The following is a 40,589-nucleotide window of genomic DNA, read 5'->3' as shown; positions in this document are numbered from 1 at the left end:
AAGGTGTTGTCTTTGTTGCAAAACACTTTAGTGAGTATGGTATTGTGTACAAAGTAGTCTCAACACCAGAAACGAAGATTCCTAATACTGCTCCGATAGCAGAAGATAAACCAGTCTTTGAAGGAACCTTAGAGACACAAGTGCCTAAGACTGCACCAAGTTACGAGTTACCAGAAGGTAAGATTGAAACAGCCGTACCAAAAACAGCGCCAACTCATGAGTTGCTAGCCTTTGATGGCAAGTTAGCACTAATGAGTAGTGAATCTGGTCATAAGGCTAAAGGTATGTCTGAGAAGAAAGCTAATCAAGCCTCTTCAACAACACAAGCTAAAACCTTACCAAATACTGGTGATGCGACAAGCACAACAGTGCTAGGTACAATCGTAGCTTTATCGTCACTATCTCTTTATGGTTATGGTAGAAGAAAACGTTTTGATAAATAATCTTCTTAGTATTAGCTAAAACGATTTATTGAAAAGAGACAGAATAAGAAAACTCTTTCTTTGTTCTGTCCTTTTTCTTTGTTTTGATTTATTATAACCATTGAAAAGCTTTGCGTTTTTCGTTATAATGATAGAGTTATAGCTAAAAGAAGATAAGTACAATTTACAAATGACAAATCAAAATGTGTTTATCTAAAGGAGACGTATGAGTATTCAAGAAGAAATTAAAAAACGCCGAACATTTGCCATTATCAGTCACCCGGATGCGGGAAAAACGACGATTACGGAACAATTACTTTATTTCGGTGGTGAAATTCGTGAAGCAGGAACAGTTAAAGGGAAAAAAACAGGGACTTTTGCTAAGTCTGACTGGATGGACATCGAAAAACAACGTGGTATTTCAGTAACCTCATCAGTCATGCAATTTGACTATGCTGGAAAACGCGTCAATATTTTAGACACCCCTGGTCATGAGGATTTTTCAGAAGACACCTATAGAACTTTAATGGCTGTTGATGCTGCCGTTATGGTGATTGACTCTGCCAAAGGGATAGAGGCACAGACGAAAAAACTTTTTGAAGTGGTTAAACATCGTCAAATCCCAGTTTTTACCTTTATCAATAAACTTGACCGTGATGGTCGTGAGCCTCTTGACTTATTGCAAGAACTTGAAGAAGTTTTAGGGATTGCTAGTTATCCAATGAACTGGCCGATTGGTATGGGGAAGAGTTTTGAGGGTCTATATGATCTCTATCATCAGCGTATAGAACTCTATAAGGGAGATGAACGCTTTATTAACTTTGAAGAGGCTAAGACGCACTCACTTTCTCAAAATATCTTCTATGAACAAGTTTTAGAAGATGTTGAGCTGTTAGAAGAAGCTGGAAATGACTTTTCAAGACAAGCTATTTTGGCCGGTGAATTGACTCCTGTTTTCTTTGGTTCTGCCTTAACTAACTTTGGCGTGCAGACTTTTCTTGATTCCTTCTTAGAATTTGCACCAGAACCACGCGGTCATAAAACGACAGAAGGCGAGTTAGTTGATCCACTAAATAAAGATTTCTCTGGTTTTGTCTTTAAAATTCAAGCCAATATGGATCCTCGCCATCGTGATAGAATAGCATTTGTGCGAATTGTTTCTGGTGAGTTTGATCGTGGGATGAGTGTCAAGTTAAGTAGAACGGGTAAAAATGTCAAGCTATCAAATGTTACCCAGTTTATGGCAGAAAGTCGTGAAAATGTTGAAAATGCGGTGGCAGGAGATATCATTGGGGTTTATGATACTGGCACTTATCAAGTCGGTGATACTTTAACCGTTGGCAAAAACAATTTTGAATTTGAGCCCCTACCAACCTTTACGCCAGAAATTTTTATGAAAGTCTCTGCTAAAAATGTGATGAAACAAAAATCATTCCATAAAGGCATTGAGCAATTGGTACAAGAAGGTGCTATCCAACTTTACACCAACTACCAGACAGGTGAATACATGCTTGGAGCAGTAGGTCAACTTCAGTTTGAAGTATTTAAACACCGCATGGAAGGTGAATACAACGCTGAAGTTGTCATGACACCAATGGGTAAAAAGACTGTTCGTTGGATTGATCCAAAAGATCTTGACCAACGCATGAGTTCAAGCCGTAACATATTAGCCAAAGATCGTTTTGATCAGCCAGTCTTTCTTTTTGAAAATGATTTTGCACTCAACTGGTTTGCTGATAAGTACCCAGATGTGGCACTTAGTGAAAAAATGTAACGATAACAAACGTCAATCCATGGATTGGCGTTTTTGAAAACGTATTATTCTTATTAATAAGGTGAAATCCTTAGTATTCTCTCATATTTGTGTTATAATGATTGAGTTGTCAAACAAATAAAGGTTTTATAGGACAGCTTCGCACTGTTCTTTTAGAAAAGAGAAATATATTGAAATTTAATGAATTAAACTTGTCAGAAGACATTTTATTGGCTGTTCAAAAAATTGGTTTTACTGAACCATCGCCTATCCAAGAAAAAACTATTCCCTTAGCTTTAGAAGGTAAGGATGTGATAGGACAAGCACAAACCGGAACCGGAAAAACAGCGGCATTTGGTTTGCCAACCTTAAATAAAATTGATACGACAAGTAACTTGGTTCAAGCACTTATTATTGCACCAACTCGTGAACTCGCGGTACAAAGTCAAGAAGAACTATTTCGTTTTGGTAGAGAAAAAGGTGTCAAAGTTCGCTCTGTTTATGGTGGAACAAGTGTTGAAAAACAAATTAAAGCTTTAAAATCAGGTGCTCATGTAGTTGTTGGAACACCTGGACGTCTACTTGATTTAATTAAACGTAAGGCACTTCGCCTCGATAATGTTGAAACATTGATTTTGGATGAAGCAGATGAAATGCTTAATATGGGATTTTTGGAAGACATTGAAGCAATTATCAGTCGTGTTCCAGAAACTCGTCAAACCTTACTATTTTCAGCAACAATGCCAGCTCCTATCAAGGAAATTGGTGTTAAATTCATGAAAAAACCTGAGCACATTAAAATTGCTGCCAAAGAATTAACAACAGATTTAGTTGAACAACATTATATTCTTGTCAAAGAAAATGAAAAATTTGAAACCATGACAAGACTTATGGATGTTGATCAGCCAGAACTTTCTATTGTATTTGGTCGTACCAAGCGTCGTGTTGATGAGTTGACTCGTGGTCTTAAAATCAGAGGTTATCGAGCAGAAGGCATCCACGGTGACTTAGATCAAAGTAAAAGAATGCGTGTTTTAAGAGACTTTAAAGGTGAAGCTGTTGATATTTTAGTAGCAACTGATGTTGCCGCTCGTGGTCTTGATGTGACCGGTGTCACTCATGTTTACAACTATGATATCCCTCAAGATCCAGAAAGCTATGTTCACCGTATCGGTCGTACGGGACGTGCAGGTCAAACAGGTCAATCTATTACTTTTGTCTCACCAAATGAAGTCGGTTACCTTAAAATCATTGAAAAATTGACTAAAAAGCCAATGCTACCAATGAAACCACCGACTGCAAAAGAAGCTTTTCATTCGATGAAAAAAGTAGCTTTGCAAAAAATTGAACGTGATTTTTCAAACAAAGCTATCAGAGCTAACTTTGATCGTTTTGAGGATGATGCCGCTAAATTAGTCGCAGAGTTTTCACCTGAAGAATTGGCAAAATATATCCTAACCTTGACTGTTCAAGATCCAGAGTTACAACCTAAAGTGATTATTCCTAATGAAAAACCATTACCATTCAAATATGTTGGTGGCGGTAAATCAAAATCAGGAAAAGGGAATCGTGGTGGCCGTAAAGGCGGTAATGATCGTCGTGGCGGTTATCGTGGTGATAGAAAACGCGATGATAGAGATAATAAACGTCGCTCAAATAAGAAAAATAAAGATTTCTACAATAAGGATTCAAAAAAATCAAATCGCTCTTCAAACGATAAAAGAAGTGGATTTGTCATTCGAAAAAAGAAAGATAACTAAGAAAACGTCCTGAAATGGACGTTTTTTGTTATAATAATAAAAAATATTTTTAGGAGTCATTATGTCAGAAACCATTAAAAATTGGGTTAATATTTGTGTCAAAAAAGATAACAAAATTCTCCTATTGAATCGTCAACACGATGATTTTAAAGGATGGATTCAACCAGGTGGTAAAGTCGAATTTCCAGAAAGTTTTTTTGAAGCAGCAGTTAGAGAATTAAAAGAAGAAACTGGATTAACGGCTTTAAATCTAGAATTAAAAGGCATCTCTGGTTTCACAAATCCTTTAAAAAAAGAAAGGTATGTCTACTATGATTTTCTCTGTCAATCTTTTGAAGGCGATTTGTTAAAAACCTCAAGAGAAGGTGAACCAAGATGGTTTAGTCTTGAGGAAATTGAGCATCTAGAAATGCAGGATGATATTAGAGAACGCCTTCCCTTATATTATAGAAAAGGCAGTTTTGAGCGAATTCACTACTGGGATGATCAGTTAAAAAAGGTCGTTAAGACAGTCACAAAATGTTATGATTAATCAAAAAAACACTAGACTAGCGTTTTTTGTTATTTTAGACAGATAGTCACAAACACTATAAGATAAAGGTACCTTGTCTCCATCAATCCTCGTTCAATTTGGTGTGTTCAGCAATGTAGGCCAGTTTTTCCTGTCTTGTTTTTTGTTTGAAGTAGCTTTCAGTGCTCATTGCCTCACTTTTTGTCGCGAATTCTTCTTGATAGATGAGCTCAACCGGCAAGCGTTGCTTGGTGTATTTAGCGCCTTTACCGGCATTATGAGTGGCTAAGCGTTTTTTAACATCTGTGGTATATCCAGTATAAAGTGTGCCATCAGAACATTTTAGCACGTAGATAAAAGCTTTTGTTTTATTGACCATAGTATATCTCAAAAATTTCTTTGGTATAGTCACCATTGTCTTCGTGAACAATTAGAGGTGGTAGGATTTTTAGTCCCTCAATTGAACCATCTTTAATGGCTTCAATTAAGAGCATATTGGCTTCTTTTCCCGCCTTGGGGTGAACAAACTGAACACGCTTTGGCGCCAAGTTATGGGCCTTCAAAGTTTCAAGAATTTCTAAAAAACGATCAGGACGATGCACCAAGGCTAAGCGGCCATTACTTTTTAAGGCGTGGCGACTCACCTCACAAATCTCAGTCAGATTGGTTGTGATTTCATGCCTAGCCAGTAGGTAATGTTCACTCAGATTCTTTTTAGACGTATTGGTTGCCTTAAAATAAGGAGGATTGCATAAGATAAGATCCACCTGAGATCTAGACACATAGTTTAAGAGATTTTTCAAATCGTCATTAATCATTGTCACTTGCTTTTCCAAGCCATTTAGCAAAATAGAGCGTTGTGCCATTTCAGCCAAGCGTTCTTGCAGTTCGATTTCAACGATTTTGGCGCGTGTTTTTGTGGAGGCAAATAAGCCCACAGCCCCGTTACCACTACACAAATCAACAATTAAGCCACGACTGGGAAATTTTGGAAAGCGAGCCAACAAAACGCTGTCAATCGAATAGCTAAAAACGTCCTTGTTTTGAATGATTTTGACATCTGTTGAAAATAATTGGTCGATGCGTTCCATGTCTTTTAGATTTACTGATTTCATGTTATAATTATAGCATAAAATTTAAGGAGAGTTTAACGTGTTTTATACTTACCTACGTGGTTTAGTCGTTTTTTTACTATGGATTATCAATGGCAATGCCCATTACCACAACCAAGATAAGATTATTGATCAAAAAGAAAATTATATCTTTGTTGCCCCGCACAGAACTTGGTGGGATCCCGTTTACATGGCTTTTGCTGCTCGTCCAAAACAATTCATCTTTATGGCGAAAAAAGAACTCTTTGAAAATCGCTTGATTAGCTGGTGGATTAGAATGTGTGGTGCCTTTCCAGTTGACCGTGAAAATCCAAGTCAAAAAGCTATTCGTTACCCGATTAAAATGTTGAAAAACAGTCAACGTTCGCTCATGATGTTTCCAAGTGGGAGCCGTCATTCAACGGAGATTAAAGGTGGAGTGGCAGCCATTGCCAAAATGGCCAAGGTGAGAATTATGCCAGTTGTTTATCAAGGACCAATGCACTTAAAAGATTTGATCAAAGGTGATCGTGTTGACGTCAACTTTGGTAATCCTATTGATGTGTCAGACATTAAACGTTTGGATGATGAAGGGCTAAAACAAGTGGCAAGTCGTATTCAAAATGAATTTGACCGTTTAGATGAAGAAACCAAGCCCTTTCATAATAACAAAAGAGTGAATCCTCTAACCTATCTTTTTAGAATTCCTTTTGCTTTGATTGCTCTTGTTGTTGTCATCTTTACCTTTTTATTTAGCCTGATTGGCAGTTTCGTCTGGGACCCAGAAAAACATTTTAAATAAAGCTTTTCCTTAGCAGGAAAGCTTTTTTATTTACGAATAATGAGATAAGAGGTGATGTATGGAAACAATGATTGAAAAACTTAAAGAAAATAAAATAGTGGCAGTTTTAGTAGCTATTATTGTGGTTTTAGCACTCAGTGTGATTATCCCTATGATGATGCCTGAAAAAGAAACGACACAAGTAGATATTTTGGAAACGTCACAAATAGAAGAGACAACTACAACCCAAACAAGTGTGACAGAAAATCCCCCTCAAGAAGTGACCATCGATTTAAAAGGTGCAGTCCTTAAAGAAGGTGTCTATCAAATGCCTAGTGGTAGTCGTATCAATGATTTAATCAACAAGGCAGGTGGTTTTTTAGAAACTGCCGATAAAAAATCAATCAATCTTGCTGAAAAATTAACGGATGAACAAGTGGTTTATGTTGCTAGTCAGGGTGAAGATATCAGTGTCATCACACCAGAAAGTAAGTCAAAAGAAAATGGAAAAGTTAACCTTAATACGGCTAGTTTGGAGGAGTTGCAAAGTCTTTCAGGTATCGGTCAAAAAAGAGCGCAAGATATCCTTGATTACCGTGAAGCAAATGGTTCTTTTAGTTCCCTTGATGACTTGAAAAATGTCAGTGGAATAGGTGAAAAAATGGTTAATCAATTAAAAGAAGAGGTGCGTTTTGATTAAGTGGTTTCCTCTTAAACCGATTTATTTGGCTTTTTTACTCGTTCTCCTTTATTTTAATGTATTTTACTTTTCTTATCTTCTTTTGGCATGGTTTTTACTAAGCCTTTTTCTTCTTGTTAAACAACACAATCGACAAACGATTTATCAAACAGGTCTTTTTTTGAGTCTCTTCTGTTGTTTTTTTCTGTTCATAAAACAACAAAGTGAGTTTCAGTCTAAAGAAGCATTAAGAGAAGTGACAGAGGTTCAGATGCTGACTGATAGTCTTGTCATTAATGGCGATCAACTAAGTTTCACAGGTCGTTTTGATGGACACAGCTATCAAGTCTTCTATCAGTTGAAAAGTCAAAAAGAGAAAGCTTTTTTTGCTGAGAACACACAAAATCTTCTCTTAAAAGTAGAAGGAGTGATGCAAAAAGCCACTCCTCAGCGTAATTTTAAAGGATTTAACTACCAACACTATTTGAAGACAAAAGGCATTTATCAAACGCTTCATATCAAAGAGATAAAAGCGATTGAAACGACACCAGCGAGTGATCCTTTGGCTTATCTCGCCATGCTGAGGCGACGTGCTATTGTTATGATTCAGACCAACTTTCCTGCCCCGATGAAGCATTATATGACGGGGCTTTTGTTTGGCTATCTCGACAAGGAATTTGCTGAAATGACGAATTTATACAGTAGTCTGGGGATTATTCATTTGTTTGCCTTATCAGGTATGCAGGTTGGTTTTTTTCTTCGCTACTTTAGAAAATTTTTCCTAAGAATTGGGATTTGTCAGGAACATGTTATCGTTCTCCAAGTTTTTTTCTCTTTCATCTATGCTGGTCTAACCGGTTTTTCAATCTCGGTCATTCGTAGCCTGATTCAAGCCCTACTATCAAAATGGCAAATTAAAGGACTAGATAATTTCGCCACCACCCTTATGATAAGCATGATTATAATGCCCTTTTTTCTACAAACCACTGGCGGAGTCCTCAGTTTTTCCTTTGCCTTTATTATTGGTGCGATTAATATTGAAGGCAAAAATCCTTTTCAACAAAGGGTGTTTAAGAGTTTAAGTATTTCACTAGGAATTCTTCCACTTTTAATCTGGTTTTTTTCTGGTTTTCAACCTTTTTCGATTATCCTAACAGCCGGTTTTGCTCTTTTATTTGATGTGTTTTTATTGCCTCTCTTATCGATTGCTTTTTTATTGCAACCCGTGCTGTCGCTTTCTTTCTTTAATCCATTCTTTATTTTGTTAGAAAGGATGATTACAAGTCTCAGTCAGATTTTAGGTCAACCCTTGATTTTTGGTAGCCCCAATTTGGTCCAGCTGATGTTACTACTGCTAGGTTTATTGTTTTTATATGATTATCGGCACAAGAAAATAGTGGTTGTCTGGCTGGTTTTAGGACTAGCTCTTGTTTTTATTAGCATCAAGCATCCCTTTGAAAATGAGGTAACCGTGGTAGATATTGGTCAAGGAGATAGTCTGTTTATCAGGGATATGACAGGAAAAACGATGCTGATAGATGTCGGTGGTAGACTTGATTTTGCACCTAAAGAAGCTTGGCAGAAAAAATACAGTGTGTCAAATGCTGAAAGAACTCTGATTCCTTATCTGAAAAATAGAGGGGTGACTAACATTGACCAGCTGGTTCTAACCCATACCGACACAGATCATATTGGTGATATGGAGGTGATTGCCAAGTATTTTACGATTGGTGAAGTGCTAGTTAGTGAGGGGAGTCTGACTAATCCTCAATTTGTTAATCGGTTGAAAGCGATGGGTGTTAGTGTTCGTGTTATAAAAGCAGGAGACACCTTACCAATCATGAACAGTCAGCTCAAAGTTCTATATCCTCATCAGCTGGGTGATGGGAAAAACAATGATTCCATCGTTTTATATGGCAAATTATTGGACAAAAGCTTTCTATTCACTGGTGATTTGGAAAAAGAAGGAGAAGAAGACCTCTTAAAACACTACCCTGAATTAAAAGTTGATGTCTTAAAAGCTGGGCATCATGGCAGTTCAGGCAGTTCAGACCCAGCTTTTTTAAAAGCTATTTCACCATCCTTAGCTCTTGTATCAGCAGGTGCCAACAATCGCTACCATCATCCCAATCAAGAAACACTAGAACGTTTTAAAGAAGAAAAGATTAGTGTGCTTAGAACAGATACTAATGGCGCCATTCGTTTTAAAGGGATTAACCAATGGACAGTTGAAACGGTGAGATGATATCTAAGCTAGTTTCAAATAATGCTTTAATCCACCAAGACTAAGATATTTATCCGAAAAAGTATAGAAACTTAGCTGATAAGTATGAAATATTGATTGTTGAACTTGAATCAGTAGAAAAAATCATTTTTTACTGTCTCAAAAACAAAAAGTTGGGGTTACCCCAACTTTTTTGTTATGACTAGCTACTTACTTTCCGACGATTTCTAATCTTTTTGCCGATAAAGCTAAATTGCCTGATGTCTGTATTTAATGATAAGCCAAAGATAAGGTTTATGAACCAGATAAAGGACATTAAGACGAGTACAGGAATAACACAGGTGGTGACGATGAAAACAGCTACGGCATCAATCATATTACTAAGGCTATTTTCCATGTTATTGATGACTTTGGAAGTTTCACCTGTAACTGTATCTACAATACCTGAAAGCCAGTTACTGTCTTTACCTTTTTCAAGCTCCTTGTCAATTTTTTCGTTTTCTTTCTGTGTTTGTTCAATAGTTTGTTGAATGGATGCTTGAAAGGTTGTTTCAATGTGATTTGAAACAGCTACACTAGCTGGAACAATCGCAAAGAGTAAGAGACCAAATAAAGCTAGTTTATAGGTTAACTCTAGGAAAATCTTTTTATGCGTGAAGAGATAAGCAATTACTCCTAGACAGGCGACTGGTAAAAAGAGCTTAAAAGAGACCATGCCAGCAATAGCGATCAAATACTTTTGTAACCAGATGGCACCAATAACCACAAGCAAGTAGTCACTGACATCTGCCAAATTCTCAGCAAGGGGCATACCAACATCACCTGGAATTAGCGTGATAGCGGTTGATGCTGCAGTTGATGTTGCAGCTAGTAGCATGACCTTTTCTTTCTTGTCATCTAATGACGCAATGGTTTTTTGATTGAGATCTTGTATCTGATGAGACGAGCCTACCCTGGTAAAGAGTAAAATAGCTAAGAGTAACAGGATAGCAGAAATGATAATCGTTTTTTTGTCCTTGATAATTTCCATGAGACATCTCCTTTTTAATGATATTTTTATTATAGAATAAAGTGTTTCTTAAGAAAAGCTTTTCTAAACACTTATTCTATTAAGAACCTTGTAAAAATTGGGAATGTTGTTATGAAAAATTTGATAACAAGTTAATGTTGATGTGAGAGAAGATCATTGTTCTTAGCTATTTAGAACGTTATATTAATTGAAAAGAGTTATCAATTATGTTATATTGATAGTGATAATAACTTTGAAAGGGATTTTTTATGTTTAAAAAGAAGAGTATTCTTTGGAGTCTTTTATTAATCGTTTCTTGCTTTCTGTTAATAGCTTGTTCAAGTCAAAAAGATGTTAAAAGTATCTTAGCGAGCGAATCAAAAAGCACCCATACCACTTTTGGTAATGATGTTCAATTTATGACAGATAAAAAGTGGCAAGTCGATGATGAAGAGGGTCCTTTTGATTTGCAGTTGTGGCATGATTCAAGCTATATGGGGGTCATGGTTTATCATTTAAGTGATTTTAATGATGATTTAAATAGTGCTGAGAAACTCTTAAATTTCCATATTGATGATTTAAAAGGTAAGCGTAATGAATTCATAGAAGTAGAACCATTAACAGTTTTAGATAAACGTGAAGATATCAGCATTTCTCAAGTGGTTTATAGTGGTGTTAAAAAAGACGAATCAACAAAATTTATTTATTTCTTTAATATGATTACATTTGATGATAATCCTGATCTTGTTGCCTTTGTTTTAATGACAACTCTTCCTTCAGATTTTGAAGAGGAAAGACCAGAATTAGATGATATTTTATCAAGTGTCGAATTGTTAGAACCCTAAAAATTGTTTTATTGTAAAAATATTTTTTAAAGTATTAGATTTTTCTGATACTTTTTATTTTTTCTGAATAGATAAAATCATCTTATTTTTTGGTATAATAAAGACATGATAGCTATAGAAAAAATCGCACAATTAACAAAAACTAATCTAGCGCCAATAACTGTGTTAACAGGTGAAGACCAAGGGCAATATGCTCAGATGAAACAGCTTTTGTTTGATCAACTAGATTACCATGCTAATGATTTGGGTATTTCTTATTTTGATATATCAACTGCCAACTATCAAGACGCACAAATGGAGCTTGAAAGTTTGCCTTTTTTTGCTGAAGATAAAATTGTTATTTTCGATTATTTTTTAGATATCACTACCAAAAAAAAATCTTATCTTGACACAAAAGCATATAAACAATTTGAAAACTATCTTGAAAATCCCATTGAAGCCACTAAACTAATTATTCTAGCTCCTGGTAAGCTAGATAGTAAAAAGCGCGTGGTGAAACTTTTAAAAAGAGATGCTACCATTTTTGAAGCAACGTTCTTAAAAGAAAGAGAATTCAAGACCTATTTTCAAAAATATGCTCATCAAATTGGCTTAATTTTTGAGGCAGGCGTTTTTGAAGAGTTAGTCGTAAGGTCAAACTTTCAATTTGATGACATGATGAAAAATCTTTTATTTCTACAATCCTATCAAACCAATGGTCGTATTAGTCACCAAGATATTGTTGAGGCTTTACCTAAAACGTTAAAAGATAATATTTTTGATTTAACACAGTTTATCATTAAAAAACAAATTGATGAAGCTAGATTCCTAGTCCACGATTTAATCTTACAAAGAGAAGATGAAGTAAAACTACTTGCCATTATGATTAGCCAGTTTAGAACCATGCTTCAAGTAAAATTGCTTGCAAATGAAGGTCTTGATGAAAGACATATTAGTGAAGAATTATCAGGATACCTAGGTCGACGTGTTAATCCTTATCAGGTAAAATATGCTCTTAGAGATACAAGAACTTTGTCAGTTGATTATTTAAAACAAGCTCTTTACTATCTGATTGACACAGATTATCAAATAAAATCTGGTCAATACGAAAAAGATTATCTTTTTGATTTAGCACTTTTAAAGATTACCAACCTTGATAAGCAGATTAGTTGATAACGCTCTTTATTTTAGGTATGATTAAGGTAGTTTTTAAGAAAGAAGGAAATCAAAATGACAATTCTATTACCAGAACTTCCTTATGCTTATGATGCTCTTGAGCCTCATATTGATGCTGAAACAATGACGCTTCATCATGATAAGCATCACGCAGCTTATATTGCTAATGCCAATGCAGCTTTAGAAAAACACCCTGAAATTGGTGAAGATTTAGAAAGTCTACTAAGCGATGTCACTACTATTCCAGAAGACATTCGTCAAGCTTTGATAAACAATGGTGGTGGCCATATCAACCATGCCCTCTTTTGGGAATTAATGACACCTGAAAAAACAGAAGTGTCTAAAGCACTTAAAGAAGATATTGAAAAAACGTTTGGCTCATTTGATGCCTTCAAAGAAGAATTTTCAAAAGCAGCAGCAACCCGTTTTGGTTCAGGCTGGGCTTGGTTAGTTGTTAACAAAGAAGGACAATTAGAAATTACTTCAACAGCAAACCAAGATAATCCAATTTCAAATGGTCTTAAACCAATTTTAGGGTTAGACGTTTGGGAACATGCTTACTACCTAAACTACCGTAATGTTCGTCCAAATTATATCAAAGCATTCTTTGAAGTGATTAACTGGGATAAAGTTAATGAACTTTACGAAGCCGCTAAAGCATAAAACATTAAAAAAGATATCCATAGGATATCAAGAAGTATACACCCCAATTGTTAGGTATCATGCTAACTATTGAGGTGCTTTTTTAGTTTATTTGATAAACATAGCATCACCAAAACTAAAGAAACGATAGTTTTCGTCTATGGCATGCTGATAAGCAGAAAGCACAAATTCTCTACCAGCAAAAGCAGAAACTAGCATGACTAATGTTGATTTTGGTAAGTGAAAATTGGTTGAAAAAGCATCAACAATCTTAAATTCATAACCAGGTTTAATAAAAATATTAGTCCAGCCAGAGTCAGCCTTTAGCTGACCATTAAACTTATTGCCAATTGTTTCAAGTGTGCGAATAGAAGTTGTCCCGACCGCAATAACTCGATGACCAGATGCTTTAACCTCATTTAGCGTGTTTGCAGCTTCCTCAGAAAAATGGTAAAACTCTGAGTGCATATCATGTTCTTCAATATTATCAACTGCTACAGGCCTAAAAGTACCAAGACCAACATGAAGCGTTAGATAAACTAATTTAACGCCTTTTTTCTCGATTTTTTCTAAGAGTTCTTTAGTGAAATGTAAACCAGCAGTAGGAGCAGCTGCTGAGCCATTTTCTTTAGCATATACTGTTTGGTAGCGTTCTTTATCTTCAAGTTTTTCATGGATGTATGGGGGAAGAGGCATCTCACCAAGACTCTCTAAAACTTCAAGAAAAATGCCTTCATAAGAGAATACAACAATTCTGCCACCATGTTCTAATTCTTTAGTGACAGTGGCTTTTAGACGACCATCACCAAAGATAATAACAGATCCCACTTTTAATCGTTTGGCTGGTTTTGCTAATACTTCCCAAGCATCACCTTCTTGATTTTTTAAGAGTAATAGTTCAACGTGACCATTTGTTTTTTCTTTTTGACCGTAAAGTCTGGCGGGCAATACGCGAGTATTATTCATAACAAGAGCATCACCGGGGTTTAATTCATCAATGATATGATCAAAATGGGTGTCAACAAACATTTTTGTTGTTTTATCAATAATGAGTAGTTTTGATGCATCTCTTTTTTCTAGTGGTGTTTGGGCAATGAGCTCCTCAGGTAAATCAAAATCAAAATCCTTAGTATTCAACGTGTCTCTCCTTTGGTAAAATATCTCTTTCATTATAACACTTTTTAATGAAAATATTGACAAAAATTGGTATATACCATATAATAAGATTAAGAATTAGTCTATACCAAAAGGAGGATATCATGAAAATTATTAAAGTGGCAGATCAAATAGAAGGTGCTCAAGTCGCTTTTGATATTTTAAAAGAAAAAATAGAAAATGGTGCTAAAACACTTGGTTTAGCAACAGGTAGTACACCAATTGAACTATACAATAAAATGGTTGCTAGCGATTTAGATTTTTCTGATATGAGAAGTGTTAACTTGGATGAGTATGTTGGCTTGTCAAAAGAAAATTCTCAATCCTATTATCAATTTATGAAGGAACATTTGTTTGATAAGAAACCGTTTAAAGAGAGTTTCTTGCCTGATGGTATGGCGACTGATATTGAATCACATACCAAAGAATATGATGCTATTCTTGAAAAATATCCAGTTGATCTTCAAATATTGGGGATTGGCAACAATGGTCATATTGGTTTTAACGAACCAGGCACAGCATTTAACACACAAACCCATCTGGTTGATTTACAAGAAAATACCATAAAAGCCAATGCACGCTTCTTTGAAAATGAATCAGATGTTCCTAGACAAGCAATTTCGATGGGAATTGCTTCTATTCTAAAAGCAAAAACTATTATCTTAATGGCTTATGGTCAGGCAAAAGCTGATGCCATTGCTAAGACAGTTAATGGTCCAGTCACTAAAGATGTTCCAGCTAGTGTTCTTCAGAATCATCCAGAAGTTTATATTATTGTTGACGAGGAAGCTGCTTCAGAACTATAAGAAATGAAAGATGAGTCAAGGAGACTCATCTTTTTTTCGAATAAAAAGGTAACCGCATTTAAAGGAGACCTATGTTAACAGCAAACAATAAAAATGGAAAACGAATTAATCTAATCACTTTATCTCATCTTGATAAAAAAGCATTAGTCAAAGAGTCATTTACTTGTTGTGCTTGTAGGCAACCTGTTAGACTAAGGTTTGGACAGATTTATCAGGCTCATTTTGCTCATATCAGATTAAAGGATTGTTTGTTTACTTCTGAAAATGAAGGAGAGGAGCATCTTGGGTTAAAATCAGAATTGTATCATGCCTTGTCAAAAAAAAATGAGGTGACCATTGAAACTATATTACCTAAATTAAACCAAATAGCAGACTTACTCGTTAATCAATCATTAGCTTTAGAAATTCAGTGTAGTCCCTTATCGCAAAAAAGATTAAAAGAAAGAACAAAAAGTTATCAAAAAAATCACTATACCGTTCTTTGGTTGCTTGGTCATAAACTATGGTTGGGAGATAGAATAACTAGCCTTCAAAAACAGTTAATCTATTTTTCAAAAAATATCGGGTTTTATCTCTATGAAGTTGATTTAAAAAAGAGGTGTCTGAGAATAAAGTATCTCATTTACGAAGATTTAAAAGGAAAAAGTCATTATCTGGAAAAAAGTTGCTCTTTTGATGAAGACCTTCTAATGTTTTTAAGATTTCCCTATCTAAAACAAAAAATGAGTAGTTATCAGATTAAAATGGCTGATGATATTCTTTTCTATATTCAAAAACAACTATGCTACAAATCGCCAAAATGGTTGAAAAAACAAGCATATGCTTATCAAGCTGGTAATAATATTCTTTTAAACAAACAAGATGATTTTTATCCACAAGTTAATCCTCTAAAATCTGACAATGGGTTTGCTCAAATAACTGCCAATCTATCGGCTTATTATCAAAATTTTGAGCACTACTATCAAAAAGTTGATAATAAAAGGCAACAAACGTTATACCCTCCAAAATTTTATGATACAATACAGTAAGAGAAAAGTGAAAAAAGGAGAGCCAAATGTCTGATAATAGAAAACATATTGCTAAAGAGTTTACGTGGGATTTAACCACCATCTTTGCTACGGATGAGTTGTGGGAAAAAGAATTAGCATCCCTATCAAGTGCCTTAGATGATGCAAAACAATGTGAAGGACACTTACTTGATTCAAGTCATCAATTACTCATAGTCACTGAAGCACAATTAGATCTCATGCGTCGCATTGAAAAGGTTTATGTTTATGCTTCGATGAAAAATGACCAAGATACGACAGTTGCCAAATACCAAGAATTTCAAGCGAAGGCAACTGCCATCTTTGCAAAATTTAATGAAACGTTTGCTTTTTATGAACCTGAATTCATGACTTTAGACATGAGTGATTATGAGCGATTTCTGTCTGAAGAAGAAAAACTTAAAGATTATGCTCATTATTTTGATAAATTATTGAAACAAAGAGACCATATTCTATCACAAGTAGAAGAAGAATTACTTGCTGCAAGTAGTGAAATTTTTGAATCTCCAGCAGAAACCTTTGCTATATTAGATAATGCTGATATCGTATTTCCAATGGTTAAAGATGAAGAAGGTAATGACGTTCAGCTGTCTCATGGCAATTATATTAGCTTAGTTGAATCCAAAAATAGAGAGGTTAGAAAATCAGTTTATAAAGCTCTATACAGTGTCTATGAACAGTATCAACATACCTATGCTAAGACTCTTCAAACCAATGTTAAGGTTCATAACCTAAATGCTAAACTCAGAAAATACAAAACAGCGAGAGCTGCTGCTTTAGCACAAAACCATATTCCAGAAACTGTTTTTGATACCTTGGTTAAGGCAGTTCATAAGCATCTGCCACTGCTCCATCGTTACATCAAACTTCGCAAAGAAATCTTAGGTCTAGAAGATTTAAGAATGTATGATCTTTACACACCACTTTCAAAAACGGATATGAGTATTTCTTATGAAGATGCTTTGAAAAAATCAGAAGAGGTCTTGGCTATTTTAGGAAAAGACTATTCAGAACGTGTTAAGAGAGCCTTTAGTGAACGATGGATTGATGTTTATGAAAATAAAGGCAAACGTTCAGGTGCATACTCTGGAGGTTCTTACGATACTAATGCCTTTATGCTTCTTAACTGGCAAGACAATCTCGATAATTTCTATACTTTAGTGCATGAAACAGGCCACAGTCTTCACTCAGTATTTACGCGTGAAAATCAGCCTTATGTTTATGGTGATTATAGTATTTTCCTTGCTGAAATCGCCTCAACCACCAATGAAAATATTTTGACAGAAAAATTATTAGAAGAAGTGACTGATGATCACACACGCTTTGCTATTTTAAACCATTACTTGGATGGTTTTAGAGGAACAGTCTTTAGACAAACACAGTTTGCTGAATTTGAAGCAGCCATTCATAAGGCAGACCAAGATGGTGAAGTCTTAACCAGTGAATTTTTAAATACCTTATATGCTGATTTAAACGAAAAATATTATGGACTTTCTAAAGAAGACAACCCAGAAATTCAATATGAATGGGCTAGAATTCCTCATTTTTACTATAATTTCTATGTCTATCAATATGCGACAGGTTTTGCAGCAGCAAGTTTCCTCGCAAATAAAATCGTTCATGGTACTCAAACAGATAAGGAAAATTACCTTAACTACCTTAAGGCAGGAAATTCAGACTATGCATTAAATGTAATTAAAAAAGCTGGTGTTGATATGACAACCACAGACTATTTGGATGAAGCTTTCAAAGTTTTTGAAGAGCGCTTAGATGCCTTTGAAGAACTTGTAAAAAAAGGCATCCGTTAAAAAGAATCCCGTAAGGGATTTTTTTGAAAAGGAGTTAAGCTATGGATGACATTAGAACACTTCGTCTATCAGATGAAAAAGCTTTTTACACGTTTAATCGCTTGTTAAATAAAGAAAAAGAAGCAGGAAATTCTTTTATACAAACAAGATTAATTGATGACTACTCTAGTTTTTACCAAAAGACCAAACAATTGGAGACATTATCGAATCACCCTGATTGGTCAACAGTGACTTCCTATTATTACTTTCGCGATCAAGAGATTTTGGCTAAAATTTCATGTCGTTGGGAACTAGAAAAAGGAAACTTGTCTGAGATAGGTGGTCATATTGGCTATGTCACACTTTCTTCTTATCGTAGACAAGGAATAACAACAAAATTACTATATTTTGCTTTTGAAAAGTATAAAGAAAGAAATATCAAGGATATTTTTATCACAGCTTTGGAAGATAATATTGCTAGTCGTAGAACGATTGAAAAAGTCGGTGGCAGATTGCAAGATATTATTACCATGGAAGATGGGAAAAAATTGGCTCGCTATTGGATAAACATAGAAAGGACTTTAGCATGACGACATTTATTTGGGATTTAGATGGTACCTTAATCGATTCTTATGATGCCATGCTTGCTTCTTTAGAAGTAACTTACAATCACTTTAATTGGACATTTGAAAGAGAACCCATAAGAACGTTTATCTTGGAAGAGTCTATCGGTAAACTCTTATTTGAAAAGTCGATTGAAACAGGCATTTCTTTTGAGCTTATTAAAGGAGTGATGTCAGAGGATGTTTTAAAGAGAGATGATGAGTTTCAACTTATGCCAGGTGCTTTGTCAGTACTTGAATGGACACGTTCAAAAGAAATTAAGAATTTCATGTACACCCATAAGGGTGATAATACATTCTCCGTTTTAAAAAAATTAGGGATTTCTGATTATTTCGAAGAAGTATTGACAGGTGACTCAGGTTTTAAACGAAAACCAGATCCAGAAGTGATTGATTATCTGGTTAAAAAATATCATTTTGACAAAGCAAGTGCCTACTATATTGGTGATCGTAAGTTGGATAAAGAGTTAGCCATTAATAGTGGTATAAAGAGTATTAATCTTGGTGTAAAAACATCAGCAGATAACCAACATATCACTAAATTAGAAGAGATAAAAAGCTTATTTTAAAAAACAGCTATATCGTAGAGAAAGAATGAATAAAATAAATTATGGTGAAATCATATAGTAAAAATGCTAATCATAACATGAGACGTCCCGTTATTAAGGAAGAAGTCGTTTCATTTATGAGAACGGCACAAAAAGAAAACACTGGTCATTTAAAAGAATTGGAAATTTTTGCAAGAAATGAAAATATTCCAATTATTCAACCGGAAATTGTTTCTTATTTCAGATTTTTAATGCAAACACTAGCACCTAAGAAAATACTTGAAGTAGGAACAGCTATTGGTTTTTCTGCTCTTCTTATGGCAGAAAATGCACCTGCTGCTAAAATCACAACGATTGATCGAAACGAAGAAATGATTGGGTTTGCAAAAACTAATTTTGCTAAGTATGATACGAGAAAACAGATCACACTTTTAGAGGGTGATGCGAGTGATCTTTTAGCAACTCTTGAAGAGACCTATGATTTTGTTTTTATGGACTCTGCCAAATCAAAGTACATCGTTTTTTTACCAGAGATCTTAAAACGTTTAGCGGTTGGTGGTGTTATCGTTTTTGATGATGTTTTTCAAGGTGGCGACATCGTTAAACCCATTGAAGACGTTCGTCGCGGGCAACGGACCATTTACCGTGGTCTTCAAAAATTATTTAAAACAACTTTGCGTCATCAAGAATTGACGGCAACTATTCTACCTTTAGGTGATGGTTTATTGCTCTTAAGAAAAAATTCTGATAGGATTACTATCGAAGATTAAGTTTTTTTTAAGACATTATGGTATAATAGTGAAGTTAACGATAAATAAGGAGTACTATTACTAATGAAAAAACGTCTATTTGCAACAGGTCTTGTCACTTTGTTATCAGTGGTGACATTAGCGGCCTGCTCAACCAGTAAAGATGCTGATGCTAAATTGGCAACAATGAAGGGTGATACTATCACATTGTCAGATTTCTATAATGAAGTGAAGTCTTCAACAGCTGCACAACAAACAATGATCACTCTAATTTTAGAGCGTGTTTTTGAAGATCAATATGGTGACAAAGTGTCTGATAAAGAAGTCACTGATGCTTATAATGAAAATGCTAAACAGTACGGAGATCAATTCGAGCAAGCTCTTGCCCAAGCAGGTACTACAGCTGAACAATATAAGAAAACCATTCGTCTTGAAAAATTACTTGAATATGCTATTAACAAAGCAGCTGAAAAAGAATTAAATGATGATGCTTATAAAATGGCTTATGAAACCTACACCCCTGAAACAACAGCTCAGGTCATTGTTCTTGATTCAGAAGAAGCTGCAAATGCCACTTTAGAAGAAGTGAGAGCTGAAGGTGCAGATTTTGCCAAAATCGCTCAAGAAAAATCAATGGATAAAGACAATATCGAAGTTAGCTTTGACTCTGCTGATAATAAGGTTTTGCCAGATGTGATGAAAACGGCTTTTGCTCTTGATGTTAATGGTATTTCTGGAGTAGTTCCAATCGTTGATACATCAACTTACAGAACAAATTACTATATTGTTAAAACAACTAAAAAAGCTGAAAAAGATGCTGATTGGAAAACATATGAAAAACGTTTGAAAGAAATGTTCCTTTCTCAAAAAAGCAATGATCCTGCTTTTAGAAACGTTGTGATTTCTGAAGCTCTTGATAAAGCTAATGTCAAGATTAAAGACGACTCATTTGCAAATGTTCTTTCTCAATTTACACCAACAGATGCAAGTCAATCAAATGAAAACAAAGAATCAGATGATAAAAAATCTGAAGAAGATAAAAAATCTGACGATAAATAATGCTTTCTTTATTGACGAAAATCTTTAAAGAACGTATAATAGTCCTGTTAAGAATTGTTTTTAATCAGTTTGTTCCAGAAAAATGGCGGTTGATGCAAGCCATTCAGACTCTAAAAACATGCTACTTAATAGAAAATTAAATAATAAATCATGAAGAATGACAAGTTCATTGAATGAAGGTGGTACCGCGGTTTTCGCCCTTCTTTAGTGAACTTGTTTTTTTGAAGGAGCTTGCTATGACAAAAGTGTTTCATATCAAACAAAAAATGTGGGCACTTGGTGGAAAATTCTATATCAAAGACATCGAAAATAATGCCCATTATGAAGTGAGAGGAAGCTTTTTAGAAATTCCTAAGCGCTATACCATCCTTGATATGAATGGCAATATGGTCAGTCATATTACTAAACGACTGTGGTCATTGCTACCGAAATTTGATGTTGAACTTTCTGATGGTAGACAGTTTATTATCATTAAGGAGTGGACTTTGTTTAAATCAAAGTTTCGCATCGAAAACTTGGGAATGGTCGTGAAGGGTGATTTTTGGTCTATGAATTTTAGTCTATATTTACAGGGCCAATTAGTCGCAACCATTTCAGAGGAATGGTTTAAATTAACTTCAACTTACAATGTGAAAGTTTTTGATGAAAACTATAGTGATTTGGTTATTTCTCTTGTCATTGCGATAGATAGAGTAAAAGAAGAAATGGCAGCAGCAAGTTCTGCTTCTTCAAATAGATAGACACGAAAAAAGAAAAGGAAAATATAAAATGAAAAAAATGACCAGTGCAGAAATTAGACAGATGTTTTTAGACTACTTCAAATCAAAAGGACATTCTGTTGAACCTTCTGCTAATCTTGTACCTGTTAATGATCCCACACTGTTATGGATTAACTCAGGTGTTGCCACCTTAAAAAAATATTTTGATGGTTCAGTGATTCCTGACAATCCAAGAATTACCAATGCTCAAAAATCAATTAGGACTAATGATATTGAAAATGTTGGTAAAACAGCCAGACACCATACCATGTTTGAAATGCTTGGAAACTTTTCTATTGGTGATTATTTTAGAGATGAAGCGATTGCTTTTGCATATGAATTATTAACTGGTGACGAATGGTTTGCTTTTCCAAAAGAAAAACTTTACATGACTTATTATCCAGCTGATAAAGATTCTTACAATCGCTGGATAGAATTGGGTGTTGAACCAAGTCATTTGATTCCTTTAGAAGAAAACTTCTGGGAAATTGGTGCTGGTCCTTCAGGCCCTGATACTGAAATTTTCTTTGACCGTGGTGAAGCTTTTGACCCTGACAATATTGGTATTCGTTTACTTGAAGAAGATATTGAAAATGACCGCTATATTGAAATTTGGAATATTGTGTTATCACAATTTAATGCTGATCCAAGTATTCCAAGAAGTGAGTATAAAGAACTACCAAACAAAAACATTGATACCGGCATGGGACTTGAGCGCATGGTTGCGATTATTCAAGGGGCTAAGACAAACTTTGAAACTGACCTCTTTATGCCGATTATTCGTGAACTAGAAAAACTTTCTGGTAAAACCTACGATCCAGATGGTAATAATATGAGTTTTAAAGTTATCGCCGATCATATTCGTTCTCTTGCTTTTGCAATTGGTGATGGGGCACTTCCTGGAAATGAAGGACGTGGCTATGTTCTGCGTCGTCTTCTTCGTCGTGCGGTTATGCATGGCCGTCGTTTGGGGATTAAAGAATCATTCTTATATCGTTTGGTTGTTATTGTTGGTCAAATCATGGAAAGCTATTATCCAGAAGTTCTTGAAAAACATGACTTTATTGAAAAAATTATTAAACGTGAAGAAGAAACATTTGCTAAAACCATTGACTCAGGTTCAGTTCACTTAGACCAATTATTAGCTTCGTTAAAAGAAAAAGGTCAAACTACTCTAGAAGGAAAAGATATCTTTAAACTCTATGATACTTATGGTTTCCCTGTTGAACTGACGGAAGAATTGGCCGAAGATGAAGGCTTCACTATTGATCATGAAGGCTTTAAAGAAGCAATGAAAGAACAACAAGAGCGTGCGCGTGCTAACGTTGTTAAAGGTGGGTCAATGGGCATGCAAAATGAAACCTTGGCTAATATCACTGAACCATCGACATTCCTTTATGAAACAAATGCAACAGAGAGTACTTTGTCAGCCATCGTCGCAAATGATGAACGTGTTTCAGCAGTTAGTGAAAATGAAGCCTTCTTAATTTTTGAGGAAACGCCATTTTATGCTGAAAAAGGGGGACAAGTGGCTGACCATGGTGTTATTAAATCACCTACTGGTGATGTGGTTGCTAAAGTCGTTGATGTTCAATCGGCACCAAATGGCCAACCGCTTCATAAGGTAGAGGTTTTAAGTCTACTTGAAGAAGGTCAAACTTATTATCTAGAAATTGACAATGACCGTCGCTACCGAGTGATGAAAAATCATACAGCAACCCATCTACTTCACGCAGCACTTCATCATATTGTTGGTAATCATGCAGTCCAAGCAGGTTCATTAAATGAAGTAGCTTTCTTACGTTTTGACTTTACTCACTTTGAAGCTTTGACCAACCAAGAACTACGTCAAATTGAAGAAGAGATTAACCGTAAAATCTGGGAAGCTATTCCAATCAATACGATAGAAACTGATATAGATACTGCTAAAGAAATGGGTGCTATGGCTCTCTTTGGTGAGAAATATGGTAAGGTTGTTCGTGTTGTCTCTATTAGTGATTATTCTGTTGAGTTGTGTGGTGGTACCCATCTTGAAAACACTTCTGAAATTGGTATGTTTAAAATCATCAAAGAAGAAGGAATTGGCTCAGGAACGCGTCGTATCATTGCTGTGACCAGTAAAGAAGCTTATCTTGCCTACCGTGATCAAGAAGATGCTCTTAAGGAAATTGCTAAAACGATTAAAGCGCCCCAGCTTAAAGAAGTATCAAATAAAGTGGCGAGTCTTCAAGAACAATTACGCGAACTGCAAAAAGAAAATGCTATCTTAAAAGAAAAAGCTGCGTCAGCAGCAGCAGGTGAAATCTTTAGTAATCCTCAAGAGATTAAAGGAATTCGTTTACTTGCCAAAAAAGTTGATGTTTCAGATGCAGGTGCTCTTAGAACCTATGCTGATCAATGGAAACAAAAAGATTATTCAGATGTACTTGTCTTAGTGGCTGCAATTGGTGAAAAAGTCAATCTCCTTGTAGCAAGTAAAACAAAAGACATTCATTCTGGCAATCTTGTTAAAGCATTGGCACCAATTATTTCTGGTCGAGGTGGCGGAAAACCTGATATGGCGATGGCTGGTGGTTCAGATGCCTCTGCCATTTCAAAACTTCTTGAAACTGTTCAAGATTATATCTAATGAAAAAAACTGGTTATCTTTTTAACCAGTTTTTTATTTAAAAAAATCTTAAAAAAGTTTGAAAATTCATTTTCCATTCATTTAAGAATCTTATCATTAAATTGTAAATAAGAAAACTAACTTTTTAAAATAGAAAGAGGTAACTAAAATGAAACAACTAACAAAAAAATGGTTAATGATTGGAATTGTAGCTATTGTTGTTATTGCAGCAGGAGGTTATGCTATCGCTAATGAATTGTTTGATAGAGATTCTCCAATGGAAGAAAAAGTAGAAACTATTTTTGATGATGATGTTGATGTTGACGATGTCGATGACGATGATCATTTTGAAAGTAAAAATAATACACAAAAAGCAGTACAATCACCACAACCAAAAGCTGTTAAAGTTGATTTTAATTCTGCTATGAAAACAGCATTAGCAGATGCTAAAACAGGATTTGTGACTGATATTGAATTAGATTTTGATAACAATCAACCACACTATGATATTGAAATTGCAGAAAATAATACACAAAAATCTTATATCATTGATGCAACAACAGGTCAAATCATCTCAAGCATGGTTGAAAATGAGGACGATTATCCAATCACTGAGCCAAAACAAAAAATGGCAGATATTATTGCTTTGATTGGAAACAAATACAAAGGAGCACAAATAAAAGATATTTCACTAGATTCTGATTTCCCAAATCAAATGGTTTATGATGTCACTATTATTGCTGATAATTTAGAAAAAGAAATCATCATCAGTGCTGATGATGCGTCTGTTATTTCAGAAAAACTAGATGATTAAACATTCAAGTTTAAAACTTGCAATCAAATAATCAAAAGAAGAGGGGATTCCCCTCTTCTTTATATCACACAGATGTCTTGTGTTATAATAAATAAGAAAGGGATTGCAAAATGAAAATTTTAATTGTTGAAGATGAGTTTGATTTGAACAAAAGTATCGCTAAATTATTAAAAACACAACACTATACGACTGATAGTGCTTATAATGGTCAAGAAGCCCTTGATTATGTTGCTGTTAGTGAGTATGACGTGATTATTTTAGATGTCATGATGCCTAAAATGGATGGCTTTGAATTTCTCAAAGAAATAAGAAATAGTGGTAATCAAGTTCCTGTTTTAATGCTTACTGCTAAGGATGCTTTAGAGGACCGTGTTTTTGGTCTTGATTCAGGAGCAGATGACTACCTTACAAAACCTTTTGCTTTTGATGAATTAATGGCACGTCTTAGAGCAATGATGAGACGAACCAATCGCAAGGTTCTTTCTAACATTATTAACATCCATGACGTTGAGATTGACTTATCATTAAAGCAAGTCAGAAAGAACAAGGAGTTGATTGATCTGACGGGTAAAGAATATGAGTTATTGGAGTATTTAGCGCGCCATCGTAATCAAGTGCTTTCGCGAGAACAAATCCGTGAACATGTTTGGAATCTAGACTATGTTGGAGAATCAAATATCATTGATGTTCTAATCAAAAATCTTAGACGAAAACTAGACACTGATCAAGAACAATCGATTATTCTAACGAAGCGAGGGCTTGGCTATGTCATTCCCGAATAAAAAGACTTCCTCAGGGAAAAAAAGTATCATTAAAAAAATAACACTCTGGTATAGTTTTTTTATCTTTGTTATTTTAATAATAGTTTTTGTAGCGTCATTTTTCGTTTCTCGTAATATTTCAGAAACAGCAGGTCAACAAGAATTACAATCAAGTGCCCTTGAAATGGTTGGTGAATTAGATGATGACTTTGATGATTTTGAGTCCTTTGATGACGGCATCTATTATGTTATTTATAATGGTAATGGTCAGGTTATTCAAGGGAGTTATCCGCAGTCTTTTGACATAAATTCACCATTAAACATTGGACAAATCACAGATGTGAAAATTAATAATAGAACCTTTCAATATTATGACTTGGCAATTCTAAACAGTAGTCAATGGCTAAGAGCTATTCGAGTTAAAAATCAGATGGATGAAGAGCTAAAGACCTTGCTTTTAACAGTTATCATTGTTTTACCTTTGATGATGATGATTGTTATTTTAGGCGGCTATTTGATTCTTAAAAAATCCTTCAAACCGATTGAAGAGATTAATCAAACAGCTCAAGAAATAACAACTCAGAAAGATTACAGTAAACGCATTGCCATTTCTGATAAAAAAGATGAACTAACCACTCTGGCTCAAGTGATAAACACCATGCTTGACTCTATTGAGAATTCCTTTAAACGAGAGAAACAATTTAACAATGATGTCTCTCATGAACTGAGAACACCTGTAACAGTTATTCTTTCTGAGAGTGAATACGGTAAAAAATACGCTGAAAATTTATCAGATGCTAAAGAATCATTCGATGTCATCCATAGACAATCACAATTAATGAAACAATTGGTTGAGCAAATTTTAGAATTAACCAGAGCAGAAAATAAGACACAGTTGACAATGGAAACTATTGATTTTTCTCAATTTGTTAGACAGTTTGTTGAAGATAGTAAAAGACTATTTAGTGATCAATCCATTTTCTTGGACACGCAGATTGAAGAAGGTATCAGTTTAGTTGGCGATCCTATTTTGTTAAAACGTTTGATTGATAATCTGGTTTCTAATGCACTCAAATTTACGAAAGACACCATTAAAATCAGTTTAACTCAAACGGAAAGTGATGTTATTCTTAGTATAAAAGACAATGGAAAAGGGATTGCAAAAGATGAGCTTGAAAAAATCTGGCATCGTTTCTATCGAATTGATAGCTCAAGACACACAAAAGGAGTAGGTCTTGGCTTGTCACTTGTTAAAGAAATAGCAACCCTCCATAAAGCACAAGTCAGTGTAGATTCAGAAAAAAATCAAGGTAGTGACTTTAGAGTTATTTTTAAGAAGAAGTAATGGTTTTACTTAGATGATTTATTAGAGTAAAAGTAGTCAGAGCAAAAAGTCTGACTGCTTTTTTGTGATATAATAAAGCTATTATAAGGATTGTGAAATAGTGCTTGATTTCAAGTTTCAAATAAATAGCTTTACTATTTATTAAAGTGTTTTATAAAGTAATAGACTAAATAAAAGGACATCTCTTGATAATCTGACAAAGCTAGCTAGTTTTCTTGTCGGTTCATCGCTTATACTAAATTTTTAAAATGATAACGTGTTCTTTAAAAGGATTTATGAAAGGAGTGAGATAGTATGAAATATCTAAAGAAAAGACCTTTTGTCACTTACAGCATTTTATGGCTTCTAGGATTTGGTTTACTAGCTGTTGCTTCAATACTAATTGCGATGACTCTTCCCATGACGTCAGCTGATGCTAATGGTGTCATCCTATGGGCGCAAAAACAGAAAGTTATTTTACAGTTAGCAGATGAATTATTAGTGTTTAGTGCACCAACACTATTATCAGCAGTTCTATTGTTGCATCATAAAATAAACAAACAAATGCCTCTTCAATCTTCAATTATGCTTGCTTTGTTTTTCGTTTTGACAATTGGCATTATCTATACTGTATTTGCTCTTGGCAGATTGGTCTATCCTGTTAATGGCTTATCACTAACAGCTGATCTCGCCCTACTTTCAGCAAATCAATTATTTGCTGGATTACACTTGGTGTCACTGGCATTAGTACCATGTGTCATAACCATTGCTGTTTTAAGTCGTTCAAAAATAGTAGGTTTAGCGACTGTTATTACTACATTGTTACAGGTAATTGGAACCTATTATGCAGAAGCAGTTTCGGTACCACTTGCAATTTCAACAATGATTGTTCTTTTTGCTTGGTCAGCTCTAGCTATTGTTGGTTTAAAACGTTATTATGTATAGAAATGTCAATTGTTTAGAAAAATCAAGTAGTCAAAAAAATTGACTGCTTTTTGTGATATAATAAAATAACGTTCTCACACAGAAAGGAATATGTTTTGGATTATAAATTTTTACTTTTTGATTTAGACCACACCTTGTTTGATTTTGAATTGGCAGAAGAAAAAGCTTTGACCTTACTATTAAAAGAAGCTAATGTGAATGATATTTCTTCTTATATGGCTTATTATAAGCCGATGAATAAGGCTATGTGGGAGTCTTTATCAAAAAAAGAAATCACAAAAGAAGTCTTGGTTAAAACACGTTTTGCCAATTTATTTACTCATTTTAATCGCACAGAAGATGGTCTTTTCTGGGCAAAACGTTATGAGTACTATCTTGGTCAACAAGGCGACGTTTATCCTTTTGTAACAAGTTTATTAGAGAGACTAACCAAAGAAAATTTTCAACTTTATGCGGTAACTAATGGCATTACCACCATTCAAGAAAACCGCCTCAATTATTCGCCAATCAGTCACTATTTTAAACAGGTATTTATTTCAGACAAAATCGGTCATCACAAGCCAGACATTGCTTTTTTTAATCATGTAGCAGCAGCTATTGATGCCTTTAAAGCGCGTGAGGCTCTTGTGATTGGCGATAATCTTTTAGCCGACATCAAAGGTGGTAAAGATGCGGGCATTGATACTGTTTGGTATAATCCTGATAAAAAAGTAAACACACTTGATATCCAACCAACGTTTGAAATTAAAAGCTTGGAAGAATTACTAAGTGTCGTTTTAAATCTTGATAAATCATAGTCTATTTGGGAGCATTTGCTCCTTTTTTGTTATAATAATGTTATGAATGAACGTATAAAACACAAATTAGAATTATTACCTGATAGTCCAGGATGTTATCTTCATAAGGATAAAAATGGTCAGATTATCTATGTTGGTAAGGCAAAAAATCTTCGAAATCGTGTCCGTTCTTATTTTAGAGGAAGTCATGACACAAAGACAGAAATGCTTGTTTCTGAAATAGAAGATTTTGAGTTTATTGTTACCAACTCAAACACGGAAGCCCTCCTTCTTGAAATCAATCTTATTCAAGAAAACAAGCCCAAATACAACATTCGCTTGAAAGATGACAAATCGTATCCTTTTATCAAGATAACTAATGAGGATTATCCTAGAATTGTTATTACGCGACAAGTCAAAAAAGATGGCGGTCGTTATTTTGGTCCTTATCCAGATGCAGGGGCAGCCAATGATATCAAAAAAATGCTAGATCGTATTTTTCCTTTCAAAAAATGTACTAATCCACCAGAAAAAGTTTGTTTTTATTATCATTTAGGACAGTGTATGGCGCATACTGTTTGCCATGTTGATAAGGCATTTTTTATGGCTATGGCTAATGATGTTAAGCATTTTCTAAACGGACAAGATGATAAAATCGTTAATCAAATTAAGGAAAAAATGCAAACAGCTGCTGAAGCATTAGAATTTGAAAGAGCAGCAGAATATCGCAATCTCTTACAGGCAATAGCCACACTAAGAACCAAGCAACGAATCATGCATCAAGATATGATTGACCGTGATATCTTTGCTTATGCGATTGATAAGGGTTGGATGTGTGTACAGGTTTTCTTTGTCAGACAAGGAAAACTGATTGAAAGAGATGTCAATCTGTTTCCTTACTACAATGAGCCTGAGGAAGATTTTTTGACCTATATTGGTCAATTCTATCAAGAAAACAAACACTTAACACCCAAGGAGATTTTTATCCCTCAAGATATCGATGAAACAATGGTTTCAGCTTTGGTTTCAAGTAAGGTCGTTAAACCTTTACGGGGTGAAAAGAAGCAGTTGGTTAATCTAGCGACAAAAAATGCTAGGATGAGTCTCCAACAAAAATTTGACCTCCTAGAAAAAGATTTAAAGAAAACCAAGGGAGCGATTGAAAACCTTGGAAAAAAACTAAATATTGCCACTCCTCATCATATTGAAGCCTTTGACAACTCCAATATTATGGGAACGAGTCCTGTTTCGGCCATGGTTGTTTTTATAGACGGTAAACCAAGTAAAAAAGATTACCGTAAATATAAGATTAAAACAGTTGTTGGTCCCGATGACTACGCATCGATGAGAGAAGTGATTAAAAGACGGTACAGTCGTTTAAAAAATGAAGGACTGCCTCAACCTGATTTAATTGTTGTCGATGGTGGACAAGGGCAGATGACAGTAGCCAAGGAGGTGTTAAAGAAACTTGAACTAGCGATTCCAGTGGCAGGGCTGCAAAAAAATGATAAGCACCAAACCCATGAATTACTGTTTGGTGATCCTTTACAGGTGATTGATTTAAAACGAAACTCTGAAGAATTTTTTCTTCTTCATCGCTTGCAAGACGAAGTTCACCGCTTTGCCATCACTTTTCATAGACAAGTCCGTAGTAAAAATTCTTTTTCTTCTAAATTGGACAGTATTGCTGGACTTGGACCTAAAAGAAAACAAAAACTGCTTAAAAACTTTAAGAGTTTGACCAAGATAAAAGAAGCTAGTGTTGAAGAGATTGTTACACTTGGTATTCCTGAAAAAGTTGCAAAAACAGTCTTGGAAGTGTTAAAAGAAGAGTCCGTTCAAAAATAGCTGACAGACAACAATAATTACTTAGTCGTTACCTATTAATTTTATGTCATCAATGGCTGAAATCCTTTGCAAAAAATGATAAAATATTATTATTAGAGCTTTTAGAAAGGAACTAACTATGAAATTTCTAGAACTGAACAAAAAACGTCATGCCACTCGCTCTTTCAACGACAAACCTGTCGATTTGAATGATGTGAGAACTGCTATCGAGATTGCCACTTTGGCACCAAGTGCTCTTAACATTCAACCATGGAAGTTTGTTATTGTGAAAGAAAAGAAAAAAGAACTTGCTGATATCATGCTTGGTCGTAATGTCAAACAAATTGAGGAAGCACAATGTGCCATTGTCATTTTTAGTGATACTGATCTTCCTAAACGTGCCAGAAAGATTGCTCGTTTTGCGGTCAATAAAATTTCTGATGAACAGCTTGGTAATTATGCAACTGTTTATCCAAAAATGCTTGAGAAATATGATGAAAAAACAAAAGGAGAATTTTTATCCTTTAATATCGGTCTGGTTACTATGAATCTTGCCTTAGCCTTAACCGACCAAGGAATTGGTTCAAATATTTTAATGGGATTTGACAAATCAAAAGCTAATGACGTTTTGGGAATTGATCCAAGATTTAGACCTGAAATTGTCTTAAGTGTTGGCTATACCGATGAAAAACTAGAAGCTAATTTCCGTATACCTGTAGATGAATTAATTGAAAAAAGATAAGGAGAAATAATGACTGTAGATTTTAAACAAGAAGTAGCAAAACGTCGTGATGATATGATGAAAGATTTACTCGACTTACTAAGAATTAAGTCTGAGCGTGAAGATGATAAGGCAGATGCCACTCATCCTTTTGGACCAGGTCCTGTTAATGCCCTTAATCATTTTTTAAAAATGGCTGAGCGTGACGGCTATACCACTAAAAATATTGACAATTATGCCGGTCAATTTGAATATGGTGACGGTGATGAGGTTTTAGGTATTTTTGCCCATCTCGATGTCGTGCCAGCCGGTAGTGATTGGGAAACAGACCCCTATGAACCAGTTATCAAAGACGGCAAACTCTATGCGCGTGGCTCTTCAGATGATAAAGGACCAACCATGGCGTGTTACTATGGTCTAAAAATCATCAAAGAATTAGGGCTTCCTGTTTCAAAAAAAGTTCGCTTTATTGTTGGTACTGATGAAGAGTCTGGTTGGGGTGATATGGATTATTATTTCAAACATAATGACCAAAAATTACCGGACTTTGGTTTTTCTCCTGATGCGGAATTTCCAATCATTAATGGGGAAAAAGGAAATATCACTGAGTACCTTCATTTTTCAGGGAAGAATTCAGGGGATTTAGTGCTTCACAGCTTTAAAGGTGGTCTTCGTGAAAACATGGTTCCTGAGTCTGCTACAGCCATTATTTCTGGTAACTTGACACTTGCTGAAACAAAATCTGCTTTTGATAAATACGTGGCAGAAAATCCTGAAATTTCTGGAACAGTGACAGAAGAAGATGGTAAAATTGTCATCACTGTAATTGGTAAATCTGCTCATGGGATGTCTCCTCAAGTAGGTATCAATGGGGCAACATATCTTGCTAGCTTTATTGCTAATTGTGATTTTGATGGACCTGCAAAAGCCTTCCTAACCTTGATTGGTAATGTTCTCCATCAAGATTACTATGGCAAAAATGTTGGCATAGCATACACTGATGACAAAATGGGTGAGTTAACCATGAATGCCGGTGTTTTCAACTTTGATGAAATGTCTGATGATAATACTATCGCCTTAAACATGCGTTACCCTCAAGGCACAACACCAGAAAAGATTAAAGCAGTTCTTGAAAAATTGGCAGGCGTTGAAAAAGTAACTGTATCAGAACATGGTCACATCCCACACTATGTGCCAATGGATGACCCACTTGTTGCTACCTTGTTAAATGTTTATGAAAAACATACCGGCTTAAAAGGTGAAGAAAAGATTATTGGAGGTGGTACCTTTGGTCGTCTTCTTAAGCGTGGTGTTGCCTACGGTGCTATGTTCCCAGGCTATGAAAATACCATGCATCAAGCCAATGAATTTACCGATGTAGAGGATCTATACAGAGCAGCAGCTATCTATGCTGAATCCATTTATGAGCTTATCAAATAAAATATAATAAACAATAGCATATGTTTTAACCCTTTGCCTTTTATAGAAGCAAAGGGTTTTTTCTTTTTTTACTTTATTTATTAAACGATTAATTAACTTTTTGATGTCTAAAAAGTAAAGAAGAACTTTATCATATATTATTTTGATTAAAAATATTTCAATCTTTTATTAAGACTATCAGCATATTTTATTCATTATTTATTAGTTATTTATTTTGGAAAATAATATCTCTGTTAATGAGAGGATTAAAGTTAATCATATTGAGTGAAAAAAATCTAAAGTCTTACTTTTTCAAGTTAGAACATTGTATTATTTCATCATTATATAGAAAGATGGTAAAGGTTAATTTTACTAATGAATGATATCTAAATTCTGTCAGATGAAAAGGGGTGATTTTTCTTAGTCAATAAAAAATCAACAAGTTAATGATTTAAACCATTATAATTGACAAACGCTTTCATAAAGCCTATACTTGTAGTAAACTTAGTACCTTTGGCCATTTTTATATTAAGGAGATTATATGTCAAAAGAAAAAAAGAATTTAGAAAGCAAGCAGAGATTTACCATCAAAAAATTCAAAATAGGAGCTGCCTCTGTTTTGATAGGAACTGTTTTTGCTGTTTTTTCTAGTACCGTACAAGCAGATGAATCAGTTTCATCTTTGGATGATACATTGATACAAATTAGTAATCCAGAAGAAACAGAAAATCTAACTGCTGTGGAAATGACCGAAACACCTAATACCATCGCTATTTCGGAAGCAAGCGAAGAGGAAAATTCAACTAATGATTTAGTAAGTCCGGAAGTGTTAGCAACAACAGAAGTTGTTAATAATTCTAGTGATTCAGAAGAAATTGTTGCTGAAAATAGTACGGTTGTGTTACCTGTTATAGAAGAAAATACCGAAGTTTTTGAAGAAACTAATGTTTCAAATAACACTGACCTACTTTCTGAGAATTATGAGGAAACTACTGAAAATTCAGATACCTTAGCTTCCATTGAAAACAAAAAGAATGAGAAAGCAACTGATGATAATCTTGATAAAAAGAATGAAGATGTTGCAATTGAAGATAATCAAGCAGTGGCATCATTAAATGATTCAAATTTATCTCAAAGTGATGATAATCAGATTATAGCACCAAAATCAGAAGTGACAAAATCATTTTCTGTTGAGAAAAGTGAGGTTCCTTCTACTTCTGCAATGAATCGTCCTTCAAATGAAGGGGATCCCATCCCTTATGGTACAGATTTTAGATCTGATACAGCTGCTCAGATGAGTGTAACAACACCAAGAGAAAAAAATCTTGACTTAGTTAGGTTAAGCCAACAAATTGTTTGGGTTGATTTTACAGATGATAATGACATTACCAATGTTGATATTGTAAACGGAAAAAAAGCACTCAAGGTTGGAACAATTTTTGAAAAAGAGATATCTCCTGGATTTACTGTCAAAGCAGAAGTTATTGGTTTAACACCTTTTGAAGCTACTGATTACTATAAAGATCTTACAGGAGGAGATCCTGCAAAAGGCTATAATCCTAACGCTGTTAATAGATACCGATCAGATAATGGTAATTGGCGTCTTAGAAACAAACCTGCAAGAGTTGTATTAAAGCCTCAGGATCCCAACTGGTCTCATGTAAGATTAGCGGGTTTAAGTACAGAAAATAGACTTACTAACTTTGGTGTTGATGGCGGAGGATTTAATGTTGGGTTGCAATTAAAAGTAACTGCAATTTATAAAGGACAAGAAGTCCCTGCAACTATTCTTATGGCTGATGGTGAAGAAGCTGGACCTCATGAAACCAATATTTTTACTACAAATGGTTCAGGTTTTGAAGAAATTGCTAATATTAAGCAAAGGGATAGTAATGTTAGATATACTGTGAACTCTGAAACTGATTTATCAAGTATTTCAAATGCTGGATTCAAGCCTGAGTATTGGGCGAATCCTGATCAAGTAACGGGTGGCCTTGGTTCAAAAGTTTTTGGAGGGGTTAGAACATCTAAAAACTCTCATAGTGTTCCTGTAGTAGCAACTACAGGAGCTACAGAAGTTGGAATATATATGAATACTTCTGGAGGGCAGTCTGCTCAACTTGGTTTTTTACTGACTGATATAGGTGATGCTCCAGGTTCATATGGTTATGTGGCACATGCGATTAAAAATACTCCGGGAGTAACTTCTCCATTTCTTGGAACAGAAAAACCTGATTTTGATGTAGATCAATCAGATACCCAAGGAACAGGTGATGAGTGGATTAGAGATGACAACAATGATATTGGAGATGAGGGTGATAACCAGTTATCTGCTGACGGCAATCCATTTGTGATTCATGAAGCTGAAAAACAAGAATACACTCTTTCAATTAAAGCTAATAGAAATGGAAATGATAAAGCTTTTGTTAAAGGATGGATTGATTTTAATAATAATGGGAAATTTGAAGAAAATGAATCATCTGAGATGACAGAAGTTACTACAGATGGTCAAATTGATCTTGTTTTTCAAAATGCTCCTCAAGTGGTTGATACAGAAATATCGGCACTTGGAGCTCGTGTTAGAATTGCTTTGAAATCTGAAGAAATTGAATTGCCAATTGATTTGGCAACTTCTGGTGAGGTAGAAGATTTTCTAATAAAAACTATTCATCCACCAAAAGGTGAACGAAAAGAAACCTCAGGAAATCAAGGTGAACCACAAACAGCTACCATTAATTTCACGGCTTATGGGAAATTAAAGACTGACTTCAACTCAGAAAATACTATTGATACAACTCAAGCAATTAAAATTGTTGACCCAAATGGAAATCTGGTAACCAGTTACACTAAACAAGGACAAGGAACCTATACTGTTACATCAGATGGTACAGTGACTTTTGTTCCTGAAGCTAGCTTTTATGGTACAGCAGATGGTGTGGTTATAAGAGCAACAGATAAAAATGGTCAAACTACAGGTTGGACTTCAAATACATCATTAAATGGTTTGGATAATATTAATAATGGTATTAATGGTCAAATGACAATGGATGGTGTATATATTCCAACTGTAATTCGTGTAACACCAACATCAAATTCATCTCATACAATAGGTCTTCAAGGACAAATACAAACCTCATCAATTGTTTTTGTAATAGATGAAAATGGTTCTAATACAGGACTAACAGTTAATTTTATCCGTGGTGCAAGCACTCCTAAAGCTGAAATTGACAATGATTCCATTATTCTTTTAGATCTTTCTGGACAACCCACTGATCAGCCAGTTGCAGTTTTTGATGATACTGGTAAAAAGGTTGGGACATATTCTCTAGATAAGGTTAATAATAGTATTATTTTTAATCCTGAAAAAGATTTTTACGGTACCTCTCCAAGTATTACTATACAGGCAGCAGATAAAAATGGAACAACTGTTACAGCCACTTATACACCAGAGGTGACTAAAGTAACGCCAACAGGAAGTGATGTGACCTCAACCGGTCTTCAAGGACAGGAACAAAATGGCCAGCCAATCTTTACTGGAGGAGCCTCAGTGGTTCCAATGGATGATACGGTGGCAGCCACCTTTGAGGATGGTAGTACAACAATAACTATTGTAGGAGAAGGGACTTATACAGTTGCCTCAGACGGCGTAGTGACTTTCACACCAGAGCCAACCTTTATAGGTGTAGGTACTGGTGTAACAGTTAAGCGAGTAGATACTAATGGCACTCCAGCGACAGCTAAGTACACGCCAGAGGTGACTAAAGTAACGCCAACAGGAAGTGATGTGACCTCAACCGGTCTTCAAGGACAGGTACAAACTGGCCAGCCAATCTTTACTGGAGGAGCTTCAGTAGTTCCAATGGATGATACGGTGGCAGCCACCTTTGAAGACGGTAGTACAACAATAACTATTGTAGGAGAAGGGACTTATACAGTTGCCTCAGACGGCGTAGTGACTTTCACGCCAGAACCAACCTTTATAGGTGTAGGTACTGGTGTAACAGTTAAGCGAGTAGATACTAATGGCACTCCAGCGACAGCTAAGTACACGCCAGAGGTGACTAAAGTAATGCCAACAGGAAGTGATGTGACCTCAACCGGTCTTCAAGGACAGGTACAAACTGGCCAGCCAATCTTTACTGGAGGAGCTTCAGTAGTTCCAATGGATGATACGGTGGCAGCCACCTTTGAAGACGGTAGTACAACAATAACTATCACAGGAGAAGGGACTTATACAGTTGCCTCAGATGGTGTTGTAACCTTCACGCCAGAACCAACCTTTACGGGTACAGGTACTGGTGTAACAGTTAAACGAGTAGATACTAATGGCACTTCAGCGACAGCTAAGTACACGCCAGAGGTGACTAAAGTAACGCCAACAGGAAGTGATGTAACCTCAACCGGTCTTCAAGGCCAAGTCCAAACTGGTACACCAGTCTTTACGGAGGGTGACCCACTTGTCCCAATGGATGATACGATACCAGCCACCTTTGAAGACGGTAGTACGACCAAGACGATAGTAGGAGAAGGAACTTATACCGTTACACCAGACGGTGTAGTGACTTTCACACCAGAGCCAACCTTTATAGGTGTAGGTACTGGTGTAACAGTTAAGCGAGTAGATACTAATGGCACTCCAGCGACAGCTAAGTACACGCCAGAGGTGACTAAAGTAACGCCAACAGGAAGTGATGTGACCTCAACCGGTCTTCAAGGACAGGTACAAACTGGCCAGCCAATCTTTACTGGAGGAGCCTCAGTGGTTCCGATGGATGATACGGTGCCAGCCACCTTTGAAGACGGTAGTACAACAATAACTATTGCAGGAGAAGGGACTTATACAGTTGCCTCAGACGGCGTAGTGACTTTCACGCCAGAACCAACCTTTACGGGTACAGGTACTGGTGTAACAGTTAAGCGAGTAGATATTAATGGCACTTCAGCGACAGCTAAGTACACGCCAGAGGTGACTAAAGTAACACCATCAGGTGCTGATGTGTCATCGATAGGTCTCCAAGGACAGGTACAAACTGGGCAACCAGGCTTTACTGGTGGATCCACACTTGTCCCAATGGATGATACGATACCAGCCACCTTTGAAGACGGTAGTATGACCAAGACGATAGTAGGAGAAGGAACTTATACCGTTACACAAGACGGTGTAGTGACTTTCACGCCAGAACTCACCTTTACAGGCACAGGAACCGGAGTTACCGTTAAGCGAGTGGATGTTAATGGTACTTCTGCCACAGCTAACTATACACCAACAGTAACAGCAGTAACACCAGCAGGTGCTGATGTGTCATCAGTAGGTCTCCAAGGACAGGTACAAACCGGGCAACCAGTTTTTACTGGAGGAGCTCCAGTAGTTCCGATGGACGATACGGTGCCAGCCACCTTTGAAGATGGTAGCACAAGCAAGACGATAGTAGGAGAAGGAACTTATACCGTTGCACCAGACGGCGTAGTGACTTTCACGCCAGAACCAACCTTTACAGGCACAGGAACCGGAGTTACTGTTAAAAGAGTAGATACTAATGGCACCTCAGCGACAGCTAAGTATATGCCAACAGTTAAACCAGTCACTCCATCAGGCAATTCTGTGACTTCATCAGGTTTACAAGGACAGGTACAAACCGGGCAGCCAGCCTTTATGGCAGGTGACCCTCTTGTTCCAATGGATGATACGGTGGCAGCCACCTTTGAAGACGGTAGTACAACAATAACTATTGCAGGAGAAGGGACTTATACAGTTGCCTCAGACGGCGTAGTGACTTTCACGCCAGAATCAACCTTTACAGGCACAGGAACCGGAGTTACCGTTAAACGTGTTGATACTAATGGCACCTCAGCGACAGCTAAGTATACGCCAACAGTTAAACCAGTCACCCCAACAAGTGAGGATGCCAACTCAACCGGTCTTCAAGGCCAAGTCCAAACTGGTACACCAGTCTTTACGGCAGGTGATCCACTTGTTCCAATAGATGATACGGTTCCAGCCACCTTTGAAGATGGTAGCACAAGCAAGACGATAGCAGGAGAAGGAACTTATACCGTTGCACCTGACGGTGCTGTAACTTTCACGCCAGAACTCACCTTTACAGGCATAGGAACCGGAGTTACCGTTAAACGTATTGATGTCAATGGCACCTCAGTGACAGCTAACTATACACCAACAGTAACAGCAGTAACACCAACCGGAACTGATGTCACCTCGACAGGTCTCCAAGGCCAAGTCCAAACCAGTACACCTGTTTTTACTGGAGGAGCTTCAGTAGTTCCGATGGATGATACGGTTCCAGCCACCTTTGAAGATGGTAGCACAACAATAACTATTGCAGGAGAAGGAACTTATACCGTTGCGTCAGACGGTACGGTAACTTTCACTCCAGAACCAACTTTCATAGGAACAGGTACTGGAGTTACTGTAAAACGACAGGATGTTAATGGCACCTCTGCCACAGCTAAATACACACCAACAGTAACAGCAGTAACACCAACCGGCAATTCTGTGACTTCATTAGGTTTACAAGGTCAGGTACAAGTCGGTACACCAGTCTTTACGGCAGGTGACCCACTTGTTCCGATGGATGATACAGTGCCGGCCACCTTTGAAGATGGTAGCACAACAATAACTATTGCAGGAGAAGGAACTTATACCGTTGCTTCAGACGGTACGGTAACCTTCACTCCAGAACCAACTTTCACAGGAACAGGTACTGGAGTTACTGTAAAACGACTGGACGTCAATGGCACCTCTGCCACAGCTAAATACACACCAACAGTAACAGCAGTAACACCAACCGGAAATTCTGTGACTTCATTAGGTTTACAAGGTCAGGTACAAGCCGGTACACCAGTCTTTACGGCAGGTGATCCACTTGTTCCGATGGATGATACGGTGCCGGCCACCTTTGAAGACGGTAGTACAACAATAACTATTGCAGGAGAAGGGACTTATACTGTCGCACCAGATGGTATGGTAACCTTCACCCCAGAACCAACCTTTACAGGCACAGGAACCGGAGTTACTGTAAAACGATTGGACGTCAATGGTACCTCAGCGACAGCTAAGTATACGCCAAAGGTGATTGAGGTTCTGCCAATAGGAAATGATGTAATCTCAACGGGTCTTCAAGGTCAGGTACAAGCCGGTAAACCTGTCTTTACGGCAGGTGACCCACTTGTTCCGATGGATGATACAGTGCCAGCCACTTTTGAAGATGGTAGCACAACACTAACTATTCCAGGAGAAGGAACTTATACCGTTGCACCAGATGGCACTGTTACCTTCACGCCAGAACTAACCTTCACAGGCACAGGTACTGGAGTTACCGTTAAACGTGTTGATGTTAATGGTACTTCTGCCACAGCTAACTATACACCAACAGTAACAGCAGTAACACCAACCGGTACAGATGGCACTTCAACTGGTCTCCAAGGTCAAGTGCAAACAGGCAAACCAACCTTCACAGGTGGTGACCCACTTGTTCCGATGGATGATAGTGTTCCAGCCACCTTTGAAGACGGTAGCACAACAGTAACTATTCCAGGAGAAGGGACTTATACTGTCGCACCAGACGGTACGGTAACCTTCACGCCAGAACCAACCTTTACAGGAACTGGTACTGGAGTTACCGTTAAACGTGTCGATGTCAATGGAACTTCTGCCACAGCTAACTATACGCCAACAGTAACAGCAGTAACACCAACCGGTACAGATGCCACCTCAACAGGTCTCCAAGGTCAAGTGCAAACAGGCAAACCAACCTTCACAGAAGGTGATGTTGCAGTTCCGATGGATGACACAGTAGCGGCTACCTTTGAAGACGGTAGCACAACAGTAACTATTCTAGGAGAAGGTACTTATACCGTTGCACCAGATGGCACTGTTACCTTCACTCCAGAATTAACCTTCATAGGCACAGGAAGTGGCGTAACCGTTAAACGTGTTGATGTTAATGGCACTTCTGTCACAGCTAAGTATACGC

The 40,589-nt window shown here is 36.2% G+C and carries 32 protein-coding genes; 28 read left to right on the top strand and 4 right to left on the bottom strand.

Features of this window, described 5'->3' with window-relative positions:
- From JHK64_RS07230 to JHK64_RS07215, 4 genes are all read left to right on the top strand, one after another.
- A partial coding sequence (locus JHK64_RS07230; RefSeq protein ID WP_199568333.1) for an LPXTG cell wall anchor domain-containing protein occupies nucleotides 1-443 on the top strand: 443 nt, incomplete at its 5' end.
- Nucleotides 444-648: 205 nt separating this feature from the next.
- A complete protein-coding gene (locus JHK64_RS07225) occupies nucleotides 649-2,196 on the top strand; it encodes a peptide chain release factor 3 (protein WP_199568331.1) in 1,548 nt (515 codons plus the stop codon).
- Nucleotides 2,197-2,366: 170 nt separating this feature from the next.
- Nucleotides 2,367-3,935, top strand: coding sequence for a degradosome RNA helicase CshA (gene cshA / locus JHK64_RS07220; protein ID WP_199568329.1), 1,569 nt, complete (start codon nucleotides 2,367-2,369; stop codon nucleotides 3,933-3,935).
- Between the two features lie 61 nt (nucleotides 3,936-3,996).
- Nucleotides 3,997-4,467, top strand: a complete 471-nt coding sequence (locus JHK64_RS07215; protein WP_199568327.1) for an 8-oxo-dGTP diphosphatase — start codon at nucleotides 3,997-3,999, stop codon at nucleotides 4,465-4,467.
- An 82-nt stretch (nucleotides 4,468-4,549) separates the two neighbouring features.
- On the opposite strand, the gene JHK64_RS07210 is transcribed toward JHK64_RS07215, so the two are convergent.
- Together JHK64_RS07210 and JHK64_RS07205 are read right to left on the bottom strand one after the other, a co-directional pair.
- Nucleotides 4,550-4,825 (bottom strand): GIY-YIG nuclease family protein, encoded by a 276-nt coding sequence (locus JHK64_RS07210; RefSeq protein ID WP_199568325.1) that lies wholly within the window; start codon nucleotides 4,823-4,825, stop codon nucleotides 4,550-4,552.
- The gene (locus tag JHK64_RS07205) at nucleotides 4,815-5,561 is read right to left on the bottom strand and encodes a tRNA1(Val) (adenine(37)-N6)-methyltransferase (protein WP_199568323.1); all 747 of its coding nucleotides are present in this window, start codon (nucleotides 5,559-5,561) and stop codon (nucleotides 4,815-4,817) included. The genes JHK64_RS07210 and JHK64_RS07205 overlap by 11 nt, the downstream gene beginning before the upstream one ends.
- A 37-nt stretch (nucleotides 5,562-5,598) precedes the next feature.
- On the opposite strand from JHK64_RS07205, the gene JHK64_RS07200 reads away from it, so the two are divergent.
- Genes JHK64_RS07200 through JHK64_RS07190 form a run of 3 tightly spaced genes read left to right on the top strand, consistent with a single transcriptional unit; the run spans nucleotide 5,599 to nucleotide 9,242 of the window.
- A complete protein-coding gene (locus JHK64_RS07200; protein WP_199568322.1) occupies nucleotides 5,599-6,339 on the top strand; it encodes a 1-acyl-sn-glycerol-3-phosphate acyltransferase in 741 nt (246 codons plus the stop codon).
- Between the two features lie 58 nt (nucleotides 6,340-6,397).
- The gene (locus tag JHK64_RS07195; protein WP_199568320.1) at nucleotides 6,398-7,018 is read left to right on the top strand and encodes a helix-hairpin-helix domain-containing protein; all 621 of its coding nucleotides are present in this window, start codon (nucleotides 6,398-6,400) and stop codon (nucleotides 7,016-7,018) included.
- Nucleotides 7,011-9,242: a DNA internalization-related competence protein ComEC/Rec2 gene (locus tag JHK64_RS07190; protein WP_199568318.1), complete on the top strand. Its 2,232-nt coding sequence runs from the start codon at nucleotides 7,011-7,013 to the stop codon at nucleotides 9,240-9,242. The genes JHK64_RS07195 and JHK64_RS07190 overlap by 8 nt, the downstream gene beginning before the upstream one ends.
- Nucleotides 9,243-9,423: 181 nt before the next feature.
- Here the strand turns inward: JHK64_RS07190 and JHK64_RS07185 are convergent, their stop codons facing one another.
- On the bottom strand, nucleotides 9,424-10,251 hold the full coding sequence (locus JHK64_RS07185; RefSeq protein WP_199568316.1) for a hypothetical protein: 828 nt from the start codon (nucleotides 10,249-10,251) through the stop codon (nucleotides 9,424-9,426).
- Nucleotides 10,252-10,499: 248 nt separating this feature from the next.
- Between JHK64_RS07185 and JHK64_RS07180 the strand changes: the two genes are divergently transcribed.
- The 3 genes from JHK64_RS07180 (at nucleotide 10,500) to JHK64_RS07170 (ending at nucleotide 12,893) form a co-directional block, all read left to right on the top strand.
- Nucleotides 10,500-11,075, top strand: a complete 576-nt coding sequence (locus JHK64_RS07180; RefSeq protein ID WP_199568314.1) for a hypothetical protein — start codon at nucleotides 10,500-10,502, stop codon at nucleotides 11,073-11,075.
- A gap of 105 nt (nucleotides 11,076-11,180) precedes the next feature.
- Nucleotides 11,181-12,227 carry a DNA polymerase III subunit delta gene (gene holA, locus JHK64_RS07175; RefSeq protein ID WP_199568312.1) on the top strand — a complete coding sequence of 349 codons (1,047 nt, stop codon included), beginning with the start codon at nucleotides 11,181-11,183 and terminating at the stop codon, nucleotides 12,225-12,227.
- A gap of 57 nt (nucleotides 12,228-12,284) precedes the next feature.
- Nucleotides 12,285-12,893: a superoxide dismutase gene (locus JHK64_RS07170; protein WP_199568310.1), complete on the top strand. Its 609-nt coding sequence runs from the start codon at nucleotides 12,285-12,287 to the stop codon at nucleotides 12,891-12,893.
- An 87-nt stretch (nucleotides 12,894-12,980) separates the two neighbouring features.
- Here the strand turns inward: JHK64_RS07170 and queA are convergent, their stop codons facing one another.
- The gene (gene queA, locus JHK64_RS07165; RefSeq protein WP_199568308.1) at nucleotides 12,981-14,009 is read right to left on the bottom strand and encodes a tRNA preQ1(34) S-adenosylmethionine ribosyltransferase-isomerase QueA; all 1,029 of its coding nucleotides are present in this window, start codon (nucleotides 14,007-14,009) and stop codon (nucleotides 12,981-12,983) included.
- 122 nt (nucleotides 14,010-14,131) lie between these two features.
- On the opposite strand from queA, the gene JHK64_RS07160 reads away from it, so the two are divergent.
- From JHK64_RS07160 to JHK64_RS07075, 18 genes are all read left to right on the top strand, one after another.
- Nucleotides 14,132-14,833, top strand: coding sequence for a glucosamine-6-phosphate deaminase (locus JHK64_RS07160; RefSeq protein ID WP_199568307.1), 702 nt, complete (start codon nucleotides 14,132-14,134; stop codon nucleotides 14,831-14,833).
- Between the two features lie 71 nt (nucleotides 14,834-14,904).
- Nucleotides 14,905-15,861: a competence protein CoiA gene (locus JHK64_RS07155; RefSeq protein ID WP_199568306.1), complete on the top strand. Its 957-nt coding sequence runs from the start codon at nucleotides 14,905-14,907 to the stop codon at nucleotides 15,859-15,861.
- A gap of 26 nt (nucleotides 15,862-15,887) precedes the next feature.
- On the top strand, nucleotides 15,888-17,687 hold the full coding sequence (gene pepF / locus JHK64_RS07150; protein WP_199568305.1) for an oligoendopeptidase F: 1,800 nt from the start codon (nucleotides 15,888-15,890) through the stop codon (nucleotides 17,685-17,687).
- Nucleotides 17,688-17,728: 41 nt separating this feature from the next.
- A complete protein-coding gene (locus JHK64_RS07145; RefSeq protein ID WP_199568304.1) occupies nucleotides 17,729-18,256 on the top strand; it encodes a GNAT family N-acetyltransferase in 528 nt (175 codons plus the stop codon).
- Nucleotides 18,253-18,858, top strand: coding sequence for an HAD hydrolase-like protein (locus JHK64_RS07140; protein WP_199568303.1), 606 nt, complete (start codon nucleotides 18,253-18,255; stop codon nucleotides 18,856-18,858). The genes JHK64_RS07145 and JHK64_RS07140 overlap by 4 nt, the downstream gene beginning before the upstream one ends.
- Nucleotides 18,859-18,899: 41 nt before the next feature.
- Nucleotides 18,900-19,607, top strand: a complete 708-nt coding sequence (locus JHK64_RS07135) for an O-methyltransferase (RefSeq protein ID WP_199568302.1) — start codon at nucleotides 18,900-18,902, stop codon at nucleotides 19,605-19,607.
- Nucleotides 19,608-19,670: 63 nt separating this feature from the next.
- Nucleotides 19,671-20,645, top strand: coding sequence for a peptidyl-prolyl cis-trans isomerase (locus JHK64_RS07130; RefSeq protein WP_199568301.1), 975 nt, complete (start codon nucleotides 19,671-19,673; stop codon nucleotides 20,643-20,645).
- Between the two features lie 236 nt (nucleotides 20,646-20,881).
- On the top strand, nucleotides 20,882-21,385 hold the full coding sequence (locus JHK64_RS07125) for an LURP-one-related/scramblase family protein (protein WP_199568300.1): 504 nt from the start codon (nucleotides 20,882-20,884) through the stop codon (nucleotides 21,383-21,385).
- 28 nt (nucleotides 21,386-21,413) lie between these two features.
- Nucleotides 21,414-24,032: an alanine--tRNA ligase gene (gene alaS / locus JHK64_RS07120; protein ID WP_199568299.1), complete on the top strand. Its 2,619-nt coding sequence runs from the start codon at nucleotides 21,414-21,416 to the stop codon at nucleotides 24,030-24,032.
- Nucleotides 24,033-24,180: 148 nt separating this feature from the next.
- Nucleotides 24,181-24,825, top strand: coding sequence for a PepSY domain-containing protein (locus JHK64_RS07115; protein WP_199568298.1), 645 nt, complete (start codon nucleotides 24,181-24,183; stop codon nucleotides 24,823-24,825).
- Nucleotides 24,826-24,935: 110 nt separating this feature from the next.
- Nucleotides 24,936-25,607, top strand: a complete 672-nt coding sequence (locus JHK64_RS07110; RefSeq protein WP_199568297.1) for a response regulator transcription factor — start codon at nucleotides 24,936-24,938, stop codon at nucleotides 25,605-25,607.
- Nucleotides 25,591-26,931, top strand: coding sequence for a sensor histidine kinase (locus tag JHK64_RS07105; protein ID WP_199568296.1), 1,341 nt, complete (start codon nucleotides 25,591-25,593; stop codon nucleotides 26,929-26,931). The genes JHK64_RS07110 and JHK64_RS07105 overlap by 17 nt, the downstream gene beginning before the upstream one ends.
- 294 nt (nucleotides 26,932-27,225) lie before the next feature.
- The gene (locus JHK64_RS07100) at nucleotides 27,226-27,855 is read left to right on the top strand and encodes a hypothetical protein (protein WP_199568295.1); all 630 of its coding nucleotides are present in this window, start codon (nucleotides 27,226-27,228) and stop codon (nucleotides 27,853-27,855) included.
- A 95-nt stretch (nucleotides 27,856-27,950) separates the two neighbouring features.
- Nucleotides 27,951-28,652 carry a YjjG family noncanonical pyrimidine nucleotidase gene (locus tag JHK64_RS07095; protein ID WP_199568294.1) on the top strand — a complete coding sequence of 234 codons (702 nt, stop codon included), beginning with the start codon at nucleotides 27,951-27,953 and terminating at the stop codon, nucleotides 28,650-28,652.
- A gap of 42 nt (nucleotides 28,653-28,694) precedes the next feature.
- Nucleotides 28,695-30,479: an excinuclease ABC subunit UvrC gene (gene uvrC, locus JHK64_RS07090; protein ID WP_199568293.1), complete on the top strand. Its 1,785-nt coding sequence runs from the start codon at nucleotides 28,695-28,697 to the stop codon at nucleotides 30,477-30,479.
- Between the two features lie 118 nt (nucleotides 30,480-30,597).
- Nucleotides 30,598-31,200, top strand: a complete 603-nt coding sequence (locus JHK64_RS07085) for a nitroreductase family protein (protein WP_199568292.1) — start codon at nucleotides 30,598-30,600, stop codon at nucleotides 31,198-31,200.
- Between the two features lie 9 nt (nucleotides 31,201-31,209).
- Entirely contained in the window at nucleotides 31,210-32,619 is a 1,410-nt protein-coding gene (pepV, locus tag JHK64_RS07080; protein ID WP_199568291.1) for a dipeptidase PepV, read from the top strand.
- A gap of 520 nt (nucleotides 32,620-33,139) precedes the next feature.
- A partial coding sequence (locus JHK64_RS07075) for a GEVED domain-containing protein (protein ID WP_199568290.1) occupies nucleotides 33,140-40,589 on the top strand: 7,450 nt, incomplete at its 3' end.

Origin of the sequence: Streptococcus zalophi (assembly GCF_016481285.1) — a bacterium.
Classification (GTDB): domain Bacteria; phylum Bacillota; class Bacilli; order Lactobacillales; family Streptococcaceae; genus Streptococcus; species Streptococcus zalophi.
The sequence above is the reverse complement of the archived record's forward strand: the minus strand, read 5'-3'. Positions and strand labels throughout refer to the sequence as shown.

What these genes read in the sequence shown, in the direction of transcription:
- JHK64_RS07160 (WP_199568307.1), top strand. Translation starts at nt 14,132, where the DNA reads ATGAAAATTATTAAAGTGGCAGATCAAATAGAAGGTGCTCAAGTCGCT.
- JHK64_RS07125 (WP_199568300.1), top strand. Translation starts at nt 20,882, where the DNA reads ATGACAAAAGTGTTTCATATCAAACAAAAAATGTGGGCACTTGGTGGA.
- JHK64_RS07115 (WP_199568298.1), top strand. Translation starts at nt 24,181, where the DNA reads ATGAAACAACTAACAAAAAAATGGTTAATGATTGGAATTGTAGCTATT.
- holA (WP_199568312.1), top strand. Translation starts at nt 11,181, where the DNA reads ATGATAGCTATAGAAAAAATCGCACAATTAACAAAAACTAATCTAGCG.
- JHK64_RS07105 (WP_199568296.1), top strand. Translation starts at nt 25,591, where the DNA reads ATGTCATTCCCGAATAAAAAGACTTCCTCAGGGAAAAAAAGTATCATT.
- JHK64_RS07215 (WP_199568327.1), top strand. Translation starts at nt 3,997, where the DNA reads ATGTCAGAAACCATTAAAAATTGGGTTAATATTTGTGTCAAAAAAGAT.
- JHK64_RS07170 (WP_199568310.1), top strand. Translation starts at nt 12,285, where the DNA reads ATGACAATTCTATTACCAGAACTTCCTTATGCTTATGATGCTCTTGAG.
- JHK64_RS07205 (WP_199568323.1), bottom strand. Translation starts at nt 5,561, where the DNA reads ATGAAATCAGTAAATCTAAAAGACATGGAACGCATCGACCAATTATTT.
- JHK64_RS07145 (WP_199568304.1), top strand. Translation starts at nt 17,729, where the DNA reads ATGGATGACATTAGAACACTTCGTCTATCAGATGAAAAAGCTTTTTAC.
- JHK64_RS07155 (WP_199568306.1), top strand. Translation starts at nt 14,905, where the DNA reads ATGTTAACAGCAAACAATAAAAATGGAAAACGAATTAATCTAATCACT.
- JHK64_RS07180 (WP_199568314.1), top strand. Translation starts at nt 10,500, where the DNA reads ATGTTTAAAAAGAAGAGTATTCTTTGGAGTCTTTTATTAATCGTTTCT.
- JHK64_RS07085 (WP_199568292.1), top strand. Translation starts at nt 30,598, where the DNA reads ATGAAATTTCTAGAACTGAACAAAAAACGTCATGCCACTCGCTCTTTC.
- JHK64_RS07225 (WP_199568331.1), top strand. Translation starts at nt 649, where the DNA reads ATGAGTATTCAAGAAGAAATTAAAAAACGCCGAACATTTGCCATTATC.
- JHK64_RS07130 (WP_199568301.1), top strand. Translation starts at nt 19,671, where the DNA reads ATGAAAAAACGTCTATTTGCAACAGGTCTTGTCACTTTGTTATCAGTG.
- uvrC (WP_199568293.1), top strand. Translation starts at nt 28,695, where the DNA reads ATGAATGAACGTATAAAACACAAATTAGAATTATTACCTGATAGTCCA.
- JHK64_RS07195 (WP_199568320.1), top strand. Translation starts at nt 6,398, where the DNA reads ATGGAAACAATGATTGAAAAACTTAAAGAAAATAAAATAGTGGCAGTT.
- JHK64_RS07100 (WP_199568295.1), top strand. Translation starts at nt 27,226, where the DNA reads ATGAAATATCTAAAGAAAAGACCTTTTGTCACTTACAGCATTTTATGG.
- JHK64_RS07135 (WP_199568302.1), top strand. Translation starts at nt 18,900, where the DNA reads ATGGTGAAATCATATAGTAAAAATGCTAATCATAACATGAGACGTCCC.
- JHK64_RS07110 (WP_199568297.1), top strand. Translation starts at nt 24,936, where the DNA reads ATGAAAATTTTAATTGTTGAAGATGAGTTTGATTTGAACAAAAGTATC.
- pepF (WP_199568305.1), top strand. Translation starts at nt 15,888, where the DNA reads ATGTCTGATAATAGAAAACATATTGCTAAAGAGTTTACGTGGGATTTA.
- pepV (WP_199568291.1), top strand. Translation starts at nt 31,210, where the DNA reads ATGACTGTAGATTTTAAACAAGAAGTAGCAAAACGTCGTGATGATATG.
- JHK64_RS07185 (WP_199568316.1), bottom strand. Translation starts at nt 10,251, where the DNA reads ATGGAAATTATCAAGGACAAAAAAACGATTATCATTTCTGCTATCCTG.
- JHK64_RS07210 (WP_199568325.1), bottom strand. Translation starts at nt 4,825, where the DNA reads ATGGTCAATAAAACAAAAGCTTTTATCTACGTGCTAAAATGTTCTGAT.
- alaS (WP_199568299.1), top strand. Translation starts at nt 21,414, where the DNA reads ATGAAAAAAATGACCAGTGCAGAAATTAGACAGATGTTTTTAGACTAC.
- JHK64_RS07140 (WP_199568303.1), top strand. Translation starts at nt 18,253, where the DNA reads ATGACGACATTTATTTGGGATTTAGATGGTACCTTAATCGATTCTTAT.